The sequence below is a fragment of the Micromonospora sp. WMMA1996 genome (assembly GCF_002573675.1).
GTDB classification, from domain to species: Bacteria; Actinomycetota; Actinomycetes; order Mycobacteriales; family Micromonosporaceae; genus Micromonospora; species Micromonospora sediminicola.
In genome coordinates this window covers 284,765-342,435 of record NZ_PDHU01000003.1, presented here as the reverse complement: position 1 = coordinate 342,435, position 57,671 = coordinate 284,765, and the positions used below count along the sequence as shown (strand labels likewise).

The following is a 57,671-nucleotide window of genomic DNA, read 5'->3' as shown; positions in this document are numbered from 1 at the left end:
TTCGACTCGTGGAACGCGGAGCGGGCGATCCTCTACCGCCGCCAGGAGCGGATCCCGGCCGACCTGGGCACCGCGGTCAACGTGGTGAGCATGGTCTTCGGCAACCTCGGGCCCGACTCCGGCACCGGCGTCGCGTTCACCCGCGACCCGGGCAGCGGCGCGCAGGGCATCTACGGCGACTACCTGGCCAACGCCCAGGGCGAGGACGTGGTGGCCGGCATCCGCAACACGGTGCCGTTGCAGGAGCTGGAGCAGCTCGACAAGACCTCCTACGACCAGCTGCTCGGCATCATGGCCCGGCTGGAGGAGCACTACAAGGACCTCTGCGACATCGAGTTCACCATCGAGCGCGGCAAGCTCTGGATGCTGCAGACCCGGGTCGGCAAGCGCACCGCCGCCGCCGCGTTCGTCATCGCCGGCCAGCTCGTCGACGAGGGCCTGATCGACCGGGACGAGGCGCTGCACCGGGTCAACGGCGCGCAGCTCGCCCAGCTGATGTTCCCGCGCTTCCAGCTCGACCACGAGTTCCAGCCGGTGGCCAAGGGCATCGGCGCGTCCCCGGGCGCCGCGTCCGGCAGGGTGGTCTTCACCTCGGCCCGCGCCGTCGAGCTGGCCGCCGAGGGGGAGTCGGTGATCCTGGTCCGCCGGGAGACCAACCCGGACGACCTCAACGGCATGATCGCGGCCAAGGGCATCCTCACCTCGCGCGGCGGCAAGACCAGCCACGCCGCCGTGGTGGCCCGGGGCATGGGCAAGACCTGCGTCTCCGGCGCCGACGAGCTGGAGGTGAACATCCCGGCGAAGACGTTCACCGTCGGCGGGCACACCGTCGGCGAGGGCGACGTCGTCTCCATCGACGGCACCACCGGCAAGGTCTACCTCGGCGAGGTGCCGGTCATGCCGTCGGAGGTGGTCCAGTACTTCGAGGGCGAACTCGACCCGGAGACCACCGACGATCCGCTGGTCCGGGCCGTACACCGGATCATGACGCACGCGGACGCGGCGCGGCGGCTGCGGGTCCGCACGAACGCCGACACCGGCGCGGACGCGGCCCGGGCCCGGCGCTTCGGTGCCGAGGGCATCGGCCTGTGCCGCACCGAGCACATGTTCCTCGGCGACCGCCGGGAGCTGGTCGAGCGCCTCATCCTGGCCAGCGGTGAGCAGGAGCGGGAGGACGCGCTCGCCGCGCTGCTGCCGTTGCAGCGGGCCGACTTCGTCGAGATCTTCCGGGAGATGGACGGCCTGCCCGTCACCGTGCGGCTGATCGACCCGCCGCTGCACGAGTTCCTGCCCCCGCTGGAGCAGCTCGCGGTCAACGTCGCGGTCGCGCAGGAACGCGGCGAGGACGTGGCGAAGGAGGAGGCGCTGCTCTCCGCCGTCCGGCGGATGCACGAGGAGAACCCGATGCTGGGCCTGCGCGGCGTGCGGCTCGGCCTGGTCATCCCGGGCCTGTTCGCCATGCAGGTGCGCGCGATCGCCGAGGCCGCCGTCGCGGTCGTCCGGGACGGCGGCCGGGCCTGCCCGGAGATCATGGTGCCGCTGGTCGGCGCGGTGCAGGAGCTGGAGACGGTACGCGCCGAGGCCGAGAAGATCATCGCCGAGGTGGTCGGGGACAGCGGCGTCGAGGTGCTGATCGGCACGATGATCGAGGTGCCCCGGGCCGCGCTGACCGCCGGCCAGATCGCCGAGGCCGCCGAGTTCTTCTCCTTCGGCACCAACGACCTGACCCAGATGGGCTGGGGCTTCTCCCGCGACGACGTGGAGGGTGCGTTCTTCTGGCGCTACCTCGAGCTGGGCATCTTCGGCATCTCGCCGTTCGAGTCGATCGACACCGACGGTGTCGGCCGGCTGGTCCGGATCGCCGCCGAAGAGGGCCGGGCGGCGCGCCCCGGGCTGAAGCTGGGCGTCTGCGGCGAGCACGGCGGCGACCCGGAGTCGGTGCACTTCTTCCACTCCGTCGGGCTGGACTACGTCTCCTGCTCGCCGTTCCGGGTGCCGGTGGCCCGGCTGGAGGCCGGTCGCGCGGCCATCAGCACCACCGGCTCCGACTCCCGCTGAACGCCGCCGGGCGGGCCGTCGCCGACCTGCGGCGGCCCCGCCTGGCGCGCCATCGCGGCCACCCCGGCGTAACCTGAGCTTCCGCCACGTGTCGATCAGGAGGGGTGTCCGCATGAGCGCCGTCTGGGAGAACCTGACCGTCGACGCCCGGGACCCGTCCCGGCTGGCCCGCTGGTGGGCGGAGGCGCTCGGCTACCAGGTGACCGTCGACAAGCCGGACGAGGTGGAGATCCGCCGGACCCCCGACTCGCTGCCCGGGATCGTCTTCGTCCCGGTGGCCGGGCCGAAGGCGGGCAAGAACCGGCTGCACATCGACCTGCGCCCGGCCGACCAGGAGGCCGAGGTGGAACGGCTGGTCGACATGGGCGCGCGGCACGTCGACATCGGGCAGGGCGAGGTGGAGTGGACGGTGCTGGCCGACCCGGAGGGCAACGAGTTCTGCGTGCTCCGGGAGCGCGAGGAGTGAGCCGGGTCTGCGAGCCCCGCAGTCGCGACCTGGGAAGCTCGGGAGCGCGAGGAGTGAGCCGGGTCTGCGAGCCCCGCAGTCGCGACCTGGGTGCCGTCGGCCCGCGAAACGACGTTGCACGCTGACGACGCGGAGCGGCTGGTCGTCGAGGCGCCGAAGGACACCGGCTACGGGCGTTCGCCGTTCGAGCGGGACCGGGCCCGGGTGCTGCACTCGGCGGCGTTCCGCCGGCTCGCCGCGAAGACCCAGGTGCACGCCGCAGGCACCGACGACTTCCTGCGGACCCGGCTGACCCACTCGCTGGAGGTCGCGCAGATCGCCCGGGAGATGGGCGCCCGGCTCGGCTGCGACCCCGACGTGGTGGACACCGCCGGGTTGGCGCACGACCTGGGGCACCCGCCGTTCGGGCACAACGGCGAGTACGCGCTGGACGAGCTGGCCGCCGCCGGCGGCGGCTTCGAGGGCAACGCGCAGACGCTGCGGGTGCTGACCCGGCTCGAGGCGAAGGTGCTCGCCCCGGACGGGCGCTCGGTCGGGCTGAACCTGACCCGGGCCGCGCTGGACGCGGTCGGCAAGTATCCGTGGCCGCGCCGGCCCGGCGAGCGCAAGTTCGGCGTGTACGCCGACGACCGGCCGGTCTTCGACTGGCTGCGCGCGGGCTCCCCGCCCGGCGACCGTCGCTGCCTGGAGGCCCAGGTGATGGACTGGGCCGACGACGTGGCGTACTCGGTGCACGACGTCGAGGACGGCATCCACGGCGGGTACGTCGACCTGCGCCCGCTGCTGGCCGACCCGGACGAGCGGCGGGCGCTCTGCGCCGACGTGGCGGCCACGTACTCCGGGGAGGCGCCGGAGGATCTGGGCGAGGTGCTGGGCGGCCTGCTCGCCGATCCGGTGCTCGCCCCGCTCGCCGCGTACGACGGCAGTCACCGGGCCCTCGCCGCGCTGAAGGCCACCACCAGCGTGCTCACCGGCCGCTTCGTGTCGACCGTGGTGGCCGCCACCGAGGAACGCCACGGTCCCGGCCCGCACCGCCGCTACGCGGCCGACCTGGTGGTGCCGCGCCGCATCCGGGCGCAGTGTGCGCTGCTCAAGGGCATCGCCCTGCGCTACGTGATGCGTCGTCCCGGCGCCCTGGGTCGCTACACCCGGCAGCGGGAGCTGCTCGCCGAGCTGGTCGCCGTGCTGCTCGACCGGGCTCCGGACGCGCTCGACCCGGTCTTCGCCCCGCTCTGGCGCGAGGCCCCGGACGACGCGGCGCGGCTGCGGGTGGTGGTCGACCAGGTCGCCTCGCTCACCGATCCGGCCGCGCTGGCCTGGCACGCCCGGCTGGTGTCGGCGGGCTGACCGCACCGCCCCGGGCATGGACGAGAAGTTAGGGTAGCCTAAGCGGCATGACGGAACGCCCGAAGACGCTCACCGCCGCCACGGTCGTCCGGACCTCGCGGCCCACCCCGCACCTGATCCGCCTCGTGCTGGGCGGGGGCGAGCTGACCGGCCTGCCGGTGGGGGCGTACACCGACCACTACGTGAAGTTCGTCTTCCCGCCGGCCGGGGTGACCTACCCGCACCCGGTCGACATGGCCACCATCCGGCGCGACTTCCCGGTCGAGCAGTGGCCGCGACTGCGCGCGTACACGGTGCGGGCCTGGGACGCGGCCGCCGGCGAGCTGACCGTGGACGTGGTCCACCACGGCGACGAGGGGCTGGCCGGCCCGTGGGCGGCCGCGCTGCGCCCCGGTGACCGGGTGCTCTTCGCCGGGCCCGGCGGCGCGTACGCGCCGGACCCGGCGGCCGACTGGCACCTGCTGGCCGGGGACGAGAGCGCGCTCCCGGCGATCGCCGCCGCCCTGGAGCGGCTGCCGGCCGGCGCGCCGGCCAAGGTGTACGTCGAGGTGGACGGCCCGGCCGACGAGCTGCCCCTGGTCAGCGCCGCCGCGGTCGAGCTGCGGTGGCTGCACCGCGCCGGCCGTCCGTTCGGCGCGCCGCTGGTCGAGGCGCTGCGAGCGTTGGAGTTCCCGCCCGGCCGGGTGCACGCGTTCGTGCACGGGGAGGCCGGCGCGGTCAAGGAGCTGCGCCGGCTGCTGCGGGTCGAGCGGGGCGTGCCCCGGGGGGACCTGTCCATCTCCGGCTACTGGCGGCGCGGCATGGACGACGAGGGCTGGCGCTCGACCAAGCCGGCCTGGAACGCCGAGGTCGAGGCCGAGGAGGCCGCCGCCGTCTGATCCAGGCGGCGGACCTGGGGTTTTCGGCCCGGCCGGGGCGCCGGTCCGCCCAGGATGGTGCCATGGCGGAACAGGTGGGGGAGCGGCCCGCGACGCGACCGGCCGACCGGGTGGTGCTCGGGTTCGGGGTGGCCGGTGTGCTGGCCGTGGTGCTCTGGGGCGTGTTCGCCCGCGGCTCGTTGGCCCGCTTCGGCGAGGCCGGGTTGAACTGGACGATCGACACCTTCGGCTGGTTCTTCGTGGTCGCCGCTGACGCGTTCCTGGTGCTGGCCGTGGTCGTCGCCGCCTCCCGGTTCGGTCGGATCCGCCTCGGGGCCGACGACGAGGAGCCGGAGTTCACCGGGCTGGCCTGGATCGCCATGATGTTCAGCGCCGGCATGGGCATCGGCCTGGTCTTCTTCGCCGTCGCCGAGCCGATCCAGCACTACGCGGCGCCGCCGCCCGCCTCCGGCGTCGAACCGCAGACCGGCGCCGCCGCGGCCACGGCCATGCAGTACACGCTGTTCCACTGGACGCTGCACCCGTGGGGCATCTACGCGATCGCGGCGCTCGCGCTGGCGTACTCGACGTTCCGCAAGGGGCGGGGCAACCGGATCTCGTCGGCGTTCGCGCCGCTGCTGGGGGCCCGCACGGACGGCGTGCTCGGCCGGGCGATCGACCTGCTGGCGGTCTTCGCCACGGTGTTCGGCTCGGCGACCAGCCTCGGGCTGGGCGCGCTCCAGGTGGCGGCCGGTCTGGACCTGGTGGCCGGCGTGGCGGACAGCCGGGCCGTCGAGTTGGTGATCATCGGCGCCCTGACGCTGGCGTTCGTGATCTCCGCGTTCTCCGGACTGCACCGTGGGGTGAAGTGGCTGTCCACGACCAATGTGCTGATCGCGGTCCTGCTGATGCTCTTCGTCTTCGTGGTCGGCCCGACCGTCTACACCCTGGAGGTGCTGCCGGCTGCGGTCGGCGACTACCTGAGCGGCCTGGTGCGGATGTCGACCCGCACCGGCGCGTTCTCCGACCCGGCCTGGCTGGGCTCGTGGACGATCTTCTACTGGGCGTGGTGGATCTCCTGGGCGCCGTTCGTCGGCACCTTCATCGCCCGCATCTCGCGCGGGCGTACGGTCCGGCAGTTTCTGATCGGGGTGCTGCTGGTGCCCAGCGGCGCGAGCGCGGTGTGGTTCGCGGTGCTGGGTGGGACCGCGCTACGGACCCAGGCCACCGGCACCCGGGACCTGGTGGCCGACGTGGGCGCCGGCTCCGAGCAGGCGCTGTTCGGGCTGCTGGACGCGTTGCCGCTGGCGACGCTGACCAGCGTGCTCGCCATGCTGCTGATCGCGCTCTACTTCGTCACCAGCGCCGACTCCGCCTCCCTGGTGCTCGGGTCGTTGAGTTCGCGGGGCGCGCTGCGGCCGCACCGTGGCGTGGTGGTGCTCTGGGGCGTCCTCATCGGCGCGGTCGCCGCCGCGTTGCTGCTGGCCGGCGGTCTGGCCGCGTTGCAGCAGGCCACCATCCTGGTCGCGTTGCCGTTCGTGGTGGTGATGCTCGGCCTGGCGGTGTCCATGGTCCGGGAGATGGCCGCTGATCCGGCGCTGCGCGGCGGGGACCGACCCCGGCGCTCCGGACTGGCCGCCGCGGTCCGGGCCGCCCGGTCGTACGAGGAGGAGGACCCGCCGCCGGTCACCCGGTGGTTGCACCGCCCGCGCCGCTGAGCGGGTGTACCTCAAGTTGTAGTAGAGGTGCTACATTCCGGGGCATGACTGCGGTCGAACTCCCGGGGGCTGTCGCGGCTCCCCGACCTCCCGACGAGGACCTCGTCCTCGACGTCCGCGACCTGCGCATGCGCTACGGCGCCGTCGACGTGCTGCACGGCGTGGATCTCACCGCCCGGCGGGGCGAGGTGGTCGCCCTGCTCGGGCCGAACGGCGCCGGCAAGACCACCACCATCGAGATCCTCGAAGGCTTCCGGCTGCCGTCGGCCGGCACGGTCCGGGTGCTCGGTGTCGACCCGGCCCGCGGCGACGAACGGTGGCGCGCCCGGCTCGGCGTGGTGCTCCAGTCCTGGCGTGACCACGGCAAGTGGCGGGTGCGGGACCTGCTGGCCCACCTCGGCGACTTCTACGCGCCGTACGCCACCGACCGGATCCCGCGCCCGTGGCCGGTCGACGACCTGCTGGCGACCGTGGGGCTGACCGCGCACGCCGGCAGCCGGGTGGCCCGGCTCTCCGGGGGGCAACGCCGGCGGCTCGACGTGGCGGTCGGCATCGTGGGCCGGCCGGAGCTGCTGTTCCTGGACGAGCCGACGGTCGGCTTCGACCCGGCCGCCCGACGCGAGTTCCACGAACTGGTGCACCGTCTCGCCGACCTGGACGAGACCACCATCGTGCTGACCACCCACGATCTGGCCGAGGCGGAGAAGCTGGCCGACCGGATCCTCATCCTGGCCGGTGGCCGGATCATCGCCGACGGCTCGCCGGACCAGCTGGCCCGGCGCGTCGCCGGGGACGCCGAGGTCCGCTGGACCCGCGACGGCGAGCGCTACGTGCACGCCACCGCCGACGCCACCGCATTCCTGCGCGACCTGCTCCGCGAGCACGGCGACCGGGTGCGGGAGCTGGAGGTGCGCCGGGCGAGCCTGGAGGACGCGTACCTGACGCTGGTGCACGAGGAGGAGACCGGGATCCGCACCGGCCGGGCCGAGCGGGTGTGGCAGCAGGAGGAGAACCGATGAACCCGACCACCGCCGCGCTGCGCGCCGGGCTGCGGCGCGGCCTGATCGAGCTGCGCACCACGTTCACCAACGGCCAGGACCTGTGGAACTACTTCTTCCCCACCGCGGTCCTGCTGGTCGCCATGTTCTTCATGCGCGGCTCGACCGTACCCGGCACCGACTTCTCGCTCGGCGCCCGGACGCTGCCCAGCGCCCTGGGCATGGGCCTGCTCTTCGGCGGCCTGCTCGGGCTGGCCCAGCAGCTCATCGTCGACCGGGAGGACGGCACGCTGCTGCGCGCCAAGGCGATCCCGAACGGGATGCTCGGCTACCTGGTCGGCAAGCTCGTGCTGATCTCGGCGATCTCACTGATCGGCCTCGTCATCCAGCTCGTACCCGGACTGTTCTTCCTGGACGGGCTGCGGCTCGGCGACCCGGGCGCGTGGCTGACCCTGGCCTGGGTCGTGCCGTTCGGTCTGGTGGCCACGCTGCCGCTCGGCGCGGTGATCGGCTCGCTGATCGAGAACCCGCGCAACATGGGCCTGGTGGTCCTGCCGATCTTCGGTCTCATCGCCCTGTCGGGCATCTTCTACCCGATCAACGGCCTGCCCGGCTGGCTCCAGGGCGTCGCCCAGGTCTTCCCGCTCTACTGGCTAGGCTTGGGCATGCGCTCGGCGCTGCTCCCGGCCGACCTGGCGGCGGTCGAGCTGGGCGGCTCCTGGCGCCACCTGGAGACGCTCGGCGTGCTCGGCGCCTGGGCGCTGCTCGGGCTCGTGCTGGCCCCGGTGGTGCTGCGCCGGATGGCCCGCCGGGAGTCCGGCTCGCGGGTCGCGGCCCGGCGGGAGCGGGCCATGCAGCGGGTCGGATGAGAGGGCGTCGATGAGCGAGACCGTGCACAACCGGATCGCGGTGCTGCGCGCCGAACGGGGCATCTCCCGCCGGCAACTGGCCGACGCGCTCGGTGTGCACTACCAGACCGTCGGTTACCTGGAGCGCGGCGAGTTCCGGCCCAGCCTGCACCTGGCGCTGCGCATCGCCGCCCACTTCGAGGTGCCGGTCGAGGTGGTCTTCTCCATCGAGCCGTTCCCGCGCATCGGCGACCCCGCGGCGGCCCGCTCGGCCTGAGCCGGCGGGGGCGGGCGGCGTCCGCCACACGCCCGTCCCCCCGGCCACCGGATCGTCGGTCCGGCAGGGCAGGATGTACGCCGAGGAGGTGGCGGCCATGGCGGGGCGGATCCGGGACGAGGACATCGCGCTGGTCCGCGAGCGCGCCGCCATCGCGGACGTCATCTCCGAGGTGGTGACGCTCAAGTCGGCCGGCGGTGGCAACCTCAAGGGGCTCTGCCCGTTCCACGACGAGAAGAGCCCCTCGTTCAACGTCTCGCCCGCCCGCAACGTGTTCTACTGCTTCGGCTGCGGGGTCGGCGGCGACGCGATCAAGTTCCTGATGGACGCCGAGCACCTGAGCTTCGTCGAGTCCGTCGAGCGGCTCGCCGCCCGGGCCGGCATCCAGCTGCGCTACGTCGAGGACGACCGGTCCGCCCCGCGTCCCCGCCCGCAGCAGGGGCAGCGGCAGCGGCTGGTGGCCGCGCACGCCGCCGCCGTCGAGTTCTACCGCGCCCAGCTCACCACCGCCGGCGCCCGTCCGGCCCGGGAGTTCCTCGCCGGGCGCGGCTTCGACCGGGCCGCCGCCGAGCGCTACGGCTGTGGCTTCGCCCCCGACGGGTGGGACCTGCTCACCAAGCACCTGCGCCAGCAGGGCTTCAGCCACGACGAGCTGGTCACCGCCGGCCTGTCCCGGCCGGCCCGCTCCGGCTCGCTGATCGACCGGTTCCGCCGCCGGCTGATGTGGCCGATCCGGGACATCACCGGCGACGTGATCGGCTTCGGCGCCCGCAAGCTCTTCGACGACGACGACGGCCCGAAATACCTCAACACCCCCGAGACGCCGATCTACAAGAAGTCGCACGTCCTCTACGGCATCGACCAGGCCAAGCGGGAGATCGCCAAGCAGGGCAAGGTGGTGGTGGTCGAGGGCTACACCGACGTGATGGCCTGCCACCTCGCCGACGTGCCGACCGCGGTGGCCACCTGCGGCACGGCCTTCGGCGGCGACCACATCTCGGTGCTGCGCCGGGTGCTCTTCGACAGCGACGAGCGGGCCGGGGAGATCATCTTCACGTTCGACGGCGACGCCGCCGGGCAGAAGGCCGCGCTGCGCGCCTTCGAGGACGACCAGCGCTTCGTCGGGCGCACGTTCATCGCGGTCAGCCCCGACAACATGGACCCGTGCGAGCTGCGCCTGGCCAAGGGCGACCTGGCCGTACGCGATCTGGTGGCGCGTCGCGAGCCGCTCGTCGACTTCGCGCTGCGGCACGTCATCAACCGGTTCGACCTCGACACCGTCGACGGCCGGGTGGAGGCGATGCGCCGGGCCGCGCCGCTGGTCGCGAAGATCAAGGACCGGGAGAAGCGCCCGGAGTACGTCCGCAAGCTCGCCGGGGACCTCGGCATGGAGATCGAGCCGGTGCAGCGTGCCGTGCTGGCCGCCGCGCACGGGCAGCCCGCCGCCGGCACACCCGCGTCCGCGCCGACGCGGCGGGGGCCGGCCACCCCGAGCGTGGACAGCCCTCGCTCCATGGTGGAGCGGGAGGCGCTGAAGCTGGCGCTGCAGGAGCCGGTGCTGGCCGGTCCGATGTTCGACGCGGTCGAGGCCGGCGACTACCAGCACCCGGTGCACGTGGCGGTGCGCGCCGCCGTCGCCGCCGCCGGCGGGGCGTCCGGCGCCACCGGCGGGGCGGTCTGGATCGAGCAGGTCCGCGACGCCTGCGACGACCTGGCAGGCCAGGCGCTCGTCGGCGAGCTGGCGGTCGAGCCGCTGCGCATCGACGGCGAGCCCGACCCGCGGTACGTGTCGGTCACCATGGCCCGGCTCCAGTGGAGTTCGGTGACCGGCCGGATCCGGGACCTGAAGTCGAAGATCCAGCGGATCAACCCGGTCAGCAACAAGGACGAATACTTCGCCCTGTTCGGGGAGCTGCTCTCGCTCGAACAGCACGCGCGGGCGCTGCGCGAGCAGGCCGCCGGAGGACTGTGATGGGTCTGTTCAACCGCCGCCCGAAGCTCCCGCCGGCCGACCGGCCGCCGCTGACCGCCGACGAGCGGGTGCTGGCCTGGGCCGCCGCCGGCAACGGCGAGGGCGACGGCGTGCTCGTCGCCAGCAACCGCGGGCTCTGGCTGCCCGGCCGCGCGGAGCGCCTCGGCTGGCACGACATCCTCAAGGTGGTCTGGTCCGGCCGGGAGCTCACCGTCACCCCGGCCGAGACGGTCGGCGAACGCGACGGCGGCTACCTGGTCGTCGCCGACCGTCCGGCCGAGACCTACCTGCTGGTCGACCCGGGTGACCTGCCGCACCAGGTGCGGACCCGGGTCACCGGCTCGGTGGCGTACACCGCGCACCACCCGGTGCCCGGCGGCGCCGGCCGGATCGCCGCCCGCCGGGTGCCGGGCGTCGACGGGCTGACCTGGACGGTCCGTTACGACCCGGGGACGCCGGCCGACGACGAGGCGGTGGTCGCCGAGACCGACCGCCTGGTCGCCGCGGCCCGGGCCACCACCACGCCCGCCGACGTCTGAGGGCGTCCGGCGGGTTCCGCGTCTGCGGCGGCCCACCGCGTGGGAGGTCCCGCCGACTGCGGGCTACCAGTACCTACCGCAGGCCGGCTCGAGCTTCGCGACCGTGTCCTCCAAGTCGCCGGTGTCGCCGGCTGCCAGCTGGAGCGCGTCCACCTGGGTGGGCTTGATCGAGCGGATCTTGGTGTACTTCAGCCCCGCGGTTACCGCGAGGGCTCTGACATTGCTTCGGAGGGTGCGGTCGGCCTGCTCGCCGGCCACTCTGTTTGCCGTCGTCTCCAGGGCGACCAGCCGCGTGATCGCCTCCGCCCGGGCGGAGGTGATCGTGCTCTCCGCGGCGCCGCCCGAGGCGACCTCACGCAGGACGATCAGCCCGGCGACGGCTTTCTCCAGCGGGCCTTCGAGGGCGTCGCAGGCGGCCTTGTTGCTCGTGGTGGCGGCGGGCGTGGCCTTCCTGGTGGTGGATGCCGCCGAGGGGACGGCCGAAGGGCGAAGAGACCTTGAGGGCCGAGGTGTCGGCGAGGACCCGGGAACGCGGCTCGGTGCGGCCGTCGGTGTCCTGGACACCACGGGCGCGGGGGTGAGCGGTTCCGTGGCGGTGCTGGCCGCCACGGCGGCGGGCGTGCTCGGAACCTCGGAGGCGCCTCCACATGCCGAGGCGGTGAGCAGCGTCGCAGCGACCACTACGCAGAGCCCGAGCCGTCGTGCCATTGGTGTCACATCCCATGTCGTGATCTTCAAGAGGCCATGACGGTACTTGTCCGGTCCGGTGGTGGCCATCGGCCCAGGCCGGCGAACTCTCCGATACTGAACATGGTCTCCTCAGCTTCGGCCCTGACACCGTGTGAGGGTCACGCACGTCGGTCCCCGGTGAACACGCTTGACAGGCCGCGGCGGGCTGCGGCACTGTCGCGGGCGACCACGCGTTCGGCGTGGGCGCTACGCATGAGGGACTGACGCCTGTGATCCGGGTAGGCCGAGCGGCCGCCTGACCACGACGCACGTGACCGGTGAAGGTCACGTGACTCGGTGCGCTGTCGGGTGGTCCGACGCTGCTTCCGTCCACCGCAGCACCACTCCCTCAGCGAGGCCCACAGTGAACATGGATGCCCGCATCCAACAGTCCGTCGTCACCAACCTGCGCAACCGACCCGCGCCAGTCGAGGTGGGGCCGTTCGTGATCGGCACGGATCCGACGACGTCCAGCCCTCACATCAACTACGCCACGCCGCGTCCCGGTGCCACCGTCACCGCCGGCGACGTCGCCGCCCTGGTCACCGCCTTCCGCGCGGCCGGCCGCAAACCCCGACTGGAGTACGTCACCAGTTGCGCCCCCGGCCTGGAGGCGCTCCTGACCGGTGCCGGTTTCGTCGTCGAGGCCCGGCACACCTACCTGCTCTGCGTACCGGAGACCCTGCGGACACCGCCCGCGCTCGACCACGTCCGACTGTACGAACCGGCCACCGATCCCGAGCGCGCCGCGCTGATCGGCGCGCAGCACGAGGCGTTCGGCGGGAACCCGGTGGCCTCCGGGGCCGACGTGGCCCGGCTCCGGCGTCAGCAGGGCGCCGGCGGCGTGGCCGTGATGGCGGTTACCGACGACGGCACCTGCGCGGGAGGTGGCGGGGCGGCACCGCCCGCCGACCGGGTGAGCGAGGTCGCCGGCATCGCCGTCCGTACGCCCCACCGCCGCCAGGGGCTGGCGGGCGTGATCACCGCCGACGTCACCCGGCGGCTGTTCGACGTCGGCGTCGAGATCGCCTGGCTGGAGGCGTCCGGAGAGGACTCGTGGCGGGTGTACGAGCGCGTCGGCTACCGACCCGCGGGCCGACGGCTCTACATCGGTCGGGACTGAGGTGTGAGGACCCGGGCCGAGGTCCCGACCACGGCCCGGGTCGCCGCTGCGCTTCACCACGGCACACCCGCTGTCCGGCGGGGACGACGTACCTTGCGCGGACGGCGAGCCCCGCGCCGTGGCCCGGGCGCGCGCTATCGTTCAGCGCTCTCCGGGGCCGTCTCCTGCCAGGGATCGATGAGGGCGATCCCGGTATCGGCAAAGTCCTTGGTGTTGCGGGTGGCGAGAGTGGCGACCCGGGTACGGCAGATGGCGGCGATCTGGGCGTCGAATCCGTCGATCGGGTGGCCGAGCTTGTCTCGGCCGGCGACCACGTCGGCGTAGGCGCCGGCCGCGGGGAGGTCGAAGGCCAGCACCTGGCGAGGAAAAGCGGCGAAGATCTCGTTGGCGGCGGCGTGCAGCGATTCGCGGCGCTGACCTTCCGGTAGCCGTGCGATCCCGTAACGGATCTCGGCGACGGTGACGGTCGTGGTGTAGAGGCCGCTGCCTGAGTTCTGTCGGAGCCATGCGAGCACCGTCGGTGCGGGCTCCGCCCGCATCAGCTCGGATACGACATCGGTGTCGAGAACGATCATCACTCAGGCAGGTCCGCCGCGCGGGGTGGAGTGGAACGGGCCGGCAGATCCAGATCGACGCCGCCGAGTCGGGTGAATCGATCGGTGAGCGCGCTGAACAGATCCGTTCCTGGCGCGGTTTCGGCAACAGCTGCGGTGAGGATGTCGCGAATCTCGGATTCCATGGATTTGCCATGCTGCGCGGCGCGGATGCGCAACTTCTCCCGCACCGCGTCGTCGAGGTCTCTGATGCTGAGAGATGCCATCGCTCTTCCTTCGACGTGAGCTATGAAAGCAATGCTAGCACCGGTTGCGCGGTCAGCCGTCGTCGCGGTAGAACCTCGCCGCGCCCGGGTGCAGCGGGATCGGGTCGGTCAACGCCGCGCTGGACCGGGTGAAGTTCGCCGCCTCCGGGTGCACCTGGACCAGCTCGCCCTGCCAGGTGAAGAGCACCCGGGTCAGGTCGTACGCGAGTTGGTCCGGCATGTCCGCGGCCACCAGGATCACGTTCGCCACCGTGATGGTCGGCGTCGGCTCGGGCGTGCCGTAGACCTCCTTCGGCAGCGTGGCGGTGGTGTAGACCGAGCCGTAGCGGGCCCCCAACGGCTCGATCAGTTCGGTCAGCGGCAGCAGCCGGAACGCGCCGGGGGCGGCGGAGAGCAGGTCCTTGACGCCGGGGGTGGGCAGCCCGCCGGAGAAGAACATGGCGTCCAGCGCGTTGGCCCGCATCTGCTTCACGGTCTCCGGCAGCGACAGGTTGACCCGCCGGATGTCCCGGTCCGGGTTGATGCCGCCGGCGGTGAGCAGGCGACCGGCGATGATGTCGGTGCCGGACCTCGGCGAGCCGGTGGAGATCCGCTTGCCACGCAGGTCCGCGAAACTGCGGATCTTGCCGTCGGCCCGGACGATCACGTGGGTGTAGTTGCTGTAGACGCGGGCCAGCGCCCGCACCGGCTGCGGTTGCTTGTCGAACGCGCCCCGCCCGTTGACCGCGTCCGCGGCGGTGTCCGCCAGGCTGAACGCGATCTCCATGTCGCCACCGGCCACCCGGGTGATGTTCTCCACCGATGCCCCGGTCGGCTCCGCCCGTGCCTCGTAGCCGGGCAGGTGGCGGCTGATCAGGTCGGCGTACCCGCCGCCGAGCTGGTAGTAGACGCCGGTGGTGTTGCCGGTGGCCAGGAAGATCCGCCCGCCGTGCCACGCCGGCGTCTCGGCGTCGCCGCCGCAGCCGGCCAGCAACGCGACCGCCGACAGGGCGGCCACCAGCCGCCACGGGCGGCCGGTCACCGGCGGGCCGCCGGTTCCAGCGCCTCCGCCACCCGCTGCACCAGCGTCGCCGTCTCATAGCCGATCTGGCCCAGGTCGCAGCCGGGCGCGGCGAGCACGCCGAGCAGCGCCCGCTCACCGACGGCCATCACCAGCATCACGCCGCCGTCCATGTCCACGATCTGCTGGCGTACCCGCCCGGCGGACATCAGCCGGGCCGCCCCGACGGTCAGGCTCGCCAGGCCGCTGATCACCGCGGCGAGCTGGTCGACCTGGTCGGCGGAGAGGTCGGGGGAGGCGGCGAGCCGCAGGCCGTCCTCGGAGACCGCGAGCGCGTGCGAGACGTCCGGCACCTGCTCGGCGAAGTTCGCCAGCAGCCAGTCGAGTCCGGCGGTAACGGGTGTGGTCATGGCGTTCTCCCGGTGGGTGTGGTGTTCGGGGCACGGCGCGTCGCGCTGGCCACCCCCTCGGCGAGGGCGGACAGCCGGGCGCGTACCACCTCGGGGTCGAGCAGGTCCGTCGCGGGCGGTGACGCGGGGGTGTCGGGCATCGGCGCGGGCAGGTGCCCGCCCCGGGTCCGGCGCGGCAGGCCGGCGGCGGTGGTGGACACGGGCGCCGGCGGCGCGCTGGCCGGGCGGATCCGCGCCACGCTGGGCGCCAGCAGGGCGCTGCCCGGGGGGCGTACCGCGGCGACGCCCCGCACGACGCCCGCCGACGGCGCGGCCTCGGCCGTCACCGGCGCGGCGGCGACCAGGCCCCGGGTGGTGGCCGGGCGGGTCGCGCCCGCGCCCGCGGTGAACCAGGGCGCGGCGAGCCCGGTCGGTGACCGGCGTTCGGCGGCGGGCCGGCGGCTCACCGACTCGACCCGGGTCAGCACCGACTCGGGCACCTCCACCTGGGCCACCGTGCCACCGGAGGCGTCGTGCAACTGCACCCGGATCCCGTGCCGGGCGGCCAGGTGCGCCACCACGTGCAGGCCCATGCTGCCGGCGGCGGCGCTGGACAGCGTGGCCGGCACGGCGAGCCGCTCGTTGATCTCGGCCAGCCGGCCGTCGCTGATGCCGATGCCCTGGTCGTGCACGCGCAGGACGAGGCCGTCGACGGTGCGCCGCCCGTCGACCAGCACCCGGGCGTCCGGCGGGGAGTAGACGGTGGCGTTCTCCAGCAGCTCGGCCAGCAGGTGCACCAGGTTGCCGGCGGCCGCGCCGTGCACCGCGGCGGTCGGCACGTCGATCTCCACCCGGAGGTAGTCCTCGATCTCGGAGGCCGCCGCGCGCACCACGTCGTCGAGGAGCAACGCGCCCTCGTGCCCCCGCCCGGGCTCACCCCCGGCCAGGACCAGCAGGTTCTCGCCGTTGCGTCGCAGCCGGGCGGCCAGGTGGTCCAGCGCGAAGAGCCGGGCCAGCGCGTCCGGGTCGGTCTCCTCGCGTTCGAAGTCGTCGAGCAGCCGGAGCTGCCGGGTGATCAGCGTGCGGATCCGGCGGGCCAGCGCCTCGGCCATCCGGGTCACGTCCAGCCGCAGCTCCGCCTGCTGGCCGGCGAGGCGCAGCGCGGCCCGGTTGACGGTGTCGAACGCCTCGGCGACCTGGGCCACCTCGTCCTGACCCCGACGGATCCCGTCGGTCATCCGGGTCGCCGGACCCTCCGCCGGCGCGCCCTCGCCCGCCGCGATCGCGGTGATCCGGTCCGGCAGCTCCCGGTTGGCCATGGTGAGCGCGGCGACCCGCAGCCGACGCAGCCGGCGGCTGGTGCGTACCGCCAGCAGCACGGCGGTGACCAGCGACCCGAGCGCGACGGTGCTGGTCGCGCCGGCGGTCAGCACCGCCCGCCACCGGGCGGTGCCGGCCAGCTCGGCGGCGTCGCGGTCCAGCCCGTCGGAGAGTTCCCGGCCGAGCAGGTTGTACCGTCGGATGGCGCCGCTCTGCGCCACGTACCAGGCGTCGCCGTCGGTCTCCAGCGTCTCGGGCGCGCCGTCGGTGTCGAGCACGGTGTCGCGCATACGCCGGGCGGTCGTCACGTCCGTGCCGTCGACCAGCCGGTACCAGGCGGCGTTCGCCGGGGCCGAGGCGATCCGGAGGAACTCGGCCTGCCGTTGCTCCCGGGCGCCCCGGAGCCGGCCGAGCCGGGCCAGCTCGCCCCGCTCCAGCGCACCGCGCACGAACACCGCGCGGAGCAGGTCGCGCTCCAGTGCGGACAGGTGCTCCTGGGCGGCCACCGACGCCACCTCGCGTGCCTCGTTGGCCAGGCCGGCGTCGCGGAGCTGGCTGGGCAGCGCGTCCGCCACCGCGAGCAGCGACTCGACGAGCGTCCCGTACGCCGGGTCGCCGCGCTCCCCGGCCAGCGCCAGTTCCCGGGCCGGGCCGAGCAGGTCGAGGTGGCCGTTCGCGTCGTCGAGCACGGCGGCCAGGTCGGGGGCGGCCCGCCGGGCGTCGCCGCCGGCCGAACGGTAACGGTCGACGGCGGCGTCCACCCGACGTCGCTGCGCGTCCACCAGCGGCCGACCGGCGGCGCCGCCCCGCTGGCGCAGCGCCGCCGTCTCACCGAGTTCCCGTTCCAGCTCGTGCACCAGCCGTACCGTCGCCGTGGCGGTGCCGGCGAGCACGCGGGCCCGGTCGGCGTCGGCGGACGCGTCCAGCGCGGCGCCGGTCTGGGCCGCGCCCAGCACCACCAGACCGGCGGTCGCCACCAGGATCGGGGCGAGCAGCTGGACGCGAACCGACCGGAGACGCCCGGCGCGGTCCGCGGAACGGTGGTGGCGGCGTACGCGGGTGGGGTGGGGCAGCGGCACGGGGGTCTCCCGGTCGATGTCGGTGGGCCGGGCCCGGACCCGGTCCGGGCCCGGCCGGTCGGGTCAGCTCGCGCCGAGGTCGGTGAGCGCCCGTTCCGCGCCCCGGTGCAGCGGCACCGGGTCGGTCTTGCGGGCGTTGCCCAGCTCGATGCCCTTGGCGGCCGGGTTGGCCTGGGCGAGGACGTCCTTGCGGTCGAAGACGGTCCGGGTGATCGCGCAGGCCACGTCCGCGTCGAGGTTGTCCCGCACGAGCAGCACGTTGGGCACGACGATGGTGGGCACGTCGGCCGGCGTCTTGTAGATGTCCTTGCCGATGGTGCCGGCCTGGTAGGCCGGGTTCAGCCCGGACATCGTCGGCAGCAGCGGGCTGATGTCGACGAACCGCACCTTGTCGCCGGCGGTGGTGAACAGGTCGGTGACCCCGCCGGTCGGGATGCCGCCGGACCAGAAGAACCCGTCGATGCTGCCGTCCTTCATGCCGTCGACGGTCTTGGTCAGGTCGAGGCGCTGCGCCTGGACGTCCTTGGCCGGGTCCAGCCCGGCGGCGGTGAGCAGACGGTTGGCGATGACCTCGGTGCCGGACTTGGGCGAGCCGGTGGAGATCTTCTTGCCCTTCATGTCCGCGACCGAGGTGATGCCCGCGTCGGCCCGCACGACCACCTGGGTGTAGTTGTCGTAGATCCGGGACAGCGCCTTGACCGGCTGCGGCGAGCTGAAGCTGCCCTTGCCCTGCACCGCGTTGACCGCGGTGTCGAACAGGGAGAACGCCACGTCGTACTGGCCGGCGACGAGCTGCTCGACGTTCTGCACCGAGGCGCCCGTCTCGGCGGCCGTCCCGGTGAGCTTGCCGTCGGTGGTCTTGCTCAGCTCACCGGCGAGCGCGTTGCCGACCACGTAGTAGACCCCGGTGGCGTTGCCGGTGGCGATGCCGACCCGGGTGTCCTTGGTGACGTTGCAGGTGACGTCGCGGGCGGCGTCGTCCGTCGCCGCGCCGTCCTGTCGGCCCCCGCAGCCGGCGGCGCCGGCGGCGACCAGGGCCAACGCCCCGACACCAGCCGCTATTCGCGTGTCGATCCGTCTCATCCTCTGTCCTCCCCATGGTCCACGGACTTCAAGGCCGACGGGCGGCCGGCGCCACGTCGGACGTACACGCCCGCGACGGTCAGCGCGGCGAGCGCCGCGCCGACCGCCATGGGCAGCGGTTCCAGCCAGAGCAGCACCAGCCCGGCGACCGCGCCGAGCAGCCGTTCCGGCGTCCCGGCCGGGCCGACGCCGGGCAGCCACCCGCCGGCCGCCACGGCCAGCACGGCGACGCCGAGCGCGGAGACCGCGCCGGCCAGCACGATCCGCCCCACCCCGCCGATGCCGAGCAGGCCGAGGCCGGTCGGGGTGATCACGAAGGCGAGCGGGATGAGGTACGCCGGCAGCGCGTACCGCAGGGTCTGCCACATGGTCGGCACCAGCCGGCCGCCGGTGACCGCGGCGGCGGCGACCGCGGCCAGCGCGGTCGGCGGCGACACCTCGGACAGCACCGCGAAGTAGAAGACGAACATGGCGGCGGCGGGGGCGGCGACGCCCAGGTGCAGCAGCGCCGGGCCGATGATCACCCAGCCGATCACGAAGGACGCGGTGACCGGCACGGCGAGGCCGAGCAGGCTGAGCGCGACCGCGGCGAGCACGGCGGTGAGCGCCAGCACCACGGCCGGCTCCGAGCTGACCGACTGCGCGCCGGAGACCAGCAGCGCGGCCGCCTGCGGGCCGAGACCGGTCTTGGTGGTGGTGGCGGTGATGATGCCCGCCGCGGCGCACACCGCGCTCACCGCGAGCACCCCGCGGACGCCGTCGCGCAGCGCCGCGACCAGCCGGGCCGGGGTGAGCCGGTGCCGACGGTCCAGGAAGGACAGCACGGCGGCGAGCGCGGTGGCGATCACCACGGCCCGCATCGCCGAGGCGCCCAGCGCCAGCACCACCACGATCACGAGCAGGGAGAGGAAGTGGTAGCCGAAGCGGGCCAGCAGCCGCCAGGCCGAACCGGTGTCGATGGCCACCGGCCGCACGCCGGAGCGCCGGGCGTCGATCTCGACCGAGAGCAGGATGCCCAGGTAGTAGAGGACGGTCGGCACGGTGGCCCAGCCGAGCACCTGGAGGTAGGACACGCCCAGGTACTCGGCGATGATGAAGGCCGCCGCGCCGAGCGTCGGCGGCGACAGGATCGCGCCGACCCCGGCCGCGGCGAGCATGCCGCCGGCCCGCTCGGCGGGGTAGCCGGCGCGGCGCAGGATCGGCCAGGTCACCGCTCCGATGCTGACCGTGGTGGCGGCGCCGGAGCCGGAGACGGTGCCGAGCAGGAAGCCGGAGGCGACGGCGGTCCGACCCGCCGCGGTGCGGGAGCGGCGGAACGCGGCGGCGGAGAGCTCCACGAAGAACCGACCCGCCCCGGAGAGGTCGAGCACCGCGCCGTAGATGGTGAACAGCACGATGTAGGACGCGGCCACGTCGAGCGGGGTGCCGTAGAAGCCGCTGTCGGAGTTGTAGAACGCGTCGACCAGCTGCCCGAAGTCCAGCCCCGCGTGGGCCACCGGCCAGGACTGGGGGAGCAGCCCGCCGTAGTAGCCGTAGCCGAGGAACATCACGCACACCGCGGGCAGGATCCATCCGGTGGTGCGGCGGCACGCCTCCAGCAGCAGGAGCAGCAGCCCGGTGCCGAACGCCACGTCGAGCGGGTCGAGCAGGCCCTGCCGGTCGAGGAACGCGTCGTATCCGCCGCCGGCCGCGCCGAGCGTCACCGGCAGCACCGGGTAGAGGCAGACCAGCAGCGCGGCGAGCGCGAGGGCCCAGTCGACCGCCGTCGGCCCGGGCCGCCCGGTCGCCGTCCGCCGGGGCGGAACCCCCGACGGGTACGCCAGGAAAACCATCGGGAGTACGCCGGCGAGAAAGATGATGAGGTAGTACTTGCTCCCCTGGGGCAGCGGAAAGAACACCTGCCAGAGCGTCAGCAGCGCGACCGCGACGGTGACCGCGGTGAAGAGCCGGCCGACCGGCCCGGAGAGCGTCCGCCCCGGTTTCTCCTCCTCGAACCGCGCGGCAAGTTCGCGGGTGTCCGGGTGGTCCGGGTCCCGGGTGTGGTGGTGCGTCTCGCCCGGCCCGTCGTCGGCCCACGCCGGGTCGCCCACCCCGCCGTCGTCGGGCGGGAGCGGCACCGCGTCGGAGTCCACCTCGGACCCCGGCCGCCCGCCGGTGGGCGTACGGGGTGACGGGGGAGTGGAGTCGGAGGGGCGAACGGGTGGCACGAGGGGGCACGATACGCGAATGGCGCACATGATGGGAACATTGCCGATCGTGATTGCGTTGAGTGACGGAATGAGCCTTCGCTCACTCACCGCACACCCTTTTAGAAGCGATTTCACAATTGTTCCGCCATAAAGACGAACCGGCCTTCTGGGGTCGCTCCACTATGGTGAGTTAGGCCCGCTTCCAACGATGGAATGAGTCCACCACGGAGCGTAGTGACGGTCACGCAACGTGCGGGCGCGCGGGTTGTCGGACCGGGCGGTTAGGGTCGGCCGGTGACCATCGGGCAACCACTCATCCAGGCGCGGGGGCTGGTGAAGCGGTTCGGCGACTTCACCGCCGTCGACGGCATCGACGTCGAGGTCCGTCGCGGCGAGGCGTTCGGCTTCCTCGGTCCCAACGGCGCGGGCAAGTCCTCCACCATGCGCATGATCGGTTGCATCTCCCCGCCGTCCGGGGGCGAGCTGCGCATCCTCGGGCTCGACCCGGTGCGCGACGGCCCGGCCATCCGGGCCCGGCTCGGGGTCTGCCCACAGCTCGACAGCCTCGACCCCGAGCTGACCGTCCGGGAGAACCTCACCACCTACGCGCGCTACTTCGGCATTCCGCGCCGGGTGGCCCGCGAGCGCGCCGCCGAGCTGCTCGACTTCGTCCAGCTCGCCGAGCGGGCCGAGAGTCGGGTCGACCCGCTGTCCGGCGGCATGAAGCGACGGCTGACGATCGCCCGCGCGCTGGTCAACGACCCGGAGATCGTGCTGCTCGACGAGCCCACCACCGGCCTCGACCCGCAGGCCCGGCACCTGGTCTGGGAGCGGCTGTTCCGGCTGAAGCAGCAGGGCGTGACGCTGGTGCTCACCACGCACTACATGGACGAGGCGGAGCAGCTCTGCGACCGCCTCGTGGTGATGGACGGCGGTCGGATCGTCGCCGAGGGGTCGCCGCGCGCCCTGATCGAGCGGCACGCCACCCGCGAGGTGGTCGAGCTGCGCTTCGCGGGCGACTCGCAGGAGGCGTTCGCCGGCAAGCTCGACGGGCTGGGTGAGCGCGTCGAGGTGCTGCCCGACCGCATCCTGCTCTATGTCGCCGACGGCGACGCCGCGGTGGCCGAGGTGTCCGCGCGCGGCCTGGACCCGGCCGGCGTGCTGGTGCGGCGCGGCAGCCTGGAGGACGTCTTCCTCCACCTCACCGGCCGCACCCTGATCGACTGACGCCCGGGCCGTTCGTGCGGCGCGGCCGGCTGTCCCAAGGACCGGCATGCCTCGTGACCCCGCCGAACCTGACGGAAGGTCGGTACCCGTGGTTGGTGGCCTTTTGCTCGTGGGGCCCGGGGCGGGTCACGAGGGCCGGGCTGTCCGGCTTGCTCGCGGGCCGGAGCCCTGCTCGCGGCGGTGAGGCGGTGGCGCGAGCGGAGGGTGCGCCCGCGCGGTCGCGTACCGGGGGTGTACGACGCCGCCCACGCCGCCGGCGATTCCGCGCCCGGACGGTCCCGCCCCGCCACCTCGGAACCGGACACCCACCCACCGGACAGGATCCGGCGCATCCCCCGAGGGGTGACACCCACCGCGTTCCACCCACCGCCCGTCAACTCCGTCGGTGGAACACCGTGGGTGTGTTCTGGCCTTGGGGGCACCCATGGCGTTCCACTCGTCGGCTGTTGACGCCGTGGGTGGAACACCATGGGTGCGTCCCGACTCGGACCATCTGCGCCGCCCCCCGGCGAGGGCGAGGCGCCACATGCCCGCCCGCCGAGATCTTGGAAGGAAACGGCCTCAGAGGGGCCTCGCACTTCCAAGATCTCCCACGGAAGCGGACACCCGCACCGCCGACGGGTCACGCTGGCGCCTGTCGTACCCGCCAGGTAGGAAGGTCGGCGGGGGTGGTGCGGGTGACGACGGCGACGGGCCGGGCCGGGGCGGGCTTGCCGCGGGTGCCGGCGGTGGCGGTGTTCGCCCACTACCTGGTCAACTACCGGCGCACGTGGCGGGCGGGCGTCTTCTCGTCCTTCCTGCTGCCGGTGCTCACGGTGGTCGGCTTCGGCTTCGGCGTCGGGGCCTACGTCGACCAGGGCGTCGACGGGGTGCCCTACCTGCCGTGGCTGGTGCCCGGCCTGATCGCCTCGACCGCCTTCCAGGTCGCCGTCGCCGAGTCGACCTGGCCGGTGCACAGCAACTTCAAGTGGGTGCGCACCTACCACGCCCAGGTCGCCGCGCCCCTGCGCACCGGTGACATCGTGGCCGGTCACCTGGGCTTCGTGCTGTTCCGGGTGGTCACCAGCGCGCTGGCGTTCCTGCTGGTGGCCGCCGTGTTCGGGGCGTTGCGGTCGCCCTGGGCGGTGGCCGTGGCGCCGCTCGCCCTGCTGCTCGGCCTGGCGGTGGCCGCGCCGGCCTTCGCGTTCAGCGCGTGGGTGCCGAGCGACAGCTACCTCGCGTTGCTGTTCCGGTTCGCGGTGATCCCGATGACGCTCTTCTCCGGGGTGTTCTTCCCGGTCGAGTCGATGCCGGCCGGGCTGCGGCCGGTCGCCTGGGCCACGCCGCTCTGGCACGGCGTGGACCTGTGCCGGGCCGCCACCCTGGGGGTCGCGCCCCGGTGGTCGGTCGCCGGTCACCTGCTCTACCTCGCCGCCTGGGCCGGCGCCGGCTGGTGGCTGGCGCTGCGGGCGTTCCGCCGTCAACTCGTCGTCTAGGAAGGGGTGTCGTGGTCGGTCTCGTCCTGCCCCGGCTGGCCGGCGTCACGGGGGCGCGCCGCTCCGCCGCGATCGCCGAGCGCAATCTCACCGCGCTGCGCAGCGCCTACTGGCTGGTGCTGGTCTCCGGCTTCCTGGAGCCGGTGCTCTACCTGCTGTCGATCGGCATCGGGGTGGGCGCGCTGGTCGGCGACCTGACGCTGCCCGGCGGTGCGGTGGTGTCCTACGCGGCGTTCGTCGCGCCGGCCATGCTGGCCTCCTCGGCGATGAGCGGCGCGCTGTCCGAGACCACGTTCAACTTCTTCGGCAAGATGAAATACATGAAGCTGTACGACGGGGTCATCGCGACCCCGGTGCAGCCGTTCGAGATCGCGCTCGGCGAGCTGGGCTGGGCGATGGCGCGGGGTGGCCTCTACTCGGCCGCGTTCCTGCTGATCATGGTGACGCTCGACCTGACCACCGCGTCGCGCGCGCTCGTCGCGTTCCCGGCGGCGGTGCTGGTGGGGTTCGCGTTCGGCGCGCTCGGCATGACGGTCGCCACGCTGCTGCGCAGTTGGCAGGATTTCGACCTGATGGGGTCGGCCCAGTTCACCCTCTTCCTCTTCTCCGGCACGTTCGTGCCCGCCGAGGCATACCCGGCGGCGCTGCGCTGGCTGGTCGAGCTGACCCCGCTCTACCGGTCGGTGCACCTGATCCGCGGCGTGTGCGTGGGGGAGCCCGGCTGGTCCTGGGTGCTCGACGTGGCCTACCTGGTGGCGTTGACCGGCGGCATGCTGGCGCTGGCCTCGCGGCGGATGGGCAGGTTGCTCTACCTGTAGCTGGTTACCGGGCCCGGCCGCGGGGCAAGTCGTGCAGGACGACACGACGACGAGGGAGGTGCGATGGCCGCCGACGAGTCTCCCGCCCGCGAGGGGCGCGAGCGCACCGGGCCGGTGGGGCCGGACGACGGCCCGGACAGCCCGACCGACCTGCCGGGCCCCGGTTGGGTGGCGACGCTCAAGCGGACCGTCCGGGAGTTCCAGGACGACAGCCTGACCGACTGGGCCGCCGCGCTGACCTACTACGGGGTGCTCTCGATCTTCCCGGGCGTGCTGGTGCTGATCTCGGTGCTCGGCCTGCTCGGCGAGCGGGCGACCCAGGGCGTGCAGGACACGGTCAACCAGGTGGTGCCGGAGCCCAACATCCGCACGATCATCGAGAGCGCGATCACGCAGGCCGGCGAGTCCGGCGGGCTGGCGAGCGTCGCGGCGGTGATCGGTCTGGTCGCCGCGTTCTGGTCGGCCTCCGGCTACGTGGCCGCGTTCATGCGCGCCTCGAACAGCATCTACGACGTGCCGGAGGGGCGGCCGATCTGGAAGACGCTGCCGATCCGCCTCGGCGTGACCGCGGTGATCGGCGTGATGCTGCTGGTCAGCGCCGTGATCGTGGTGTTCACCGGCGGCCTGGCCGAGCAGGCGGGCAACGCGATCGGGCTGGGCTCGACCGCGGTCACGGTGTGGAACATCGCCAAGTGGCCGGTGCTGCTGGTGCTGGTCAGCCTGATGTTCGCGATCCTCTACTGGGCGTCGCCGAACGCCCGGCACGGCGGCTTCCGCTGGGTCAGCCCCGGCGGCGTGCTCGCGGTGGTGCTCTGGCTGGTGGTGTCCGGCCTCTTCGCGCTCTACGTGAGCAACTTCGGCTCGTACAACAAAACGTACGGCGCCGTGGCCGGCGTGATCATCTTCCTGATCTGGCTCTGGCTGAGCAACATCGCCATCCTGCTCGGCGCGGAGTTCGACGCCGAGTTGGAGCGCAGCCGCGCCATCGCCGCCGGGCACCCGGCCGACGAGGAGCCCTACGTCGAGCTGCGCGACGACCGTAAGCTGCGGAAGAAGCGCAACGCGCCGACCCCCCGCTGACCACCCTCGCGTCGCCCCGCCCGGAGAACCGGGCGGGGCGACGCGTTTTCATGATCCGGAACACGCTTTTGTTCGTATGGACAAAAGTTTCCATCGGTTGTGCCGAAGCTATGGACACGTGACCCGGAAGGCTCCTACTGTGTCGGACACGACACATCGCCGTTGCGTCGATGTGAACGACTCCGATGCGGAGGTGAGCGCCGGTGCGGACGGTCGATCCCCTGCACGTACGGCTCCTGCGGCTGCTCCGGGACGAGGGCGCGGTCTCCCGCGCCGAGCTCGGCGACCGCCTCCAGATGCCCCGCCCGCGCCTGCTCGCCGAGCTGGAACGCCTGGTCGCCCTCGGCTACGTGGCCGAGGCCGGGCTGGCCGCCTCCCGGGGCGGGCGCCGCTCCACCCTGGTCGAGCTGAGCCCGCGCCTGCGCTTCGCCTCGGTCGACCTGGGCGCCAGCTCGATCGACGTCGAGGTGGTCAACGGGCGGCTGGAGCCGGTGACCGCGTACACCGAACCCGCCGACATCCGCTCCGGGCCCAAGGTGACCCTGCACCGGGTCAACGAGCTGCTGCACAAGGCCCGGGTGGACGGGGCGTACGAGCGGCTGGACGCGATCGGCATCGGCGTGCCCGGCCCGGTGAGCTTCCGCGACGGGGTCCCGGTGTCCCCGCCGATCATGCCCGGTTGGGACCGCTTCCCGGTCCGCGAGCTGCTGACCCGTGAGCACGGCTGCCCGGCGGTGGTCGACAACGACGTCAACATCATGGCCATCGGCGAGCGGCACGGCGGTGTCGCCCACTCGGTCGACGACTTCCTCTTCATCAAGATCGGCACCGGCATCGGCTGTGGCATCTATCTGCACGGCGAGGTCTACCGGGGCACCGACGGGTGCGCCGGCGACATCGGCCACATCCAGGTCGACCCGAACGGGCCGATGTGCTCCTGCGGCAACCTCGGCTGCCTCGAAGCGGTGTTCAGCGGCGCGGCGCTGGCCCGGGAGGCGACCGCCGCGGCCCGCGCCGAGGTCTCGCCGGCGCTGGTCGAGCGGCTCGCCGCCCGGGGCGTGGTGACCGCGCTCGACGTGGCACAGGGCGCGGTCGAGGGAGACGTCACCTGCATCCAGCTCATCCGCGACGGGGGTCGGCGGGTCGGCAGCGTGCTGGCCGGCCTGGTCAGCTTCACCAACCCGTCGATGATCGTGATCGGTGGCGGGCTGGCCCAGCTCGGCCACATCCTGCTCGCCGAGATCCGCAGCGTGGTCTACCGCCGCTCGCTGCCGCTGGCCACCGGCAACCTGCCGGTCGTCCTCTCCGAGCTGGGCCCACGCGCCGGCGTCGCCGGCGCGGCGGTGCTCGCCAGCGACGTCGCGTTCGGGGAAGCCGCATGACCGAACGCACCGAGCGCAGCGAGGGCCGTGAGGGCATGCCCGGTCAGCCCCGCATGACCGAACGCACCGAGCGCAGCGAGGGCCGTGAGGGCATGCCCGGTCAGCCCCGCATGACCGAACGCACCGAGCGCAGCGAGGGCCGTGAGGGCATGCCCGGTCAGCCCCGCATGACCGAACGCACCGAGCGCAGCGAGGGCCGTGAGGGCATGCCCGGTCAGCCCAGCGTGAGTGAGCGAGAGGAGGTCGAGGTGAGCACGAAGGAGCCGCTGGTCGAGGCGCCCGCCGACGCCGTCGCGGGCGAGGTGGTGCTGCGCCTCACCGACGTGGTCAAGACGTTCCCCGGCGTACGCGCGCTGGACGGCGTGCAGTTGCAGGTGCGGGCCGGCGAGGTGCACTGCCTGCTCGGGCAGAACGGCGCCGGCAAGTCCACCCTGATCAAGGTGTTGGCCGGCGTGCACCGGCCGGACTCCGGCGAGGTGGTGTGGCGGGGCGAGCCGGCGACGTTCGCCAACCCGCAGGCCGCGATGCGCGCCGGCATCGCCACGATCTACCAGGAACTCGACCTGGTCGACGACCTGTCGGTGGCGGAGAACGCGTTCCTCGGCCACGAGCCGCGCCGGTTCGGCTTCGTCCGGCGCGGGCTCATGGCCCGCCGTACCCGGCAGATCCTGGCCCGGCTCGGTCATCCGGAGATCCCGCCCGGCCGGCTGGTGCGGCACCTGCCGGCGGCGGGCAAGCAGATCGTCAGCATGGCCCGGGCCCTCTCCCACGAGGCCCGACTGATCATCATGGACGAGCCGAGCGCGGTGCTGGCCCACGACGAGGTGGGCAACCTGTTCCGGATCATCCGGGAACTCACCGCGCAGGGCATCGCGGTCATCTACATCTCGCACCGGATGGAGGAGATCCGCGAGATCGGCGACCGGGTCACCGTACTCAAGGACGGCCGGACCACGGCGGCGAGCCTGCCGGCCCGCGAGACGCCGACCCGCGACCTGGTCGCGCGGATGACCGGGCGGACCATCGAGTACGTCTTCCCGCAGCGCCCGGCCGCCGACGGCGCCGGCGCGGAACTGCTCCGGGTGGACGGGCTGACCCGGCACGGCGAGTTCGCCGACGTGTCGCTCGGGGTGCGCGCCGGGGAGATCGTCGGGATCGCCGGGCTGGTCGGTTCGGGCCGGTCGGAGCTGTTGGAGACCATCTTCGGGGCCCGTCGGGCGCAGGCGGGGACGGTCCGGGTCGACGGCCGGGCGCTGCGTCCGGGCAGCGTCGGCGCGGCGGTGCGGGCCGGCATGGGGATGGCGCCGGAGGAGCGCAAGAGCCAGGCGCTGCTGCTCGGCGAACCGATCTACCGCAACGTCACGCTGGCCACCTTCGGCCGCTACGCCCGTCTCGGCTTCACCGACGCCGCGCGGGAGCGGGCCGAGGCGGACCGGGTCGCCGCATCGCTGGAGCTGCGGCCCCGGGACGTACGCCGACCGGTGCGCACCCTCTCCGGCGGCAACCAGCAGAAGGTCGTGGTCGGCCGGTGGCTGCTCGGGGAGACCCGGCTGCTGCTGCTCGACGAGCCGACCCGGGGTGTGGACGTCGGCGCCCGGGCCGAGCTCTACCAGGTCATCCGGGACCTGGCCGCCCGGGGCGTCGGGGTGCTGCTGGTCTCCAGCGAGGTGCCCGAGGTGCTCGGCCTGGCCGACCGGGTGCTGGTCATGCGGGAGGGCCGGGTGGTCCGCGAGGCCCCGGCCGGCGAACTCGACGAGAACACCGTGCTCGACCTCGTCATGGCGGGGTCCCTCATGGAAGGCGCACCGGCATGAGTGACGTCACTGATACCGCGCTGCCCGCGCAGTCGCCGCCGGTGGACCGGGCGGAGACCGCCAAGGCCGAGGCCGGGGCCCGGCTCTCCTGGTGGCGTGGCGACGGCGGGGAGGGCGCGAAGCGCAACCTCGGCCTGCTCGCCACGCTGGTGGTGCTGGTCGTCATCGGCATCCTGACCCGCCCCGACCTCTACGGCGACCCGAACTGGGTGTGGGGAAACACGCTCACCATCCTCAAGCTCGCCTCGGTGGTCGGCGTGGTCACCGTCGGGATGACCTTCGTGATCATCGGCGGCGGCATCGACCTGTCGGTCGGCGCGATCGTGGCGCTGGCCGGGGTCTGGTGCACCACGGTGGCGACCCAGAGCTACGGCGCCGGCGGCATGATCTTCAGCGCGCTGACCGTGGGGTTGGCCGTCGGCGTGGTCAACGGGCTGCTCATCTCGTACGGGCGGCTGGTGCCGTTCATCGCCACGCTGGCCATGCTGGTGGCCGCGCGGGGGCTGGCCGCGGAGATCTCCGACAAGCAGACCCAGGTCTCCACCAGCTCGTTCATCAACGGCATCGCGACCACCAAGGTGCTCGGCATCCCGCTGCTGGTCTACATCCTGGTCGCGGTGGTCGCGGCCGGCTGGGTGCTGCTGAACCGGACCACGTTCGGCCGCCGCACGGTGGCGGTCGGCGGCAACCCGGAGGCGGCCCGGCTCGCCGGCATCAACGTCCGCCGGCACACCGTGCTCCTCTACGCGCTCTCCGGCCTCTGCTGCGGCATCGCCGCGGTCATGCTGACCGCGCAGGCCACCTCCGCCCAGGCGGCGATGGCGAACCTCTACGAGCTGGACGCGATCGCCGCCGCGATCATCGGCGGCACGCTGCTCAGCGGCGGGCGGGGCACCATCATCGGCTCCCTGCTCGGGGTGATCATCTTCTCCACGATCACGAACCTTTTCGCCATCAACAACCTCTCCGCCGAGGCCCAGAACATGGTCAAGGGCGGCATCATCGTCGCCGCCGTCCTGGTCCAGCAGGTGCAGTTCCGCAGCCTGACCCAGTTCCTCGCCCGCAACCGGGCCACCACCACCTGATCCCACCGCGCACGCCGGCCGCCGTCGACCCGACGGTGGTCCGACCCACCGCACCCGAAAACACCCCACCACCTCATCCAGGAGGTCGTCATGAGAACACCGCGCCACGATCTGTCCCGCCGCCGGTTGCTCTTCGGTGGAGCCGCGGTCTCCGCCGGGGTGCTGCTCGCCGGCTGCACCAGCAACGAGCAGACCCCGACGGAGGCGCAGACGAAGGCCGCCGCGACCGGTGGCAACACCGAGCCGGGCAAGAAGGTGACCATCGGTTTCTCCGCCCCGGCCGCCGACCACGGCTGGATCGCCGCCATCACCAACAACGCCAAGGCGCAGGCCGGGGCGTACTCGGACGTGGAGCTGAAGTCGGTGGAGGCCGGCGCGGACGCGGCGGCCCAGCGGGCCGCGCTGTCCACGCTGATCTCCCAGAAGCCGGACGTGATCGTGCTGCTGCCGCACGACGGCAAGGAGCTCAACGCGTTCGGCCTGGAGGCGATGAAGGCCGGCATCCCGGTGGTCAACCTGGACCGGGCCTTCCCCGACGCGCGGGCCTACCGCCTCCAGATCAAGGGCGACAACTACGGCATGGGGGTGGCCGCCGCCACCTACATCGCCGAGCAGCTCAAGGCCAAGGGCGTGAGCAACCCGGTGATCGGTGAGATCCCCGGCATCGAGTCGCTGGAGCTGACCCAGGAACGCTCCAAGGGCTTCGCCGACACGCTCGCCTCCTACGGGCTGAAGGTCGCCAACCGGCGGCCGGCCGAGTTCACCGTGGACTCCGGCCAGCAGGCCGCCACCGGTCTGTTCCAGGCCCTGCCGAAGATCGACGCGGTCTGGAACCACGACGACGACCAGGGCATCGGCGTGCTCGCCGCGGTCAACCAGGCCAACCGCAAGGAGTTCTTCATGGTCGGCGGCGCCGGCTCGAAGAAGGCCATGGAGGACATCGCCGCCGACAGCACGGTGCTCAAGGCCACCGTCACCTACAGCCCGTCGATGGCCTCCTCGGCCATCTCCCTGGCCCGCCTGATCGGCCAGGGCAAGGGCATGTCCGACCTGGTCGAACTCCAGGTACCGAAGGAGATCGTGCTCTCCTCCGAGACGATCACCAAGGAGAACGCGGGCGACTACCTGAAGCTCGGGTTCTGACACACGGGGGGAGACCCACCTTGTCCACTCACGACAGGATCCTGCGGGTCGGCATGGTCGGCTACGCGTTCATGGGCGCCGCGCACTCACAGGCGTGGCGCACCGTGAACCGGGTGTTCGACCTGCCGGCGCGGGTGCGGATGTCGCTCGTCTGCGGCCGGGACGAACCGAAGGTGGCCGAGGCCGCCGACCGGCTCGGCTGGGACGGCTACACCACTGACTGGCGGCGACTCGTCGAGTCCGACGAGATCGACGTGGTCGACATCTGCACACCGGGGGACAGCCACGGCGAGATCGCGCTGGCCGCGTTGGCCGCGGGCAAGCACGTGCTGTGCGAGAAGCCGCTGGCCAACACCGTCGCCGAGGCCCGGGAGATGACGGCCGCCGCCGAACGGGCCCGGGAGTCCGGGGTACGCGCCATGTGCGGCTTCAACTACCGGCGGGTGCCCGCGGTCGCCCTGATGCGGCAGCTGGTCGCCGACGGTCGGCTCGGCGAGATCCGGCACGTCCGGGCGGTCTACCTCCAGGACTGGATCGTCGACCCGCAGTTCCCGCTGGTCTGGCGGTTGCAGAAGGACAGGGCGGGCTCCGGTGCGCTCGGCGACATCGGCGCGCACATCATCGACCTGACCCAGTACGTGACCGGCCAGCTCATCACCGGGGTCAGCGCGATCACCGAGACGTTCGTCCGCCAGCGGCCCCTGGTCGCCGGGTCGAGCGGTCTGGCCGCGCGGGCCGACGGCAACGGCAGCGCGACGGGCGAGGTCACGGTGGACGACGCGGCGGTCTTCGTGGCCCGGCTCGACGGTGGCGCGCTCGCCACCTACGAGGCCACCCGGTTCGCCACCGGCCGCAAGAACGCCCTGCGGGTCGAGATCAACGGCTCGCGCGGCAGCGTCGTGTTCGACCTGGAACGCCTCAACGAGCTGGAGTTCCTGGACGCCACCCGGCCCGCCGCCGAGCAGGGCTTCAGCCGGATCCTGGTGACCGAGGCGGACCACCCGTACCTGTCGGCGTGGTGGCCGCCGGGCCACATCATCGGCTACGAGCACTCCTTCACCCACCAGATGCGGGACTTCGTCGAGGCGGTCGCCACCGGCGCCGACCCGGCTCCGTCGTTCGCCGACGCGTTGCAGGTCCAGCTCGTGCTCGGCGCGGTCACCCGCTCGGCCGAGCGGGCCGCGTGGACGGAGGTGACACCCGCCCTGGCCGAGGTGTGACGCCGGGCCCCCGCTCACCCAGCCGGGAGAGGCGGGGGCCCGACCGGACACCTCCCGCGCGGCGCGGCAGCGCCGCCGACAGCCTTCCGGCGCCGGCCGGCGAGGGCCCGCCGCGGTTGCGCCCCGCGGCGGGGACGAGGCCGGCTCCGGGGAGCGTGCCGCCGGAGGCCCTCCGGGTGGCACGACCAGCACGGCCCTCCGGTGCGGCCGGACCGGGATTCCCCGGCCGCACCGGTGGACCGGCACCGACCTGGGGAGGTAGCGCGATGCGTACAGGTGTCTGGCTGGTCGGAGCACGTGGCTCGGTCGCGACCACCAGCGTGGTCGGGGCGCTCGCCCTGCGGGCCGGGCTGACCGCGCCGACCGGCTGCGTCACCGAACTTCCCGCGCTGCGCGGACCCGCGCTGCCGGGCTTCACCGACCTCGTCTTCGGCGGCCACGACGTGGTCGCCACCCCGCTCACCAAACGCGCCGAGGCGCTCGCCGCCGCCGGGGTGCTGCCCGCCCGGCTGGCCGACGCCGTGGCGCCGGAGCTGGCCGCCGTGGAGGCGGCGCTGCGCCCCGCGCCGACCGACGGTGGCCCGGGCGACCGGATCGCCGCCGTGGTCCGCGACCTCACCGACTTCCGCCGCCGCCACGAGCTGGAGCGGGTGGTGGTGGTCAACGTCGCCGCCACCGAGCCGGCGCCCGCCCCGCACCCGGCCCACCACGACCCGGCCGCGCTGCGCGCCGCGCTGGCCGGTCCGGTCGACGTGCTGCCGGCCAGCTCCCGCTACGCGTACGCGGCGTTCACCGCCGGCTGCCCGTACGTCGACTTCACCCCGTCCACCGGCGCCCGGCTGCCGGCCCTGGTGGCGCTGGCCGACGAGCGCGGACTGCCGTACGCCGGGCACGACGGCAAGACCGGCGAGACGCTGCTCAAGTCGGTGCTGGCGCCGATGTTCGCGATGCGGCACCTGGCCGTGCGTTCCTGGTCCGGGACGAACCTGCTCGGCGGCGGTGACGGCGCCACGTTGGCCGAGCCCGCCGCCAACGCGGCCAAGGTGGGCAGCAAGCAACGGGTCCTCGCCGAGACGCTCGGCTACCTGCCGCAGGGCAGCACCCGGATCGACTACGTCGAGGAACTGGGCGACTTCAAGACGGCCTGGGACCTGGTCACGTTCGCCGGCTTCCTCGGCACCGGGATGCGGATGGAGTTCACCTGGCACGGCTGCGACTCCGCGTTGGCCGCTCCGCTGGTGCTCGACCTGGCCCGGCTCACCGCCGCCGCGCACGCCGCCGGCCGCCGGGGCGCGCTGGCCGAGCTGGCGTTCTTCTTCAAGGACCCGCTCGGCGACACCGGGCACGCGCTCGGTGAGCAGTGGGCGGTGCTGTGCGACTTCGTCGCCGGTCTGCACGCCGGGGTGACCCGGTGACCCGGCTGGCCGACCTGGTCGAGCTGGTCCGGGCGCCGGCCGCGCTCTCGGTGCCCGGGGACGTGGTGGCCGGCGGCGCGGCGGCCGGTGCGCTCGACCGGCGTACGCCGGCGCTGGCCGGCGCGTCGGTGCTGCTCTACTGGGCCGGGATGGCCGCCAACGACTGGGCGGACCGGCGGCTGGACGCGGTCGAGCGTCCGGAGCGGCCGATCCCGTCCGGCCGGGTCCGCCCGGCCGTCGCATTGGGCGTCGCGGCCGGCCTCACCGCCGCCGGCCTCGCCGTCGCCACCGCCGCCGGGGGCCGCCGGGCGGCGGCCGTCGCGTTCCCGCTCGCGGCCACCATCTGGGGGTACGACCTGCGGGCCAAGGACACCGCCGCCGGTCCGGCGGTGATGGCCGCCTGTCGGGGCCTGGACGTGCTGCTCGGCGCGACGGGTGGCCGTGCCGCGCGGGCGTTGCCGGCCGCGCTGACCGTCGCCGCGCACACCTGGACCGTCACCGCGCTGTCCCGCCGCGAGGTGACCGGGATGCCGGACCGGCGGTTGCCGGGCCTCACGATGGCCGGCACCGCGCTCATCGCGGTCGCCGCCCCGGGCCGGCCGCCCGTGTTAAGCGGGGCCCCCTCCTCTACCGGAGGCGTTAAAAGGGGGCCCTTCCTTCAGCTTGGTGCGCTGGTGCCGGCCGTGCTCGCCGCCGGCTACGCGGCCCGGTACGGCCGGGCGCAGGCCCGGGTGCTCGCCGACCCGGCGCCGGCGCGGGTGCGGGCCGCCGTCGGCGCCGGCATCACCGGGCTGCCCGCGTTGCAGGGCGCGCTGACCGCCCGGGCCGGCGCGCGGCTGCTCGGCCTCGCCGTCGCCGGGGCCGCCCCACTCGGTCGCCGCCTGGCCCGACTCGTCTCCCCGACATGACCGCCGCGACTCCGTCCGGGCCAAGCCGGCTGCGCTTCGGGTACGGCACCAACGGCTTCGCCAACCACCGCCTCGGTGACGCGTTCGCGGTCCTGGCCGACCTCGGGTACGAGGGCGTCGCGCTCACCCTGGACCACGACCACCTGGACCCGTTCGCCCCCGGGCTGGCCCGCCGGGTGGCCGCCGTGCGCCGCCGGCTCGACGCCCTGGGGTTGGCCGTGGTGGTCGAGACCGGGGCCCGCTACCTGCTCGACCCCTGGCACAAGCACGCCCCGACGCTGCTGCACGACGACCCCGCCCGCCGGCTGGAGTTCCTGCGCCGGGCGGTCCGGGTCGGCGCGGACCTGGGTGCCGAGGCGGTCTCCTTCTGGGCCGGCGTACGCCCGCCGCGGGTGCCGCCGCCCGTCGCCCGGGACCGCCTGGTCGCCGGCTGCGCCACCGTCTGCGCCGAGGCGGAGGCGGTCGGCGTGCCGCTGGGCTTCGAACCGGAGCCGGGCATGCTGGTGGCGGACATCGCCGACTGGTGGTGGCTGCGCGACGCGCTCGGCGCGCCGCCCGGCTTCGGTATCACCCTCGACATCGGACACTGTCGCTGCCTGGAGCCGCGGCCGGTGCCCGAGTGCGTGACGGCTGTCGCCGACCACCTGGTCAACGTGCAGATCGACGACATGCGCCGGGGCGTGCACGAGCACCTGGAGTTCGGTGCCGGGGAGATCGACTTCCCGCCGGTGCTGCGCGCCCTGACCGACGCCGGCTACCCCGGCCTGGTGGCCGTGGAGCTGCCCCGGCACTCGCACGCCGCCCCGACCGTCGCCGCCCGCTCGCTGGACTTCCTGCGCGCCGCCGCCCGGCGCGGCGAGGGGCGGTGACCGACCACCTTCCAGCACCCGGCAGAGGGGAGACGGCATGACACCCGACCGACTGCGCGCCGCGCTGCGGGGCGTACCCGATCCGCAGTGGCTGGACGCGGCGCTGCGCCGCGTCGCGACCGAACCCGCCACGATCCCGCGTTTCTTCGCCGCCGCCGCCCGGCGGTGCGGGCGTGGGCCGGTGCCCGACCCGCCCGGCTGGACCGTCGACGAGGCGGCCCGGGCGCTGCTGCTCACCGCGCTGCCCGACGGCCACGCCGGCGCGGCCGAGGCGCTCTACCGGCACGGCGACGCGGCCGAGCGGCGGGCCGTGCTGCGCGCGCTGCCGCTGCTGCCGATCGGGGCGGAGTGCGTGCCGCTGCTGCACGACGCGATCCGCACCAACGACACCCGGCTGGTCGCCGCCGCGCTCGGCCCCTACGCCCGGCACCTGGAGCAGCCGGCCTGGCGGCAGGCGGTGCTCAAGTGCGTGTTCGCCGGGGTGCCGCTGGCCGTGGTCGACGACCTGACCGGCCGGGCCGACGCCGAGCTGGCCCAGATGCTGGCCGCGTTCGCCGCCGAGCGGCACGCCGCCGGCCGGACCATGCCCGCCGACGCGACCGAGCTGCTGCACCGACTGACCATCACCACCACGGAGGCGTGACATGCGCATCTTCGACCCGCACATCCACATGACGTCGCGGACCACCGACGACTACGAGCGGATGGCCGCCGCCGGCGTGCGCGCGGTGGTCGAGCCGGCGTTCTGGCTGGGTCAACCGCGCACCAGCGTGGACAGCTTCGTCGACTACTTCGACTCGCTGATCGGCTGGGAACCGTTCCGGGCCGGGCAGTTCGGCGTCCGGCACCACGCCACCGTGGCGCTCAACCCGAAGGAGGCCAACGACCCGCGCTGCCGCCCGGTGCTCGACGTGCTGCCGCGCTACCTGGACAAGGACGGCGTGGTCGCGGTCGGCGAGATCGGCTACGACGCGATGACCCCGGCCGAGGACGCCGCGCTGGCCGGGCAGCTCGCGCTGGCCGTCGGGCACGACCTGCCCGCGCTGGTGCACACCCCGCACCGGGACAAGGCGCGCGGCGTCGAGCGCACCCTCGCCGTGGTCGCCGAGTCGGGCATCGAGCCCGGGCGGGTGCTGATCGACCACCTCAACGAGGTCACCGTGAAGCTGGTCCGGGACACCGGCTGCTGGCTGGGTTTCTCCATCTACCCGGAGACCAAGATGTCGCCGCCCCGGATGGTCGAGTTGCTGCGCGCGTACGGCACCGAGCGGATGCTGGTCAACTCGGCCGCCGACTGGGGGCGCTCCGACCCGCTGCTCACCCGGGCCACCGGGGAGGCGATGCTGGCCGCCGGGTTCGACGACGACGACGTGGACCGGGTGCTGTGGCGCAACCCGGTGGAGTTCTACGGCCAGTCCGGGCGGCTCGACCTCGCCGACCTGGACGCCCCGGCGCCCACCTTCGCCGGCAACTCGATCCTGCGCGGGGGCGAGTGATGCGGCTGCGGCACCCGGACGGCACCACCGTCCATCTCGGCTACTGCACGAACGTCCACCCCGCCGAGGACCTGCCGGGCGTCCTCGCCCAGCTCGACACGTACGCGGTGGCGGTGCGCCGGGCGCTCGACGCCGACCTGCTCGGGCTGGGGCTCTGGCTGGCCGCGCCGGTGGCCGCCGCGCTCGCCGCCGACCCGGCGGCCCGCCGTCGGCTGCGCCACGAGCTGACCGTACGCGGGCTGGAGGTGGTCACGCTCAACGGCTTCCCGTACGCGGCGTTCCAGGCCCCGGTGGTCAAGGGCGCGGTCTACCACCCGGACTGGACCACGTCGCAGCGGCTGGCGTACACCCTGGACCTGGCCCGGGTGCTGGCCGACCTGCTGCCCGACGACGCGGCCCGGGGCTCCGTCTCGACGCTGCCGCTGGCGTGGCGCACCCCGTGGGACGCGGGGCGGGCGGACACCGCCCGCCGCCGGCTGGACGCGCTCGCCGCCGGGCTGGCCACCGTGCAGCGGGACACCGGCCGGGTGGTCCGGGTCGGCTTCGAACCGGAACCGGGCTGTCTGGTGGAGTCCACGGGACAGGCACGCGCGGTATTGTCAGCCATGGATACCGACCGGCTCGGGATCTGTCTGGACCTGGCGCACCTCGCGTGCGCCTGGGAGGAGCCGGTCGACGCGCTGGCCCGGCTGCGCGACGCCGGGCTGCCGGTGGTCAAGGTGCAGGTCTCCGCCGCCGTCGAGGCGGCCGACCCGGCCGGTTCCACCGACGCGCTGCGCCGCTTCGTCGAGCCGAGGTTCCTGCACCAGACCCGGGCGGCGGGCTGCGCCGGCGCCACCGACCCGGCCGACCCGGCGTGGGCCGCCGACGACCTCGACGCGGCGCTCGACGCGCGGCTGCCCGGGTCGTGGCGGGTGCACTACCACGTGCCGCTGCACGCCCCACCCGAGCCGCCGTTGCGCTCCACCGTGCCGGTGCTGCGGTCCGCCCTCTCCGCGCTCCTCGCCGGCCCGGCCGCCGGCTGCGACCACCTCGACGTGGAGACGTACACCTGGGGCGTGCTGCCGCAGGCGCGGCGGCCGCGCGGCGACGCGGAGCTGGCCGCCGGCATCGCCGCCGAGCTGGCCTTCGCCCGCGACGAACTGGTCGCGATCGGGCTGTCCACGGCGGCCGGGGTTCCCTCATGAGCCGCCGGCTGGTGGTGCTCGACGTGGTCGGGCTGACGCCCCGGCTGCTGGCCCACATGCCCCGGCTGCGCGCGGTGGCCGAGGCCGGGTTCACCGCCGAGCTGGGCACCGTGCTGCCGGCGGTGACCTGCTCGGCGCAGGCCACGTTCCTCACCGGGGAGCTGCCCGCCGGGCACGGCGTGGTGGGCAACGGCTGGTACTTCCGCGACCTCGGCGAGGTGCTGCTCTGGCGGCAGCACCACGCGCTGGTCGGCGGTGAGAAGGTGTGGCAGGCGGCCCGCCGGGTGGAGCCGGGCTACCGCGTCGCCAACGTCTGCTGGTGGTACGCGATGGGCGCCGACGTGGACTGGACGGTCACGCCGCGCCCGGTCTACCACGCCGACGGACGCAAGGAGCCGGACTGCTGGACCGACCCGCCCGAGCTGCGGGACACGCTGACCGACGCGCTCGGCACGTTTCCGCTGTTTACCTACTGGGGGCCGGGCGCCGGGCTGCCGTCGTCGGCCTGGATCAGCCGGGCGGCGCAGCGCATCATGGCCGACCACGCCCCCGACCTGACCCTGGTCTACCTGCCGCACCTCGACTACGACCTGCAACGGTTCGGGCCCTCCGACCCCCGGGCCGCCGCCTCGGCGGCCGAGCTGGACGCGGTGCTCGGCCCGCTGCTGGACGCGGCCCGGGAGCGGGACGCGACGATCGTCGCGCTCTCCGAGTACGGCATCACCGACGTCTCCCGCCCGGTGGACGTCAACCGGATGCTGCGGTCCGAGGGCCTGCTGCGGGTGTACACCCAGGCCGGGATGGAATACCTGGACCCGTGGACGTCGCGGGCGTTCGCGGTGGCCGACCACCAGGTGGCGCACGTCTACGTGCGGGACCCGGCGGACGTGCCGGCGGTGGCGAAGCGCTGCGCCGCGCTGCCGGGCGTCGCCGAGGTGCTGGACGCCGCCGGGCAGGCCGGCCACGGGCTGGACCACCCCCGCTCCGGCGAGCTGGTGCTGGTGGCCGAGCCGGATGCCTGGTTCACCTACTACTACTGGCTGGACGACGCCCGGGCGCCCGACTTCGCCCGGCTGGTCGAGATCCACCGCAAGCCCGGCTACGACCCGGCCGAGCTGTTCTTCGACCCGGCCGCCCCGGGTGCGGCGAAACGGCGGGCGGCGGTGGCGCTGGCCCGCAAGAAGCTCGGCCTGCGCTACCTGATGAGCGTGGTGGGGCTGGACGCCGGGGCGCGGGCGGTGCGCGGCTCGCACGGCCGGCTGCCCGCCGACCCGGCGGACGGTCCGGTGCTGCTCTGCTCCGACCCGGCCGCGACCCGGGCCCGGGTCGCGGCGACCGACGTCAAGGCGTTGCTGCTCCAGCTCGCCGGACTGGCCCGGGAGGCGCCATGACCGTCACCGTCGTACCGACCGACCCGGCCCTGCTGCGGGGTCGCTTCGACGCCGCGCTCGCCGCGTTCCTGGACGCGCGTGGGCCGGGTCGGCCGGACGACGGGACGGGGGCCGTCCACGCCGAGATACGCCGGTTCGTGCTGGCCGGGGGCAAGCGGCTGCGGCCGTTGTTCTGCTACTGGGGCTGGCGGGGCTTCGGCGGCCCGGACGGCCGGCCGATCGTGGTCGCCGCGGCGGCGCTGGAGCTGTTCCACGCGTTCGCGCTGATCCACGACGACATCCTGGACCGCAGCGACCGCCGCCGGGGCGAGCCGACGGTGCACCGGCACTTCGCCGATCTGCACGCCCGCTCCGGGTGGCGGGGCGACCCGGCGGCGTACGGCCGGCAGGCCGCGCTGCTCTGCGGTGACCTCTGCGCGACCTGGTCGGCCCAGATGTTCCACGGCTGCGGGCTGCCGGCCGAGCGGCTGCGTCGGGGTCACGCCCTGCTGTCCCGGATGCGGACCGAGGTGATCGCGGGGGAGTACCTGGACGTGACCGCGGCGGCCGGGGACGGCTCGGTGGCGAGCGCGCTGGCGGTGGTGCGGCTGAAGACGGCCCGCTACACCGTCACCCGGCCGGTGCAGGTCGGCGCCGCGCTGGCCGGGGCGGGCCCGGGGGAGGTGGCCGCGCTGGCCGGCTTCGGCGATCCGCTCGGCGACGCGTTCCAGCTCCGCGACGACCTGCTCGGCGTCTTCGGTGACCCGGCGGTGACCGGCAAGTCCGACCTGGACGACCTGCGGGAGGGCAAGCCCACCGTGCTGATGGCGCTGGCCCGGGCGACGGCCGACCCGGCCGGCGCGGCCCGGCTGCGGAAGCTGGTCGGCGACCCGGGCCTGGGTCGGGCCGGGGCTGCCGAGGTGCGGGCCGTCGTCGAGGCGTGCGGGGCGCGCGACGCGGTGGAGCGGATGATCCGGGTCCGGGCGGACGAGGCGCTGGCCGCGCTGGACGGGTTGCCGCTGGACGAGCCGGCGCGGCGGGCCCTGACCACGCTCGCGTACCGGGCCGTGGACCGACGCCAGTGACGCCAACTTTTGACGCGTTCCGACAAAAGTGTTTCCGGAACCAGCAGAAGCTATGGACAGGCCAATCGAAAGCCCTTAATGTCGTGCGCAGCACAGAGCTGTTTCGTCGAGGTGAACGCCCGCACCGCCCCGCCTCGTCGAGGTGACCACCGGCCCCGTCGGAGGTCACGGCCCGCCGTAACCGCACCCGACGGGCCGGCGCAGCATCCCCCACCCGGCATCCGGCGCGACGCGCGCCCGGTCCTGGCTGCGCGCGTCAGGAAGGGACAGCACAGCATGTCCAGCCACCCCCACCACCCCCCAGCCCGACGACGACTCGCCGCCGGATCGGCGCTGCTGCTCGCGGCGGCCGCCGGCGCGGTCACCCTGGCCGCGGCGCCCGTCCCGGCCTCCGCCCACCCCATCTCGGCGAGCGACTTCCAGCAGGTCGAACTCGCCCGCGGCGTCGCCGAGACCGGCGAGCCGATGTCCCTCGCGGTGCTGCCCGACCGGTCGGTGCTGCACACCGCCCGCAACGGCACGCTGCGCCGCACCGACGCGGCCGGCGCCACCACGGTCATCGGCACCCTGCCCGTGTACACCCACGACGAGGAGGGGTTGCAGGGCGTCGGCGTCGACCCCGGCTTCACCACCAACCGGCACATCTACCTCTACTACGCGCCGCCGCTGTCCACCCCGGCCGGGGACGCGCCGGCCACCGGCACCGACTTCTCCGCCTGGCAGGGCGTCAACCGGCTCTCCCGGTTCACGCTCAACGCCGACTTCACGCTCAACCAGGCCAGCAAGGTCGACGTGCTCGACGTGCCGGCCGACCGAGGGCTGTGCTGCCACGTCGGCGGCGACATCGACTTCGACGCCGCCGGCAACCTCTACCTGTCCACCGGCGACGACACCAACCCGTTCGACTCCGCCGGCTACGCCCCGATCGACGAGCGCACCAACCGCAACCCCGGGTACGACGCGCAGCGCAGCGCCGGCAACACCAACGACCTGCGCGGCAAGATCCTGCGGATCAAGGTGAACGCCAACGGCACCTACTCGATCCCGAGCGGCAACCTCTTCGCGCCCGGCACCGCGAAGACCCGCCCGGAGATCTACGCGATGGGCTTCCGCAACCCGTTCCGGATGAGCGTCGACAAGGCCACCGGCATCGTCTACGTCGGCGACTACGGGCCGGACGCCGGCACCACCTCGGCGCGCGGCCCGTCCGGGCAGGTCGAGTTCGACCGGGTCACCGGCCCGGGCAACTACGGCTGGCCGTACTGCACCGGCACCAACACGGCGACCGAGACGTACGCCGAGTGGGACTTCGCCACGGGCACGGCCGGCGCGAAGTTCACCTGTACCGGCGGCCCGACGAACAACTCGTTCCGCAACACCGGCCTCACCACGCTGCCGGCCGCGAAGCCGGCGTGGATCCGATACGGCGGCGACGCCGGCAGCCCCAGCGAGTTCGGCGGCGGCTCCGAGTCGCCGATGGGCGGCCCGGTCTACCGGTACGACGCGGCCAACCCGTCCACCACCAAGTTCCCGCAGTCCTTCGACGGGCAGTTCTTCGCCACCGAGTTCGGCCGGGGCTGGATCAAGCCGATCCACCTCAACGCCGACGGCTCACCCGGCACCATCGACGCGTTTCCGTGGACCGGCAAGCAGGTGATGGACTCCGCGTTCGGCCCGGACGGCTCCTACTACGTGCTCGACTACGGCACCGGCTACTTCAACGGCGACGCCAACTCGGCGCTGTACCGCTTCGACTACCTCGGCGGGGCCAACCGCGCCCCGGTGGCCCGGGCCGCCGCCGACAGGACCTCCGGCGCCGCCCCGTTGGCCGTCGCGTTCTCCTCGGCCGGCTCGTCCGACCCGGAGGGCGGCGCGCTGACGTACGCCTGGACGTTCGGTGACGGCGGCACCTCGACCGCGGCCAACCCGTCACACACCTACACCGCGAACGGGCGCTACACCGCCACGCTCACCGTCCGCGACCCGCAGGGCGCCACCGGCACCGCCAGCGTGACGATCACCGTGGGCAACACCGCGCCGACGGTGGTCATCGAGACGCCCGGTAACGGCAAGCTCTTCTCCTTCGGCGACACGGTGCCGTTCCGGATCACCGTCACCGACCCGGAGGACGCCACCATCGACTGCACCAAGGTCAAGATGACCTACGTGCTCGGCCACGACCAGCACGGCCACCAGATCACCTCGGCGACCGGCTGCACCGGCTCGATCGCCATCCCGGTCGACGGCGAGCACGACGACGCGGCGAACATCTTCGCCATCTTCGACGCCGAGTACACCGACTCCGGCGGCCTCACCACCCACACCCAGCACACGCTCCAGCCCCGGCACCGGCAGGCCGAGCACTTCAAGACCGCGTCCGGGATCAACACGTTCGACAAGGGCACCGCCGAGGGCGGCAAGACCGTCGGCGACATCCACAACGGCGACTGGATCGCGTTCCAGCCGTACCAGCTCGCGGACGCCACCGGGTTCACCGCCCGGGTCTCCTCGGCCGGTGTCGGCGGCACGCTCCAGGTGCGCGCCGGATCGGCCACCGGCACCGTGCTCGGCTCGGCCACCGTCCCGGTCACCGGCGCCTGGGACTCGTTCACCACGGTGACCGGCACCATCACCAACCGCCGGCCGGCACCACCACGCTCTACCTGACGTTCGCCGGCGGCGCCGGGGCGCTCTACGACCTGGACGCGTTCACGTTCGCCACCTCGGCCGTCCGCACCGGCCCGGTGACGGGCCTGGCCGGCAAGTGCCTCGACGTCCGTAACGCCGCCACCGCCGACGGCACCCAGATCCAGCTCTACACCTGCAACGGCACGGCCGCGCAGTCGTGGACCGTGACGCCGAACTCGACGGTCAAGGCGTACGGCAAGTGCCTGGACGTCTCCGGTGGCGGCAGCGCCGACGGCACGAAGATCCAGTTGTGGACGTGCAACGGCACGGGCGCGCAGAACTGGTCGGCGCAGGCCGACGGGACGGTGCGCAACCCGCAGTCGGGCAAGTGCCTGGACGTGTCCGGCAACAACTCGGCCGACAGCACGCCGGTGCACCTGTGGACCTGCACCGCTGCCGCCAACCAGCGCTGGACCCTACCCTGAGGAATGGAAGGAGAACGCCGATGAGACTCCTCCGCACCGCGCTGGGGGCGGTGACCGCCGTGCTCGCCACCATCGCCTGCACCGCCCCCGCCACCCCGGCGAGCGCCGCCGACGCCCCCTACGACGTGCTGGTCTTCTCCAAGACCGCCGGCTTCCGGCACGACTCCATCGCGGTCGGCACACAGACCGTCCGCGACCTCGGCGCGGCGAACAACTTCACCGTCACCGCGACCGAGGACGCCGCCCAGTTCACCACCGCCAACCTGGCCCGCTTCGAGGCGGTGATCTTCCTCAACACCACCGGGGATGTGCTCAACGCGACCCAGCAGGCCGCGTTCGAGGCGTACATCTCCGGCGGCGGCGGATACGTCGGCGTGCACTCCGCCGCCGACACCGAGTACGACTGGCCGTTCTACGGCAACCTGGTCGGCGCCTGGTTCGCGTCCCACCCGGCGATCCAGCCGGCCACCGTCAGGGTGGAGGACCGGGCGCACGCCGCCACCGCGCACCTGCCGCAGCTGTGGAACCGCACCGACGAGTGGTACGACTACCGCACCAACGCGCGGTCCACCGCGCACGTGCTGGCCAGCCTCGACGAGTCCTCGTACTCCGGTGGCTCGATGGGCGGGGACCACCCGCACGCCTGGTGCAAGCCCTACAGCGGCGGCCGGTCCTTCTACACCGGCGGCGGGCACACCCAGGCGTCCTACGCCGAGCCGGCGTTCCGGGCCCACCTGCTCGGCGGCATCCGCTACGCCGCCGGGCGCACGAAGGCCGACTGCCGGCCGGAGACCGGCTACACCGCGCTCTACAACGGCGGCACCACCGGCTGGTCCCAGGCCGGGCCGGGCAGCTTCACCAACACCGACGCCACGCTCACCTCGGTCGGCGGCATGGGGCTCTACTGGTACAGCGCGAAGCAGTTCACCAACTACTCGCTCAAGCTGGACTGGCGGCTGGCCGGCGACGACAACTCCGGGGTCTTCGTCGGCTTCCCGCCGTCGAGCGACCCGAACTCGGCGGTGAACAACGGCTACGAGGTGCAGATCGACCCCACCGACGCGGCCGACCGGACCACCGGCGCGATCTACGGGTTCAAGTCCGCCGACCTGGCGGCCCGGGACGCGGCGCTCAACCCGGCGGGGGAGTGGAACACCTACGAGATCCTGGTCGAGGGCGAGCGCCTCCAGGTCTTCCTCAACGGCGTCCGGATCAACGACTTCACCAACACCGACCCGGTCCGGTCGCTCGCCGGGCACGTCGGCATCCAGAACCACGGCACCGGTGACGACGTGTCGTTCCGCAACATCCGGATCAAGGAGCTGGGCGGTACCCCGCCGCCCACCGGCAGCACCACCGTGCAGGCCGAGTCGTTCAGCGCGGCCAGCGGCGTCAGCGCGTTCACCAAGGCCGGCGCCAACGGCGGGCAGACCCTCGGGTACGTCGACCCGGGCGACTGGGCCGCGTACCAGGGGGTGGACCTGACCGGGGTGACATCGCTGCGGGCCCGCGTGGTCTCCGGCGGTCCGGGCGGCACCATCGCAGTGCGCACCGGCTCGCCCACCGGCCCGGTGCTCGGCCAGGTGGCGGTGCCGAACACCGGCGGCTGGACCACCTTCGCCGACGTCTCCACGGCGTTGAGCGGGGTGCCGTCGGGCACGCAGACGGTCTACCTGACGTTCACCGGCAGCGGGTCCGGGCTGTTCGACGTCGACGACTTCACGCTGGTCCGCTCGACCGGCACCGGCGGCGTCGGCCCGGTGAAGGGCCTGGCCGGCAAGTGCCTGGACGTGCGGGCGCGGCCACCGCGGACGGCACGCAGATCCAGCTCTACACGTGCAACTCCTCGGCGGCGCAGTCGTGGACGGTGACGCCGAACGGTCCGGTGAAGGCGCTCGGCAAGTGCCTGGACGTCTCCGGTGGCGGCAGCGCCGACGGCACGAAGATCCAGTTGTGGACGTGCAACGGCACGGGCGCGCAGAACTGGTCGGCGCAGGCCGACGGGACAGTGCGCAACCCGCAGTCGGGCAAGTGCCTGGACGTGTCCGGCAACAACTCGGCCGACAGCACGCCGGTGCACCTGTGGACCTGCACCGGCGCCGCCAACCAACGCTGGACCCTGCCGTGAGGTAGGCCATAGAGTGGGGACGGCGACCGTGAGGTGGCCGGTGGCCCGGCGGGAGGCGCAACCCTCCGGGCGCAGACGCCCAGCGCGTCCACCGGTGCCGAGTCGTCGCCGTCCCCGGTCACCCCTCGCCCCGGTCCGCAACGGAATCCCCCATCACGACAGGGGAGAAGGACAATGGCGCGACCCATCACGCTCTTCACCGGCCAGTGGGCCGATCTTCCGTTCGACGAGGTCTGCCGACTCGCCTCCGAGTGGGGCTACGACGGCCTGGAGATCGCCTGCTGGGGCGACCACTTCGAGGTCGACAAGGCGCTCGCCGACGACTCGTACGTCGAGCGCAAGCGGGCCACGCTGGCCAAGCACAACCTCCAGGTCTTCACCATCTCCAACCACCTGGTCGGGCAGGCCGTCTGCGACCACCCGATCGACGAGCGGCACCAGGACATCCTGCCGGCCCGGATCTGGGGCGACGGCGAGCCGGAGGGCGTACGCCGCCGGGCCGCCGAGGAGATGAAGGACACCGCGCGGGCGGCGGCGAAGCTCGGCGTACGGACCGTCGTGGGCTTCACCGGCTCGTCGATCTGGCACACCCTGGCCATGTTCCCGCCGGTGCCGCCGGCCATGATCGAGCGCGGCTACCAGGACTTCGCCGACCGGTGGAACCCGATCCTGGACGTCTTCGACGAGGTGGGGGTGCGGTTCGCGCACGAGGTGCACCCCAGCGAGATCGCCTACGACTACTGGACCACCAAGCGCACGCTGGAGGCGATCGGCCACCGGCCGGCGTTCGGCCTGAACTGGGACCCGTCGCACTTCGTCTGGCAGGAGCTGGACCCGGTGAACTTCATCTTCGACTTCGCCGACCGGATCTACCACGTGGACTGCAAGGACGCGAAGGTCCGCACCGGGGACGGCCGGCGCGGCCGGCTCTCCTCCCACCTGCCCTGGGCCGACCTGCGGCGCGGCTGGGACTTCGTCTCCACCGGGCACGGCGACGTGCCGTGGGAGGACTGCTTCCGGGCGTTGAACGCGATCGGCTACGACGGCCCGATCTCGGTCGAGTGGGAGGACGCCGGCATGGACCGCCTGGTCGGCGCGCCGGAGGCGCTCCAGTTCGTCCGCCGCCTCGCCTTCGACGCCCCCTCCGCCGCCTTCGACGCCGCCTTCAGCAGCACCCGCGACTAACCTCCTCCCTCCCTCGCCTCCGGGCTCTCCGCGATCTTGCAGTTGCGGCCCTCCGAAAACGGGTTCATCCGACATCTCGGGGGCCGTAACTGCAAGATCGGCGGCGGAGAGAGGGGGTCAGCGGGCGGCGAAGGCCTGGTCGCTGACCAGGCGGGCCGCGCCGATCAGGGCGGCCCGGTCGTCCAGGTCGGACAGGACGATCGGCATGCTGCCGGTGGCCAGCGGGGTGGAGCGCCGGTAGACCACGCCCCGGATCTCGGCCAGCAGGACCGGTCCGATGCCGGGCGGCGTCCCTCCGATGATCACGATGGCCGGGTTGACGAAGCTCACCAGCCCGACCAGCACCTGCCCGAGGCGACGGGCGGCATCGCGGACCAGCGTCTGCGCCGCCGCGTCGCCCTCGGTCGCCGCCGCGGCCACGTCGGACACCGTCAGCGTGCCGGCCTCCGCGAGCCGGTCCGCCAGCGCCGTCGAGCGCCCCGCCCGCACGGCCGTCACCGCCTCGCGCACCAGGGCGGCGTCCCCGCAGTACGCCTCGACGCAACCGGTGTTGCCGCACCCGCAGAGCGGTCCGTCCTCGGTGAGCTGGAGGTGCCCGATGTCGCCGGCCCCGCTGGCCGCGCCCCGGTAGAGCGTCCCGCCGAGCACCAGCCCGCAGCCGACGGCGTCGCCGAGCTTGACGTAGAGGAAGTCGTCGAACGGTCGGCCGGTGCCGGCGTGCCGCTCGCCCAGAGCCATCGCGTTGGCGTCGTTGTCGACGTGCACCGGGCAGCCCAGTTCGGCGGCGAGCGTGTCGCGTACCGGGAAGCGGTGCCAGCCCGGCAGGGCCGGTGGGGAGACGGGGGTGCCGTCGCGGACGGCGACCGGCGCGGGCAGCGCGACCCCGACCCCGGTCAGCCGGGCCAGCCCGGCCTCGGCCCGCAGCTTGCCGAGCAGCTCGACCGCCCGGCCGACCACCACCTCGGGACCGACCCGGACGTCGACCGGCTCGTCGTGCCGGGCCAGCAGGTTCAGCTCGCCGTCGGTGAGCGCGACCCGCAGTCGGCCGTCGCCGACGAGCACCGCGCCGAAGCGCACCTGCGCGCCGACCCGCAGCAGCGACGAGCGGCGGCCACCGCGGGACGCGGCCGGTCCGGCCGTCTCCACCAGGCCCAGCTCGGTCAGCCGGTCGACCTCGGCGGCGAACCGTGCCCGGGGCAGCCCCAGGACGTCGACCAGCTCGACCCGTGACCGCGGGCCGTCGTCGCGCAGCAGGCGCAGCAGGCGCGCCTGGTCCGCCGTCTCCGGTCCGACCATCGGCATGTGATCACCTCCCCACGGAGAATGTGCCACACCCGCGTCACGGCGGCGTGACGCGTGGGGAGGTGGCGTCCGGGCACACGGGAGCGGGCCGGTCACCCGAAGGTGGCCGGCCCGCTGTCCGCGTGCGTCAGAGCGTGTTGCCGGTGCTGGACGGCTTGGTGCTCGTGCCGGTCGTGGTCGACCCGGTGGCGCTGGTCGAGCCCGTGCCGTTGGCGCTGCTCCGGCTGCCGACGGCGGCCGGCGTGCCGGCGAACGGCTTGTCGGCCTCGGAGAGCCCCTGCTTGCCACCGTTGCCGGTGGCGAGCTTCTCGGCGATCTTGGTCTGTCCCAGCTTGTCCTTGCCCTCCGAGTAGAGCCGGGTGGCCTGGGCCTGCGCGACGCCGGCCGCCTCCTGGACGGTCGGGTGGTCGAGCACCTTGCGCCCGCGGACCACCAGCTCCTCGTACTTCTCCCGGCCGGCACGGGCGCCCAGGACGAAGCCCGCAGCCAGCCCGCCAAGGAACATGATCTTTCCGCGCATGGCGGCTCCTTTCGTACCTGACGCTCTGCCGATCCCCGCCGGTACCCGGCGGAAGCGACCCACTCGCGCCTACATCCTCTGTCGGTGCCTTAACTACCCATCCTGCTCCGCGCTCATACCTCCCTGTGCCGAGATGGCGATTTGTCCCGTAAACCGCCCTCGGTCCACCGGTCCGGCCGGGTCCGGTAACCCCCTGGCGCACTACCGGCGGATGTCCTGTACTCTTGTCCCCGTCGCACGGCGCGGAGAGATCCGGGCCGGACGGTGTTCGGTCCCCTGTAGCTCAATTGGCAGAGCAGCCGGCTGTTAACCGGCAGGTTATTGGTTCGAGTCCAATCGGGGGAGCTTCGCTCCACGTCACGCCCGTCGGCCCACGCCGGCGGGCGTTCTCCGTTTCCGGGCCCGGGTAGCCGCCCGATTTCCGCCCGCGCGCGACACGTCGGCCGGCAGGATGGTCGATGTCGACCTAGACTCCCGCTGCGTCGATTGTTGCGTCGATTCAAGGGTGGTGGAGATGGCCGCAGGACGCAGCCGCTGGACCGCGACGCTGGTCGCGGTGGCGGTGGTGCTCGGCTGGCTGGTGGTCGGTGGCATCGCCGGCCCCTACTCCGGGAAGCTCGGCGAGGTCGCCACCAACGACAACGCCTCCTTCCTCCCCGCCGACGCCGAGGCCACCCGGGCGCAGGACCTGGCCGCCGGCTTCGTCGACCGGGAGAGCACCCCCGCGCTGGTGGTCTACGAGCGCACCGGCGGCATCACCCCCGCCGACCAGCAGCGGATCCAGGCCGACGCGGCGCGCTTCGCCCAGGTGCCGGGCGTCATCGGTCCGCTGCCGCCGCCGATCGTCAGCCAGGACAAGCAGGCCGCCCAGGTGATCGTCCCGATCGACAGCGCCGAGGGCGAACAGATCCGCACCGTCGTCGACGAGCTGCGGAACATCGCCGGCCCGGACCGGAACGGGCTCACCGTCGACGTGGCCGGCCCGGCCGGCCTGCTCGGCGACCTGATCGAGGTGTTCAGCGCGATCGACGGGCCGCTGCTGCTCGTCACCCTGGTCGTGGTGCTGATCATCCTGCTGATCGTCTACCGCAGCCCGGTGCTCTGGATCTTTCCGTTGCTGGCCGCGGGGATGTCGTACTCGCTGGCCGCCGTCGTCGTCTACGTCCTGGCGGACAACGACGTGGTCAAGCTCAACGGGCAGGCGCAGGGCATCCTCACCGTGCTCGTCTTCGGCGCCGGCACCGACTACGCGCTGCTGCTGATCGCCCGTTACCGCGAGGAACTGCACCGGCACGAGCGCCCCTGGGACGCCATGAAGGCCGCCTGGAAGGGCGCCGCCCCGGCCATCATCGCCTCCGGCGCCACCGTCATCGTCAGCCTGCTCTGCCTGCTGCTGTCCAGCCTGAACTCCAACCGGGCGCTCGGCCCGGTCAGCGCCGTCGGCATCGCCGCGACACTGCTCGTCATGCTCACGTTCCTGCCCGCCCTGCTGGTGCTCGGCGGGCGGTGGGCGTTCTGGCCCCGGCGACCCCGGCACGACGACGCGGACCCCCGCACCGAGCACGGCATCTGGGGACGGATCGCCGGCTTCGTGGCGCGCCGCGCGCGTACCGTCTGGGTCGTCACCGCCGTGGTGCTGGCCGCCCTCGCGATCGGGGTGACCCAGCTCGGCGCCACCACGCTCGGCCAGTCCCAGCTGTTCACCCAGCGCACCGACTCGGTGGCCGGCCAGGAGGTGATCGACAGGCACTTCCCGGCCGGCACCGGCAGCCCGGCCACCGTCTTCACCGCGCAGGCCGCCGCCCAGCGGGTCGCCCAGGTGGCGCAGGGCGTCGAGGGCGTCGCCTCGGTGGCGCCGCTCGGCCAGCGCGGCGAGAACGCGCCGCCCGACCCGAACGCCCCCCCGAAGGTCGTCGACGGTCGGGTGCAGCTCAACGTCACGCTCGCCGACCCGCCGGACAGCAACGGCGCCGAACAGACCATCCGCGACCTGCGCGAGGCGGTCCACGCGGTGCCCGGCGCGGACGCCGTGGTCGGCGGCTTCACCGCGATCAACGTGGACACCGCCGACGCCTCCGTCCGCGACCGTAACGTGATCATCCCGGTGGTGCTGCTCGTCATCGCGGTCATCCTGGCGCTGCTGCTGCGCGCCCTGGTCGCCCCGGTGCTGCTGATCGCCACCGTGGTGCTGTCGTTCCTGGCCACGCTCGGCCTCTGCGCCCTGCTCTTCCGGTACGTCTTCGACTTCCCCGGCGTGGACCAGTCGTTCCCGCTGTTCGCGTTCGTCTTCCTGGTCGCGCTCGGCATCGACTACAACATCTTCCTGATGAGCCGGGTCCGCGAGGAGTCGGTCCGGCGCGGCACCCGGGCCGGCGTGCTGGCCGGCCTCGCGGTCACCGGCGGCGTCATCACCTCCGCCGGCATCGTGCTCGCCGCCACGTTCTCCGCGCTCGCCGTCCTCCCGCTGGTGGTGCTGGTCGAGCTGGGCGTGGCGGTCGCCGTCGGGGTGCTGCTGGACACCATCGTGGTCCGCTCGCTGCTGGTGCCCGCGCTCGCGTACGACATCGGGCCGAAGGTCTGGTGGCCGAGCCGATTGTCCCGCTCGCACCGCGAGGGCGACCGGGCCGGGGCGGGGGTGGACCGTGCCTGACACCGACGTGGTGATCGTCGGCGGCGGCCTGGCCGGTCTCGCCGCCGCCCGCCGGCTGCAGCGCGCCGGCGTGCCCTGGCGGCTGCTGGAGAGCGCCGACCGGCTCGGCGGGCGGGTCGCCACCGACGAGGTCGACGGCTTCCTGCTGGACCGGGGATTCCAGGTGCTCAACACCGCCTACCCCCGGCTCGGCGGCCTCGTCGACCTGGACACGCTCAACCTGGGCTGGTTCACCTCCGGGGTGCTGGTACGCCGCGGCGACCGGCTGGAACGACTGGTCAACCCGCTGCGCGAGCCGACCGGCGCGCCCGGCGCGCTCACCGCCGGCGTCGGCTCGCTGCGCGACCGGCTACGCCTGGCCGCGCTCGCCGCCGGCTGCGCCGGCCTCCCGGTCGGGCGGCTGCTCACCGCGCCCGAGACCAGCACCGAGACGGCGCTGCGCCGGGCCGGCCTCTCCGACGCGATCATCGAGGAACTGCTCCGGCCGTTCCTCTCCGGCGTCCTGCTCGACCGCGAGCTGGCCACCTCCAGCCACGTCTTCGCGGTCATCCTGCGGTCCTTCGCCCGCGGCCGGCTCGGGCTGCCCGCGCGCGGGATGGGCGCGCTGCCCCACGCCGTCGCCGCCCCGCTGCCCGCCGAGCTGATCGCGCTGCGTACCCGGGTCACCGCTGTCGCGCCCGGCCGGGTCCGCACCGAGGCCGGTCAGATCACCTGCCGCGCCGTCGTGGTCGCCGCCGACCCGCCGGCGGCGGCCACGCTGCTGCCCACGATCAGTCGGGTACGCATGCACGCGTACACCACCTACTACCACCGCGCCGACACGCCGCCGCTGGACGAGCCGATCCTGCTGCTCGACGGCGACCGGCGGGAGATGATCGCCAACACGGTGGTGCTCAGCAACGCCGCACCCACCTACGCACCGGCCAACCAGCACCTGGTCGCCACGTCGGTGGTCGGCCCGCAGCCCCCGCCCGAGCGGGTGATCCGGACCGAGCTGGAACGCCTCTACGGCCGCTCCACCGCGGACTGGACCCACCTCACCACCGTCGCGGTGCCCGACGCGCTGCCGGCCGCCCCGCCGCCGCAGGGCCGACTGCGCAAACCGGTCGCGCTCGGCGACGGGCTCTACGTGGCCGGCGACCACCGGGACAGCCCGTCCATCCAGGGCGCACTGGCCAGCGGTTGGCGTACCGCCGGGGCGGTGCTGGAGGAGTTGCGGCGCTGAGCCGACGTGTCGCTGCGCGCTGTTATTCTCGCGTTGCCCATCGTGGGCGTCGCGGCGGCGTCGTCGGGGCGGTGGTGCCCGGAGATCGATCGGCGGGTTACGATCCGGCGCGGTGACGGGGCGGTAGCTCAGCCGGTTAGAGCAGGGGACTCATAATCCCTCGGTCGCGGGTTCGAACCCCGCCCGCCCCACCAGCCGCTTTCCCTTTTCAGTCATGCTGACGGTGACCCCAACCGATGCCTCCGGCGGAGATCTTCGACAGGGCTGTAGCTGAGGCAGAGGAGCGGTGGCGTGGCGGACGAGGCGTTCCCCAGCGATCTTTCCGGCCACTTCTGGGCAACGCTCGAACGTCGGCCCGAACTCGATCGATGGCGCTTCGAGATCCTCGACTATCAGAACAACGTCCTGCTCAGTGGCCTGGCCTGCAACGAGCGGCAGGCCGCGGCCATCGTCAACGCCTGGGACCAGGTGATCGTATCGTCACCCGACGAGGAGGACCCCAGCATGGATCGGCCCGATGAGTCGGCATGATCGTGTGCCAATGGTCGAATTCCCCGCCCAGCGGGCTGCCCGACACCAGGCCGTCCAACGACCCTGTGGGCTTCCGCCGCCCATCTTGACCAGGCGACCAGGCTGTGGCCCCCGAGGTGGGCCGGCAACTCCGCCGGGCGCTCACCCACTGCCGCATCCGACGGCTATGTCCAGCACCGACAGGCGTCCCGCCCGAAACGCCGTCACCTGCTCGGCGTTCAGCGGGTAGTACGACAGGGTTGGATCACTCGTCGTCCAGCGGTCGACGTGCACGAAACACCCGTGCCACTGACCGCGAGCCACGACCGCGACATCGGTGGAGTCGGGGTTGCTCGGCGCGGCGCTGAGGACGAGCCCTGGCCCGGACACGCGGGCAAGGATGTCGTGGTCGGGAGGCCCGACGAAGATCGCGACCGCGGCGCGTTCGTCGGCGGGGGCCGAGCCGGGGTCGAGGTAGTGGTGGACCCGCTCGTATCCGCGCACGTCGACCTGGGACACGTATCGTTGGGCGGGGGTTTCCGCCGGGCCCGTCAGCCTGAGCACGCCGACACAGGAGCCGACGACCGCGACGGCCGACAACAGCCAGACGCGTCGACGCCGCGCAGGCACCGGAACGCGTCGGTCAGCGGATTCGGCGGATCCAGGCACGACGACACACTAGGTCCCGCCGGCGACGCTAGGGAGCCGGCAGTGGTGGGTCGTCCGTGGGCCGGACATGCTTCCGCCACCGGCGGTGGCGCCGCACGGCGACGGCGACGGCCACCGCGACGAGAAGCGCGGTGGCGCCCTTCCAACCCCGCTCGAACGACGACCTGTCGTCGCCGAACGCCGCGTCACCGGCGGTCATGAGCCACAGCCCGACCCACGCCCACTGCCAGCCGTGCGGCCGGGAGAACCTGTCGGGTGGCTCGGATGCGGCGACGAACACCGCGGCTACGGCGCCGCCGACGACGATCAGCGGTATTCCGATGCGCCCGACGACGTCCCACAGCGACACGAGCCGATGATGGCATCCCGTCGGGACAGAACCGGCGTCATGGTCAGCGAGTCGACTGCCGCATGACCCAGGTCGGCACGGGTTCGGCGAAGCGGTGCGCCACCTCCCAGCCGGCGCGCCGGTAGACCTCGACGTTGTCGGGGTTGCTCGTCTCCAGGACCGCCGGCAGCCCGTCGGCGGCGGCCCGGTTCAGCCCCACCCGCATGAGGGCGTGGCCCCACCCGTGGCCGGCGTGGTCCGGGTGCGTGCCCAACACCCCGAGATACCAGAAGGGGGCGGCGGGCAGTGCGGCGTGCACCGCCCGGTCGTACGCGCGGACCCGCCGCAGCACGTCGGCGGGAAGTCGGTCGGCGAGGTCGTCGTCCGGCGCGTTGCCCTCGCCGGCGGGTGGTTCCCAGATGGCGACCGACGCGCCGCGCTCGACCGTCCAGATCGTTCCCTTGGACAGCCGCTTGTCGAAGAGGTGCCCGAAGAAGGCGCCGGCGTAGGGCGCGTAGGTCGCGTCGTCGGGGAACAGGAACCGCAGGACGGGGTCCTTGGTGAACGCGGCGACCAGCGAGGCGACGACCCGGCCCCGGTCCTCCGCCGTGGCGACGGTGATCTCAGGTGCTGTCACAGCGAACATTGTCCCGGGCCCGACGTGCCACACGGCTCTCGGCCTCCTCCAGCCAGCGCCGGTACCACCGGGCGAAGCCGAGGGGGGTTCCGTCCTCGTCGCGCAGCGGTTGGTAACCGCCGTCCGAGGCGGTGTCGTCCGTCCACATCTGGCCCCGCGCCGGTCCGCTGACGACCAGCGCCTCACGTAGCGCACAGCCGAGATGGCACAGGTAGAGCAGGCCGACCGAGTGCTCCGGCCGAAACACCACGGCGTCGTGCTGTTCCCAGTACGCGTCCTCGGCCGCGTTGAACTCCTCCTCCGAGTCGAAGTCGTCCTCGTCGGGCGGGCCGGGCAGCCCGTCGGCCGGGTTGAACGCCTCGACGTGCGGAAAGGGCCGCGCGAGCGTGCCCAGGTCGGTGAGGTCGGCGCCGTCGCCCTCCCACGACCACCGTCCGTCGTGCCGGCGCAGCGGGAAGAGCCCGTACGCCGGTCCCGCGCCGCCCCGGCCCGCGACGAGCAGGAAGGCCCGGTACTCACCGGGCAGCTCCACCCCGAGCTGTGCCTCCACCTCGGCCAGGTCCCCGGTGCTCAGGGGCGGCTCCAGCTCCCACCCGTGGCCGGCGGATCCGAAGACGGCGGAGGCGGCGGGCGCGGCGGCCAGGCGGGCCAGCCGTTCGCGTACGTCGGACCAGTCGGTGTGCGGCACGCGCCGGACGATACCGCCGGTCCCGGACCGCTGACAGCCCTCGACAATCTCGACGGGGCGGGATAGCGGTGGGGCTCCCAGGCGTCTGTGAGGGGTGGACGAGGAAACGAGGGTGGTGCGGTGGAAGAGGACGAACGGGCGGTGCTGGCCGAGTTCGTGGCGAGTCGCGCGCCGGCGCTGATCCGGGTCGCCTACCTGCTCACCGGCGACCGGAGCAGCGCGGAGGACCTGTTTCAATCGGCGCTGTCGAAGGTCATCCCGAAGTGGCGGAGCATCCGTCACGCCGACCCGGAGGGCTACCTGCGGGCGGTCATGTACCGGGAGCAGGTGAGCTGGTGGCGGCGGCTGCGTCGGCGGCGTGAGACACCGGTCGACCTCGGTACGCCGGTGGTGGCCGACCCGAGCGGGGGAGCGGACCTGCGGCTGGCGTTGCGGGCGGCGCTCCGGCAACTCACGCCGGCGCAGCGGACCGTCGTGGTCCTGCGCTACTACGAGGACCTGCCGGAGGCGCAGGTCGCCGAGCTGCTGGGCTGTTCGGTCGGGACCGTGCGCAGCCGCACCGGCCGTGCGGTCGCCCGCCTGCGTCAGCTCCTGCCGGCCGGCGAGCTTCTGGAGATGCAGCGATGACCGACCCGTTCGAGCACGTCCTCCGCACCACCCTCACCGAGATCGCCGAGGAGGCACCGACCGTGCAGGACTCTCTGACCAGGGCGGAACGACGCGTACGCCACCGCCGGCGGAACACCGTGGTGGTGGGTACGGCGGGCCTGCTGGCCGCGCTCGTCATCGCGGCGCCGTTCGCCTACGCGGACCGGGGCGACGACGGGCCGCCGTCACGTCCGGCGACGATCGTCCCGAAGCCGAGCCCGAGCGGGCCGGACGAGCCGGTTCCGGGTCCGCCGGGTGAGCCGGTCCCGAGTCCCGGCGGCGCACGGGGAACCGTTCCCCCTCCGTCGGGCGCTCCCGGCACGCCGGTCCCGAGCCCGAGCGGGACCGCTCGGGCGGTTCCGCCTCCGCCGGGCGCACCCAGTCCGAGCCCGAGCGGGATCGCTCGGCCGGTTCCGCCCCCGGCGGGCGCGCCGGCCCCGGGCCGACCGGGCATGCCGGCCCCCGATCCGGGGGCGCCGGGCGCAGCGGTGGCGAGCCCCGTCCCCCGCTGAGCCGCTGCCGGTACGGATCGGAGCGTCGCCGTGCCGCCGCCGCGGTGCCGGGCCCGCCGCGCAACGGCGGGCCCGGGCCGTCGCAGGGGTGCGGAGCCTTGACGCCGGGCGGCGTCGTCAGGGCAGGATCAGGCGGTGCGGTTTCCTCTCTCCACACCCCCTGCCATGCCCGCCGGCTCCCTCGCCCGCGGTCCCCAGCCGGTTCTCGACGCCGGCGGCGGGCTGCTCCTGCGGCCCTGGGAGCCGTCCGACGCGCCGGTCGTCCTCGCCGCCTACGAGGACCCGGAGATCCAGCGCTGGCACACCCGTCGACCCACGTCCGAGGAGCAGGTCCGGGAGTGGTTCGCCCACTACCACCGGGCGTGGCGGCAGGAGACGGGCGTGAGCTGGGCGGTGACCCGCGACGGTGGTGAGGTGCTGGGCCGCATGGTGGTGGGCGGCTTCGATCTCGACGACGGGTCGGCGGTGTGCGCCTACTGGGTCCTGCCGGCCGCGCGGGGAGCAGGCGTGGCCTCCCGGGCGTTGCGGGCGGTGAGCGGGTGGGCGCTCGGCGACGCCGGCTTCCACCGCCTGCACCTGGACCATTCGACCCGTAACCTCGCGTCGTGCCGGGTGGCGGTCAAGGCCGGGTTCCGGCTGGAGGGCACGAAACGCAGTGACGCCGTCCACGCCGACGGACGACACGACATGCACCTGCACGCCCGGATCCGGGGCGACGACTGAGCACCGGGGCGCACCGTCAGGCTGCCGCCGCGTAACACCGGACGGTCACCCGCTGGCCCGGGCTCCACTGCTGGTCGACCGTGCCCAGGAGGTGCCAGCCGAGCCGCTCGTAGAGAGCCACCGCCGCGGTGTCGGACGCCACCACGTCGAGCACCGGGTGCAGGCCGCGATGCCGTGCCTCGCCGACAGCCCGCGCCATCAGCAACGCGGCGATCCCGTGGCCGCGGGCGGACGGAGCGACGAACAGTCGGTTGACCACGGCGGTCCCGTCGACACCCACACCCGCGCGGGCGTCCCACAGTCCCGGCGCCACGTCTCCCGCCCCGCTCCGGGACAGGCCGACATGGCCGACCACCCGGCCGTCCCGTTCCGCCACCCACGCGGCGAGGAGCGACGGCGGCGTGAGCCACGTGTGCGGGACGTCGGGCCAGTTCACCGGATAGCCGT

49 protein-coding genes, 2 tRNA genes and 2 pseudogenes (2 of these 53 running past the window's edge) are annotated in these 57,671 nt (G+C 73.6%); 38 read left to right on the top strand and 15 right to left on the bottom strand.

Annotation, left to right across the window (positions count from 1 at the left end; translation table 11 throughout):
• From ppdK to COO58_RS21180, 10 genes are all read left to right on the top strand, one after another.
• Positions 1 to 2,058 carry the 3' portion of a pyruvate, phosphate dikinase gene (ppdK, locus tag COO58_RS21225; protein WP_098746913.1) on the top strand. Its footprint begins 651 nt before the window's first position, so only the last 2,058 of its 2,709 coding nucleotides appear in the window; its start codon lies beyond the left edge, outside the window; the stop codon is at positions 2,056 to 2,058.
• 112 nt (positions 2,059 to 2,170) lie between these two features.
• Complete coding sequence (locus COO58_RS21220) at positions 2,171 to 2,524, top strand: VOC family protein (protein WP_098746911.1); 354 nt, start codon at positions 2,171 to 2,173, stop codon at positions 2,522 to 2,524.
• Between the two features lie 114 nt (positions 2,525 to 2,638).
• Positions 2,639 to 3,871 (top strand): deoxyguanosinetriphosphate triphosphohydrolase, encoded by a 1,233-nt coding sequence (locus COO58_RS21215; RefSeq protein WP_091572177.1) that lies wholly within the window; start codon positions 2,639 to 2,641, stop codon positions 3,869 to 3,871.
• A gap of 47 nt (positions 3,872 to 3,918) precedes the next feature.
• Positions 3,919 to 4,749 (top strand): siderophore-interacting protein, encoded by an 831-nt coding sequence (locus tag COO58_RS21210; RefSeq protein WP_091572182.1) that lies wholly within the window; start codon positions 3,919 to 3,921, stop codon positions 4,747 to 4,749.
• A gap of 62 nt (positions 4,750 to 4,811) precedes the next feature.
• Positions 4,812 to 6,446: a BCCT family transporter gene (locus COO58_RS21205; protein ID WP_098746909.1), complete on the top strand. Its 1,635-nt coding sequence runs from the start codon at positions 4,812 to 4,814 to the stop codon at positions 6,444 to 6,446.
• Positions 6,447 to 6,490: 44 nt separating this feature from the next.
• Entirely contained in the window at positions 6,491 to 7,465 is a 975-nt protein-coding gene (locus tag COO58_RS21200) for an ABC transporter ATP-binding protein (RefSeq protein WP_091572190.1), read from the top strand.
• On the top strand, positions 7,462 to 8,313 hold the full coding sequence (locus tag COO58_RS21195) for an ABC transporter permease (RefSeq protein WP_098746908.1): 852 nt from the start codon (positions 7,462 to 7,464) through the stop codon (positions 8,311 to 8,313). Before COO58_RS21200 ends, COO58_RS21195 begins: the two co-directional genes overlap by 4 nt.
• Before the next feature lie 10 nt (positions 8,314 to 8,323).
• Positions 8,324 to 8,569, top strand: a complete 246-nt coding sequence (locus COO58_RS21190) for a helix-turn-helix transcriptional regulator (RefSeq protein ID WP_091572196.1) — start codon at positions 8,324 to 8,326, stop codon at positions 8,567 to 8,569.
• A gap of 73 nt (positions 8,570 to 8,642) precedes the next feature.
• Positions 8,643 to 10,541, top strand: coding sequence for a DNA primase (gene dnaG / locus COO58_RS21185; RefSeq protein WP_091572201.1), 1,899 nt, complete (start codon positions 8,643 to 8,645; stop codon positions 10,539 to 10,541).
• The gene (locus tag COO58_RS21180; protein ID WP_091572205.1) at positions 10,541 to 11,080 is read left to right on the top strand and encodes a hypothetical protein; all 540 of its coding nucleotides are present in this window, start codon (positions 10,541 to 10,543) and stop codon (positions 11,078 to 11,080) included. Before dnaG ends, COO58_RS21180 begins: the two co-directional genes overlap by 1 nt.
• 63 nt (positions 11,081 to 11,143) lie before the next feature.
• On the opposite strand, the gene COO58_RS21175 is transcribed toward COO58_RS21180, so the two are convergent.
• The gene (locus COO58_RS21175; RefSeq protein ID WP_098746906.1) at positions 11,144 to 11,857 is read right to left on the bottom strand and encodes a hypothetical protein; all 714 of its coding nucleotides are present in this window, start codon (positions 11,855 to 11,857) and stop codon (positions 11,144 to 11,146) included.
• A 322-nt stretch (positions 11,858 to 12,179) separates the two neighbouring features.
• Between COO58_RS21175 and COO58_RS21170 the strand changes: the two genes are divergently transcribed.
• Positions 12,180 to 12,932 (top strand): GNAT family N-acetyltransferase, encoded by a 753-nt coding sequence (locus COO58_RS21170; protein WP_098747353.1) that lies wholly within the window; start codon positions 12,180 to 12,182, stop codon positions 12,930 to 12,932.
• Positions 12,933 to 13,066: 134 nt separating this feature from the next.
• On the opposite strand, the gene COO58_RS21165 is transcribed toward COO58_RS21170, so the two are convergent.
• The 7 genes from COO58_RS21165 to COO58_RS21135 all read right to left on the bottom strand — a co-directional run bounded on the left by COO58_RS21165 (position 13,067) and on the right by COO58_RS21135 (position 20,755).
• Positions 13,067 to 13,507 carry a type II toxin-antitoxin system VapC family toxin gene (locus COO58_RS21165; protein ID WP_098747351.1) on the bottom strand — a complete coding sequence of 147 codons (441 nt, stop codon included), beginning with the start codon at positions 13,505 to 13,507 and terminating at the stop codon, positions 13,067 to 13,069.
• The gene (locus COO58_RS21160) at positions 13,507 to 13,752 is read right to left on the bottom strand and encodes an Arc family DNA-binding protein (RefSeq protein ID WP_098746904.1); all 246 of its coding nucleotides are present in this window, start codon (positions 13,750 to 13,752) and stop codon (positions 13,507 to 13,509) included. The genes COO58_RS21165 and COO58_RS21160 overlap by 1 nt, the downstream gene beginning before the upstream one ends.
• A gap of 52 nt (positions 13,753 to 13,804) precedes the next feature.
• The gene (locus COO58_RS21155; protein WP_091572219.1) at positions 13,805 to 14,773 is read right to left on the bottom strand and encodes a TAXI family TRAP transporter solute-binding subunit; all 969 of its coding nucleotides are present in this window, start codon (positions 14,771 to 14,773) and stop codon (positions 13,805 to 13,807) included.
• Positions 14,770 to 15,162: a roadblock/LC7 domain-containing protein gene (locus COO58_RS21150; protein ID WP_091572222.1), complete on the bottom strand. Its 393-nt coding sequence runs from the start codon at positions 15,160 to 15,162 to the stop codon at positions 14,770 to 14,772. The genes COO58_RS21155 and COO58_RS21150 overlap by 4 nt, the downstream gene beginning before the upstream one ends.
• The gene (locus COO58_RS21145) at positions 15,159 to 17,540 is read right to left on the bottom strand and encodes a sensor histidine kinase (protein WP_098746902.1); all 2,382 of its coding nucleotides are present in this window, start codon (positions 17,538 to 17,540) and stop codon (positions 15,159 to 15,161) included. Before COO58_RS21145 ends, COO58_RS21150 begins: the two co-directional genes overlap by 4 nt.
• A gap of 63 nt (positions 17,541 to 17,603) precedes the next feature.
• Positions 17,604 to 18,623 carry a TAXI family TRAP transporter solute-binding subunit gene (locus COO58_RS21140; RefSeq protein WP_098746900.1) on the bottom strand — a complete coding sequence of 340 codons (1,020 nt, stop codon included), beginning with the start codon at positions 18,621 to 18,623 and terminating at the stop codon, positions 17,604 to 17,606.
• Positions 18,620 to 20,755: a TRAP transporter fused permease subunit gene (locus COO58_RS21135; protein WP_098746898.1), complete on the bottom strand. Its 2,136-nt coding sequence runs from the start codon at positions 20,753 to 20,755 to the stop codon at positions 18,620 to 18,622. Before COO58_RS21135 ends, COO58_RS21140 begins: the two co-directional genes overlap by 4 nt.
• Before the next feature lie 351 nt (positions 20,756 to 21,106).
• On the opposite strand from COO58_RS21135, the gene COO58_RS21130 reads away from it, so the two are divergent.
• The 20 genes and pseudogenes from COO58_RS21130 (at position 21,107) to COO58_RS21035 (ending at position 46,812) form a co-directional block, all read left to right on the top strand.
• Positions 21,107 to 22,039: an ABC transporter ATP-binding protein gene (locus COO58_RS21130; protein ID WP_091572240.1), complete on the top strand. Its 933-nt coding sequence runs from the start codon at positions 21,107 to 21,109 to the stop codon at positions 22,037 to 22,039.
• A gap of 677 nt (positions 22,040 to 22,716) precedes the next feature.
• A complete protein-coding gene (locus COO58_RS21125; protein ID WP_255292737.1) occupies positions 22,717 to 23,514 on the top strand; it encodes an ABC transporter permease in 798 nt (265 codons plus the stop codon).
• Between the two features lie 11 nt (positions 23,515 to 23,525).
• Positions 23,526 to 24,332 carry an ABC transporter permease gene (locus tag COO58_RS21120; RefSeq protein WP_091572244.1) on the top strand — a complete coding sequence of 269 codons (807 nt, stop codon included), beginning with the start codon at positions 23,526 to 23,528 and terminating at the stop codon, positions 24,330 to 24,332.
• A 63-nt stretch (positions 24,333 to 24,395) separates the two neighbouring features.
• Entirely contained in the window at positions 24,396 to 25,412 is a 1,017-nt protein-coding gene (locus COO58_RS21115; RefSeq protein ID WP_091572249.1) for a YihY/virulence factor BrkB family protein, read from the top strand.
• 203 nt (positions 25,413 to 25,615) lie between these two features.
• The gene (locus COO58_RS21110; protein ID WP_091572254.1) at positions 25,616 to 26,794 is read left to right on the top strand and encodes an ROK family protein; all 1,179 of its coding nucleotides are present in this window, start codon (positions 25,616 to 25,618) and stop codon (positions 26,792 to 26,794) included.
• A 206-nt stretch (positions 26,795 to 27,000) separates the two neighbouring features.
• A complete protein-coding gene (locus COO58_RS21105; RefSeq protein ID WP_098747348.1) occupies positions 27,001 to 28,608 on the top strand; it encodes a sugar ABC transporter ATP-binding protein in 1,608 nt (535 codons plus the stop codon).
• Positions 28,605 to 29,693, top strand: coding sequence for an ABC transporter permease (locus COO58_RS21100; RefSeq protein WP_098746897.1), 1,089 nt, complete (start codon positions 28,605 to 28,607; stop codon positions 29,691 to 29,693). Before COO58_RS21105 ends, COO58_RS21100 begins: the two co-directional genes overlap by 4 nt.
• A gap of 90 nt (positions 29,694 to 29,783) precedes the next feature.
• On the top strand, positions 29,784 to 30,836 hold the full coding sequence (locus tag COO58_RS21095; RefSeq protein WP_091572263.1) for a substrate-binding domain-containing protein: 1,053 nt from the start codon (positions 29,784 to 29,786) through the stop codon (positions 30,834 to 30,836).
• Positions 30,837 to 30,856: 20 nt separating this feature from the next.
• Complete coding sequence (locus COO58_RS21090) at positions 30,857 to 32,056, top strand: Gfo/Idh/MocA family protein (protein WP_098746895.1); 1,200 nt, start codon at positions 30,857 to 30,859, stop codon at positions 32,054 to 32,056.
• A 266-nt stretch (positions 32,057 to 32,322) separates the two neighbouring features.
• Positions 32,323 to 33,471, top strand: a complete 1,149-nt coding sequence (locus tag COO58_RS21085; protein ID WP_098746894.1) for an inositol-3-phosphate synthase — start codon at positions 32,323 to 32,325, stop codon at positions 33,469 to 33,471.
• Positions 33,468 to 34,379, top strand: a complete 912-nt coding sequence (locus COO58_RS21080) for an SCO3242 family prenyltransferase (RefSeq protein ID WP_098746892.1) — start codon at positions 33,468 to 33,470, stop codon at positions 34,377 to 34,379. The genes COO58_RS21085 and COO58_RS21080 overlap by 4 nt, the downstream gene beginning before the upstream one ends.
• Positions 34,376 to 35,248: a sugar phosphate isomerase/epimerase gene (locus COO58_RS21075; RefSeq protein ID WP_098746890.1), complete on the top strand. Its 873-nt coding sequence runs from the start codon at positions 34,376 to 34,378 to the stop codon at positions 35,246 to 35,248. Before COO58_RS21080 ends, COO58_RS21075 begins: the two co-directional genes overlap by 4 nt.
• 37 nt (positions 35,249 to 35,285) lie before the next feature.
• On the top strand, positions 35,286 to 35,891 hold the full coding sequence (locus tag COO58_RS21070) for an EboA domain-containing protein (RefSeq protein WP_098746888.1): 606 nt from the start codon (positions 35,286 to 35,288) through the stop codon (positions 35,889 to 35,891).
• 1 nt (position 35,892) lies between these two features.
• A complete protein-coding gene (locus COO58_RS21065; protein WP_098746886.1) occupies positions 35,893 to 36,744 on the top strand; it encodes a TatD family hydrolase in 852 nt (283 codons plus the stop codon).
• Complete coding sequence (eboE, locus tag COO58_RS21060; protein WP_098746884.1) at positions 36,744 to 37,931, top strand: metabolite traffic protein EboE; 1,188 nt, start codon at positions 36,744 to 36,746, stop codon at positions 37,929 to 37,931. Before COO58_RS21065 ends, eboE begins: the two co-directional genes overlap by 1 nt.
• Positions 37,928 to 39,322: a nucleotide pyrophosphatase/phosphodiesterase family protein gene (locus tag COO58_RS21055; protein ID WP_098746882.1), complete on the top strand. Its 1,395-nt coding sequence runs from the start codon at positions 37,928 to 37,930 to the stop codon at positions 39,320 to 39,322. Before eboE ends, COO58_RS21055 begins: the two co-directional genes overlap by 4 nt.
• Positions 39,319 to 40,386 carry a polyprenyl synthetase family protein gene (locus COO58_RS21050; protein WP_098746880.1) on the top strand — a complete coding sequence of 356 codons (1,068 nt, stop codon included), beginning with the start codon at positions 39,319 to 39,321 and terminating at the stop codon, positions 40,384 to 40,386. Before COO58_RS21055 ends, COO58_RS21050 begins: the two co-directional genes overlap by 4 nt.
• 276 nt (positions 40,387 to 40,662) lie before the next feature.
• Positions 40,663 to 43,499 (top strand): annotated as a pseudogene (locus tag COO58_RS21045) (RICIN domain-containing protein).
• A 20-nt stretch (positions 43,500 to 43,519) separates the two neighbouring features.
• A pseudogene (locus COO58_RS21040) lies at positions 43,520 to 45,627 on the top strand (ThuA domain-containing protein).
• Between the two features lie 174 nt (positions 45,628 to 45,801).
• A complete protein-coding gene (locus tag COO58_RS21035) occupies positions 45,802 to 46,812 on the top strand; it encodes a sugar phosphate isomerase/epimerase (RefSeq protein WP_098746878.1) in 1,011 nt (336 codons plus the stop codon).
• 117 nt (positions 46,813 to 46,929) lie between these two features.
• Here COO58_RS21035 and COO58_RS21030 read toward each other — a convergent pair whose 3' ends face one another.
• Both COO58_RS21030 and COO58_RS21025 read right to left on the bottom strand, forming a co-directional pair.
• Positions 46,930 to 48,114, bottom strand: coding sequence for an ROK family transcriptional regulator (locus COO58_RS21030; protein ID WP_098746876.1), 1,185 nt, complete (start codon positions 48,112 to 48,114; stop codon positions 46,930 to 46,932).
• A 127-nt stretch (positions 48,115 to 48,241) separates the two neighbouring features.
• Entirely contained in the window at positions 48,242 to 48,634 is a 393-nt protein-coding gene (locus COO58_RS21025) for a hypothetical protein (RefSeq protein ID WP_091572321.1), read from the bottom strand.
• Between the two features lie 272 nt (positions 48,635 to 48,906).
• Between COO58_RS21025 and COO58_RS21020 the strand changes: the two genes are divergently transcribed.
• The 5 genes from COO58_RS21020 to COO58_RS21000 all read left to right on the top strand — a co-directional run bounded on the left by COO58_RS21020 (position 48,907) and on the right by COO58_RS21000 (position 53,040).
• Positions 48,907 to 48,979 (top strand) — tRNA-Asn (locus COO58_RS21020).
• A gap of 169 nt (positions 48,980 to 49,148) precedes the next feature.
• The gene (locus COO58_RS21015; RefSeq protein ID WP_098747346.1) at positions 49,149 to 51,284 is read left to right on the top strand and encodes an MMPL family transporter; all 2,136 of its coding nucleotides are present in this window, start codon (positions 49,149 to 49,151) and stop codon (positions 51,282 to 51,284) included.
• Positions 51,277 to 52,509: an FAD-dependent oxidoreductase gene (locus COO58_RS21010; protein ID WP_098746875.1), complete on the top strand. Its 1,233-nt coding sequence runs from the start codon at positions 51,277 to 51,279 to the stop codon at positions 52,507 to 52,509. The genes COO58_RS21015 and COO58_RS21010 overlap by 8 nt, the downstream gene beginning before the upstream one ends.
• 117 nt (positions 52,510 to 52,626) lie before the next feature.
• Positions 52,627 to 52,703: transfer RNA gene (locus tag COO58_RS21005), tRNA-Ile, on the top strand.
• Between the two features lie 97 nt (positions 52,704 to 52,800).
• A complete protein-coding gene (locus COO58_RS21000) occupies positions 52,801 to 53,040 on the top strand; it encodes a hypothetical protein (protein WP_098746873.1) in 240 nt (79 codons plus the stop codon).
• Positions 53,041 to 53,181: 141 nt separating this feature from the next.
• Here the strand turns inward: COO58_RS21000 and COO58_RS20995 are convergent, their stop codons facing one another.
• Genes COO58_RS20995 through COO58_RS30320 form a run of 4 tightly spaced genes read right to left on the bottom strand, consistent with a single transcriptional unit; the run spans position 53,182 to position 55,341 of the window.
• The gene (locus tag COO58_RS20995) at positions 53,182 to 53,688 is read right to left on the bottom strand and encodes a hypothetical protein (RefSeq protein ID WP_141561939.1); all 507 of its coding nucleotides are present in this window, start codon (positions 53,686 to 53,688) and stop codon (positions 53,182 to 53,184) included.
• 28 nt (positions 53,689 to 53,716) lie between these two features.
• The gene (locus COO58_RS20990; protein WP_098746870.1) at positions 53,717 to 54,037 is read right to left on the bottom strand and encodes a hypothetical protein; all 321 of its coding nucleotides are present in this window, start codon (positions 54,035 to 54,037) and stop codon (positions 53,717 to 53,719) included.
• A 43-nt stretch (positions 54,038 to 54,080) separates the two neighbouring features.
• Complete coding sequence (locus COO58_RS20985) at positions 54,081 to 54,662, bottom strand: N-acetyltransferase (protein ID WP_098747344.1); 582 nt, start codon at positions 54,660 to 54,662, stop codon at positions 54,081 to 54,083.
• On the bottom strand, positions 54,640 to 55,341 hold the full coding sequence (locus COO58_RS30320; protein WP_098746868.1) for an SMI1/KNR4 family protein: 702 nt from the start codon (positions 55,339 to 55,341) through the stop codon (positions 54,640 to 54,642). The genes COO58_RS20985 and COO58_RS30320 overlap by 23 nt, the downstream gene beginning before the upstream one ends.
• 120 nt (positions 55,342 to 55,461) lie before the next feature.
• Between COO58_RS30320 and COO58_RS20975 the strand changes: the two genes are divergently transcribed.
• Both COO58_RS20975 and COO58_RS20965 read left to right on the top strand, forming a co-directional pair.
• Positions 55,462 to 55,968: a SigE family RNA polymerase sigma factor gene (locus tag COO58_RS20975; RefSeq protein ID WP_091572349.1), complete on the top strand. Its 507-nt coding sequence runs from the start codon at positions 55,462 to 55,464 to the stop codon at positions 55,966 to 55,968.
• Between the two features lie 698 nt (positions 55,969 to 56,666).
• Positions 56,667 to 57,224 (top strand): GNAT family N-acetyltransferase, encoded by a 558-nt coding sequence (locus COO58_RS20965; RefSeq protein ID WP_176558926.1) that lies wholly within the window; start codon positions 56,667 to 56,669, stop codon positions 57,222 to 57,224.
• 16 nt (positions 57,225 to 57,240) lie between these two features.
• Here the strand turns inward: COO58_RS20965 and COO58_RS20960 are convergent, their stop codons facing one another.
• On the bottom strand, positions 57,241 to 57,671 hold the 3' portion of the coding sequence (locus tag COO58_RS20960) for a GNAT family N-acetyltransferase (protein ID WP_218012409.1). It continues 109 nt past the right edge of the window; only the last 431 of its 540 coding nucleotides appear in the window; its start codon lies beyond the right edge, outside the window; its stop codon occupies positions 57,241 to 57,243.

Coding starts and splice junctions, on each gene's coding strand:
- COO58_RS21065 (WP_098746886.1), top strand. CDS start 35,893: ATGCGCATCTTCGACCCGCACATCCACATGACGTCGCGGACCACCGAC.
- COO58_RS21030 (WP_098746876.1), bottom strand. CDS start 48,114: ATGCCGATGGTCGGACCGGAGACGGCGGACCAGGCGCGCCTGCTGCGC.
- COO58_RS21095 (WP_091572263.1), top strand. CDS start 29,784: ATGAGAACACCGCGCCACGATCTGTCCCGCCGCCGGTTGCTCTTCGGT.
- COO58_RS20965 (WP_176558926.1), top strand. CDS start 56,667: ATGCCCGCCGGCTCCCTCGCCCGCGGTCCCCAGCCGGTTCTCGACGCC.
- COO58_RS21170 (WP_098747353.1), top strand. CDS start 12,180: ATGGATGCCCGCATCCAACAGTCCGTCGTCACCAACCTGCGCAACCGA.
- COO58_RS21150 (WP_091572222.1), bottom strand. CDS start 15,162: ATGACCACACCCGTTACCGCCGGACTCGACTGGCTGCTGGCGAACTTC.
- COO58_RS21100 (WP_098746897.1), top strand. CDS start 28,605: ATGAGTGACGTCACTGATACCGCGCTGCCCGCGCAGTCGCCGCCGGTG.
- COO58_RS21115 (WP_091572249.1), top strand. CDS start 24,396: ATGGCCGCCGACGAGTCTCCCGCCCGCGAGGGGCGCGAGCGCACCGGG.
- COO58_RS21190 (WP_091572196.1), top strand. CDS start 8,324: ATGAGCGAGACCGTGCACAACCGGATCGCGGTGCTGCGCGCCGAACGG.
- dnaG (WP_091572201.1), top strand. CDS start 8,643: ATGTACGCCGAGGAGGTGGCGGCCATGGCGGGGCGGATCCGGGACGAG.
- COO58_RS21175 (WP_098746906.1), bottom strand. CDS start 11,857: ATGGCCACCACCGGACCGGACAAGTACCGTCATGGCCTCTTGAAGATC.
- COO58_RS21165 (WP_098747351.1), bottom strand. CDS start 13,507: ATGATCGTTCTCGACACCGATGTCGTATCCGAGCTGATGCGGGCGGAG.
- COO58_RS21055 (WP_098746882.1), top strand. CDS start 37,928: ATGAGCCGCCGGCTGGTGGTGCTCGACGTGGTCGGGCTGACGCCCCGG.
- COO58_RS21035 (WP_098746878.1), top strand. CDS start 45,802: ATGGCGCGACCCATCACGCTCTTCACCGGCCAGTGGGCCGATCTTCCG.
- COO58_RS21195 (WP_098746908.1), top strand. CDS start 7,462: ATGAACCCGACCACCGCCGCGCTGCGCGCCGGGCTGCGGCGCGGCCTG.
- COO58_RS21085 (WP_098746894.1), top strand. CDS start 32,323: ATGCGTACAGGTGTCTGGCTGGTCGGAGCACGTGGCTCGGTCGCGACC.
- COO58_RS21160 (WP_098746904.1), bottom strand. CDS start 13,752: ATGGCATCTCTCAGCATCAGAGACCTCGACGACGCGGTGCGGGAGAAG.
- COO58_RS21015 (WP_098747346.1), top strand. CDS start 49,149: ATGGCCGCAGGACGCAGCCGCTGGACCGCGACGCTGGTCGCGGTGGCG.
- COO58_RS21050 (WP_098746880.1), top strand. CDS start 39,319: ATGACCGTCACCGTCGTACCGACCGACCCGGCCCTGCTGCGGGGTCGC.
- COO58_RS20985 (WP_098747344.1), bottom strand. CDS start 54,662: ATGTTCGCTGTGACAGCACCTGAGATCACCGTCGCCACGGCGGAGGAC.
- COO58_RS21140 (WP_098746900.1), bottom strand. CDS start 18,623: ATGAGACGGATCGACACGCGAATAGCGGCTGGTGTCGGGGCGTTGGCC.
- COO58_RS21075 (WP_098746890.1), top strand. CDS start 34,376: ATGACCGCCGCGACTCCGTCCGGGCCAAGCCGGCTGCGCTTCGGGTAC.
- COO58_RS21025 (WP_091572321.1), bottom strand. CDS start 48,634: ATGCGCGGAAAGATCATGTTCCTTGGCGGGCTGGCTGCGGGCTTCGTC.
- COO58_RS21220 (WP_098746911.1), top strand. CDS start 2,171: ATGAGCGCCGTCTGGGAGAACCTGACCGTCGACGCCCGGGACCCGTCC.
- COO58_RS21200 (WP_091572190.1), top strand. CDS start 6,491: ATGACTGCGGTCGAACTCCCGGGGGCTGTCGCGGCTCCCCGACCTCCC.
- eboE (WP_098746884.1), top strand. CDS start 36,744: ATGCGGCTGCGGCACCCGGACGGCACCACCGTCCATCTCGGCTACTGC.
- COO58_RS21105 (WP_098747348.1), top strand. CDS start 27,001: ATGCCCGGTCAGCCCAGCGTGAGTGAGCGAGAGGAGGTCGAGGTGAGC.
- COO58_RS21205 (WP_098746909.1), top strand. CDS start 4,812: ATGGCGGAACAGGTGGGGGAGCGGCCCGCGACGCGACCGGCCGACCGG.
- COO58_RS21180 (WP_091572205.1), top strand. CDS start 10,541: ATGGGTCTGTTCAACCGCCGCCCGAAGCTCCCGCCGGCCGACCGGCCG.
- COO58_RS21210 (WP_091572182.1), top strand. CDS start 3,919: ATGACGGAACGCCCGAAGACGCTCACCGCCGCCACGGTCGTCCGGACC.
- COO58_RS21070 (WP_098746888.1), top strand. CDS start 35,286: ATGACACCCGACCGACTGCGCGCCGCGCTGCGGGGCGTACCCGATCCG.